Origin of the sequence: Yersinia pekkanenii (assembly GCF_001152565.1) — a bacterium.
In the GTDB taxonomy this organism is placed as follows: Bacteria; Pseudomonadota; Gammaproteobacteria; order Enterobacterales; family Enterobacteriaceae; genus Yersinia; species Yersinia pekkanenii.
Genome location: NZ_CQAZ01000028.1, coordinates 1 through 57,671, shown reverse-complemented (window position 1 = coordinate 57,671; position 57,671 = coordinate 1). Strand labels below are relative to the sequence as shown.

Genomic DNA, 57,671 nt, shown 5'->3' with positions numbered 1-57,671 from the left:
GAAGCGCTTAGCGGCGCCGCGTACTGTCTTAATTTTTGGCATTGAATATATCCACTTCGCATTGTTAATTACAACGAGCTAGCTAGGCGAACAGACCTCTTACTGTGCAAGCACAGAGAAGTCTGCTACTTGAATGCCTTACTGTCTCTTCTTAGGTGCGAGCACCATGATCATCTGACGACCTTCGATACGAGTCGGGAATGACTCCACAACGGCCAGATCAGAATCTTCAGTCAGATCTTTTTTGACACGGTTAAGGACTTCCATGCCGATCTGCTGGTGCGCCATCTCACGCCCACGGAATCGTAGGGTGATTTTGGCTTTATCGCCATCTTCTAGAAAGCGAATCAGGTTGCGTAGTTTGACCTGATAGTCGCCATCATCGGTACCAGGACGGAATTTGATTTCCTTGACCTGTATGACTTTTTGCTTCTTCTTCTGTTCTTTTGTCGACTTGCTCTTCTCATAGAGGAATTTGCCGTAATCCATGATACGACAAACCGGCGGCTCGGCATTCGGACTGATTTCTACTAAATCAACACCAGCTTCCTCGGCTTTTTCCAGAGCTTCGTTCAGACTGACAATGCCAATCTGCTCACCATCGACGCCTGTTAAGCGAACTTCTGTGGCGCGAATCTCTTTGTTGATGCGATTAGGACGCGCCGGTTGAACTCGTTTTCCGCCTTTAATACTTTATTCCTCCAGTTGATGAAGACTACGACTGCGAATTTCTGTTAGCAGCCGGTCTACGACCACGTCGACATCTAAGCTTCCTAAGTCTTTCCCGCGGCGGGTACGAACGGCAATCTTGCCTGATTCGACCTCTTTATCGCCACAGACCAACATATAAGGAACCCGACGCAACGTATGTTCACGAATTTTAAAGCCAATCTTCTCATTTCTCAAGTCCGCTTTTGCCCTAATTCCTGCATCTTGCAGTTTTTTGGTCACTTGTTGGACATAATCAGACTGGCTATCGGTGATATTCATCACCACGACTTGTACCGGAGCTAACCACGTTGGGAAGAAGCCTGCATATTCTTCGGTTAAAATACCGATGAAGCGCTCCATTGACCCCAAAATAGCCCGGTGAATCATTACTGGCACCTGGCGATCGTTATTTTCGCCGATGTAAGACGCACTTAAGCGGCCCGGTAACGAGAAATCGAGCTGTACGGTACCACACTGCCACGCACGATCCAAACAATCATGCAAGGTAAATTCAATTTTTGGGCCGTAGAACGCCCCTTCACCCGGCTGATAATCAAACGGAATACCATTTTCAGTCAGCGCAGCGGCTAAATCGTCCTCGGCACGGGTCCAGAGATCATCGCTACCAATGCGCTTTTCAGGGCGGGTAGACAACTTGACCACAATTTTCTCGAAGCCAAAAGTGCTGTATACGTCGTACACCATCCTGAGACAGCTGTTCACTTCATCGCGAACCTGCTCTTCAGTACAGAAAATATGGGCGTCGTCCTGAGTAAAACCACGAACACGCATTAAGCCATGCAGTGCACCTGATGGTTCATTACGGTGGCAGCTACCGAACTCTGCCATTCGCAATGGCAAATCACGGTAAGACTTCAACCCTTGGTTGAAAATCTGCACATGCCCCGGGCAGTTCATCGGCTTGATGCAGTACTCACGGTTTTCCGACGATGTGGTGAACATATGCTCAGCATAGTTTTCCCAATGTCCGGTTTTTTCCCACAGTACGCGGTCCATCATAAACGGCCCTTTCACTTCCTGATACTGGTACTCTTTGAGCTTCATGCGCACAAAAGTTTCCAGTTCACGGAAGATGGTCCAGCCATCGTTATGCCAGAACACCATACCTGGTGCTTCTTCCTGCATGTGGTAAAGATCCAGTTGCTTACCAATCTTACGATGGTCGCGTTTGGCAGCCTCTTCCAGACGTTGGAGGTATGCATTCAGTTGCTTCTTATCACCCCAAGCCGTGCCGTAGATACGTTGCAGCATTTTATTTTTGCTGTCGCCACGCCAATAGGCACCGGAAGTTTTCTGCAATTTAAAGTGATGGCAGAAACGCATATTCGGTACGTGCGGGCCACGGCACATATCAACGTATTCTTCATGGTGATATAATCCAGGGCGATCATCGCGGCTGATATTCTCATCAAGAATAGCCACCTTATAATCTTCACCACGAGCAGCAAAAGTGTCGCGGGCTTCTTGCCAACTCACCTTTTTCTTGATTACGTCGTAATCTTTATCGGCAAGTTCATGCATCCGCTTTTCCAGCAGATCCAAATCTTCCTGCGTCAAGGTACGGTCGATATCAACATCATAATAGAAACCGTTGTCGATAACCGGGCCGATTGCCATCTTAGTATCTGGCCAAAGTTGCTTGATAGCGTGCCCCAACAAGTGTGCACAAGAATGGCGGAGAATAGCCAAGCCTTCAGCATCTTTGGTCGTGATAATGGCCAGTTGGGCATCAGATTCGATCAGGTCACTGGCATCTACCAGTTCGCCATTCACTCGGCCAGCAATACAGGCTTTTGCCAGACCAGGGCCGATGTCTAAGGCAACATCAAGAGCAGAAACGGCGTGATCGTAATGACGCTGACTGCCGTCAGGAAGGGTAATAACGGGCATTCTAATTCCTTATCTACAGTGGTGACCAACACGACAGATCACATGCAAGACGTAATTATTGTTTAATTTCCAAAAGTTGCGACATCAATTTAACCCACGTTTGTTATATTGGTACGCAACTGTGTACACAGTTTACTTTGTGACACCGGTCATGCCATAAAGTGAAGTCATATTATCATCACTTAATGCAATGACAAATACTATCATCGTTACCCGCCGTCGCGTTTTATCTGTTACCTGTCATCAGTTGGGAATAAGATATAGTAAGCAATGAAAATACATCATTGATGGCGGCACTAAACAGTGATAATGATCACCGACAAAGTTATCATGCTTAAACTGCTCTACGATCACCACAATATCAATACCGTATAACTGAGGGTCAACTATTGCAGCGACAACCTGTTACATCTTCCAGAATTTTGTCGATTGGTTATGATCCTGAAAATCGCATGCTGGAGATACAGTTCCGTGAACAAGGAATTTACCAATATCTTGGTGTTCCAGAGCGTGTTCATCAGAATTTTATGTCAGTCGTTTCGAAAGGTCGTTTTTTTGATGGCGTAATAAAAGGTAAGTTTTTGTGCCGTAAAATTAACCAATTAGAAAAATAATTAATTAAAGTAAGCAATTATATAAAACTGAAACGGTCGCTTCGATGATGAGTATTGGCAAGGAAGCCTACCGTTTCAGATATCGCCAACATCCCCTACCCTCGCTTTATTATCTCGCGCAGGCCGAAGATATCGGCGAAGGCGGTATCCTCCTCTATACGGCATAATCAGTTTAGCTGACGGAACCAATACGATTTAGATGAGCAAAAGATACCCTAAGAGGGCTTTTGCAATACCCTACGCTGATAAAATTACTGTATTTCCAGACCCGCAACGGCAACTCTGGGCTGAAGGCAAGGAAACCTACCGATACGACGGATAATAGTGTTTATTATCACCAACAATGATTTACATTATGATCTATTGCTTTTGAGTAGCACTGGGTGTATTGCTATTTCTACAAGATATGCCCATAATCAATTTCCGTTTCCGTGTAGCAATGGTTACTGGAACGCCGCCCCGATTGTTCACACAATCGGGGCGTTTTATTGGGCCGCTATCAAGAACATCCCATACTAAAAATGCTGTACACGCTTAACAAGCTTGGTTACTTAAAGTAAAACCAGGCAATATCAATCAGCCCATCGTTAACTTCAAATACCGCCATGCTGTCAATCGGCTCATCGGCTAATCCGTGGATTTTTTCCAGATCAAAGACTTTATTACCCAGAACCGTACGAGCAATCAGCTCAGCCCGAAGTGCCGGGTTATTAAACCTTTGTGTGCGGTAAAATTCAGTCAGTTGCTGCTTACCCGTAAGTGATGGCGTAGTTGACGGCATTCTGTAAGCCACAAATGAGTCACTAAAATTAGCCACAAATGCAGTTAAATCATGCTGATTATAAGCATGAAACTGCTTTTCAATCGGTAGTAATGGATTTGACATAGCACATCTCAACTGAATTTAAATTCACAAAAAATGAAAATAAATTCATTCTGATATGATGTCAAATAAAACCGATATCTCACTCTGCAACGATGGATACTATTCGGGGCCTGACACTTCCCCCTTCCAGGCTATCAAAGCCGTTTTCTAGCTGCATTTTCCGCGCTGAAAAACCATAGCTCCGGCATGCGGTTAGGATAAAACCGAATTTCGTAGGCGTCTTTCAGTGGCGCTAAACGCCAACGAGGGCGAGCTTCGCGTTTGGGTTTTAAAAAACGCAGACGACCACAAGCCCGTGCGGCTTGGGTATCTAATACCCATGCTGCAGAAGCTGATAATGGTTGGCGAACATATTCATCTTCAACGCTGATATCACAAATGCACAAAACCCTATTCCTTGCAGAAATTGATGCTGACATGATTATTCTGGATCTGCGATATTGAACCAACTGTTGCCGCGCAGAGATTTGATCTATATCACATATGGTGGGTTTTGTTGAGGTCACCGCCGTGTCATCCGAGTCACTGAGCCTGAGCCAGTTCATCGGTTGCGCGTGTTTATTGGCTCGCTGAAACGCATGAATAACATCGTTATAGCCTTTTGTCTGGCGTATCGCGTAGAGTGGTTGGGTGAGTAATAATAGATCGTGTGCGGATGTGTTTGGTCGGCGTACAGATAATTACCTGAGATGACTGATTTTATCAGGTGCAATTTGCTATTTGCGGAGTGGTGTCGATGCAAGGTATTTTCGAATTATTTAAAGCCATTGGTTTAGGTCTGGTATTGCTATTGCCATTGGCAAATCCGCTAACGACAGTAGCCCTGTTGCTGGGGTTATCCGGCAATATGACTCGTGAGGAGCGCAATCAGCAATCGAAGATGGCATCAATCTATGTCTTCTTTATTATGACCATTGCTTACTACGCCGGTCAGGTTGTGATGAATACTTTTGGTATTTCTATTCCCGGCCTGCGTATTGCTGGCGGGCTGATTGTCGCATTTATCGGCTTTCGTATGCTCTTCCCACAGCAATCTGCCGAGGACACTCAATTAGAAGCCAAATCGCAAGACTTAAAGAAACGTAAATCAGTCAATATCGCCTTTGTGCCATTGGCCATGCCCAGCACTGCGGGGCCAGGTACCCTCGCCATGATCATCAGTTCGGCTGCCTCGATGAAAGGTCACGCCGTGTTCAGTCCCTGGGTCGTGACTGTGGCACCGGTGCTGATTTTTCTTTGTGTCTCATTGATTTTATGGGGTTCGCTACTCAGTTCGGGGGCCATTATGCGCTGGGTCGGCAAAAGTGGTATTGAGGCGATTTCACGTCTAATGGGGTTTTTGCTGGTTTGCATGGGGGTACAATTTATTATCAATGGGATACTGGATATTATCGCCAACTATCAGCCAGCCATTGCATAAGGAATTGCGAGATTGAAAAGGGAAACGCTAGCCGATGTTTATAATAATAGATCTCTATAATCATAAAAATTACAGCGCCCATAGGGCTACATCGGTTAGCGTTTTAATATTATTCTGACATTGCCCGGTAAGCAGTATCCACTTTCCACAAATAACGTGGTGCCTGCGCAGCCGGATGCTTCTTTTGTATATGCTGATAGAATTCGTTAGGGCTAAGACTGTTGATTTTATTCACTGCCAGACGTTTATCTGATGAGAAAGTCCGCAGCATGGCACCCGCACCATTGGCATAAGAAACGATAGTGGCATAACGCAAAGTTTGCGGATCACTTATCCCCGCTAGCTGTTGGTTTTGCAAAATATTGATATAGGCAGCACCGATATCGATATTCTTCACCGGATCCTTTAATTCGCCAGAACTCGGTTGACCATCTCGCCCTTTCATCCGATATGCATCACGGCCAGCGGTAGAGGCTTTAATCTGCATCAGACCGATGGCATTTGAGGTACTCACCACATCAGGATTGTAACCGGACTCCACCTGGATAATGGCTTTAATCAAGGTTTCATCAACACCGTAATGGCTGGCGGCTTGTTTAATTACGTCGCTGTAGGCAACGGTACTTGAACCGGCGCTGCTTTTCGGTGCATTAATAAAACCACCCGGTGGCACTTTCTTCAGCCACCCGTTATTTGCTTGTGGTGGAGGCGCTTGTTTAGCACACCCTGCCAGCAATAAAATTGCCATAAGGCAACCGACTTTTGGATTCACAGTATTCCCCGTGCTGATAAGCCGTTTTGTAGCATATACAAGTTGTCACCTCGTCCAAATAGATTTTTTGGTCTGGTTTGACCATTATCAACATAATGTTCAGGCTATATTCGGTAACTATCGGTAAGTTTTAGTTTATTGTATGGCAAGGCTTGACTTCGCCACAAGTGATATTGATAATCATTTTCATTTAAAGAAAGGGAACATCGCCATGTTTACTAAGCAAAAAATACCCTACCTGCCCCCCACCAGTCGCTGTACACCTCATTTTTTACGCGCCATTACCCTGTTGGCTCTTGTTGCATTTAGCTCAATCATCAGCAGCACTGCGCTGGCAGAAAATAAGCCCAGCGACCCTAATAAAAAATTCAAAGTTGTGACGACCTTCACGATTATCCAGGATATTGCACAAAATGTCGCCGGTGATGCCGCCATAGTTGAGTCAATCACCAAACCCGGTGCAGAAATTCATGACTATCAACCCACACCACGGGACATTGTAAAGGCACAATCTGCGGACTTGATTCTGTGGAATGGTATGAATCTGGAGCGCTGGTTTGAGCGTTTCTTCGAGAATATTAAAGATGTCCCCTCGGCTGTTGTTACCGATGGTATTACACCATTGCCTATCCGTGAAGGGCCGTATAAAGGCATTCCCAATCCACACGCCTGGATGTCGCCGTCAAACGCATTGATTTATACTGAGAATATTCGCAAAGCCTTGGTAGAGCACGATCCCATCCATGCTGAAATCTATAATCGTAATGCGAAAGCCTACGCTGAAAAAATTGCCGCGCTGGATGCCCCGTTACGTGAGCGTTTATCCCGTATCCCAGAGGAACAGCGTTGGCTGGTAACCAGTGAAGGTGCTTTCAGCTATTTGGCAAAAGATTATGGTTTTAAAGAGGTTTACTTATGGCCAATCAATGCCGAAGAGCAAGGATCCCCGCAGCAAGTACGCCACGTCATCGATACTATGCGCGCCAATAAGATACCGGTGATATTTAGTGAAAGCACTATTTCTGATAAACCGGCCAAACAAGTTAGCAAAGAAACCGGTGCGCAATATGGTGGGGTGTTATATGTTGATTCTCTGTCGAATGAAAAGGGTCCGGTTCCCACTTATATCGACCTGATTAACACGACAGTACAAACTATCGCGAAAGGATTTGGTCAATGAACCATGCTGTTTTTGTTCGCCCGGAGCTGGTAGTGGATGATGTCACTGTCACCTATAACAATGGGCATACCGCCATTTATGATGCCAGTTTCTCACTGAGCGGCGGGACTATCTGCGCGCTAGTGGGCGTCAATGGGAGTGGGAAGTCGACCCTGTTTAAAAGTATTATGGGGTTAGTCAAACCCAGTGTGGGGAAAGTGGAGCTGAGTAATAAACCCATCAGCCACGCTTTGAAGCAAAACACCATCGCCTACGTACCACAAACGGAAGAGGTGGACTGGAATTTTCCGGTGTTAGTCGAAGATGTTGTGATGATGGGCCGCTACGGGAAAATGAACTTTCTGCGTATTCCGAGCCGCGAAGATAAAGCCATTGTTGAGAAAGCCATTGAGAGAGTCGGCTTAACCGCGTTGCGGTCACGTCAGATCGGCGAACTTTCTGGCGGGCAGAAAAAACGGGTGTTTCTGGCCAGAGCACTGGCTCAGCAAGGCACAGTGCTACTGCTGGATGAGCCATTTACCGGGGTTGACGTCAAAACAGAAAATGCCATTATTGATTTGTTGCGGGCATTACGCGATGAAGGCCATCTGATTCTGGTTTCAACGCATAACCTTGGCAGCGTGCCGGAGTTTTGTGATCATGTCATTCTGATTAACCAGACCGTACTGGCTGCCGGGCCAACCGAAACCACCTTTACCCAAAAGAATCTCGAAATGACCTTCGGTGGCGTGCTGCGCCATATCAACCTTTCCGGCACTGCGCTGCATGACGATAATGACCCACGTACCGTCACTGTCATCACTGATGATGAGCGCCCTGCGGTGTTTTATGGCCACACCAAGAATGATCCGCCTGCGCAAAGCCAGCCAAAGGAGAATAATCCCTGATGCTGGAACTGTTACTACAACCCTTTAACTACAATTACATGGTCAAGGCCATCTGGGTCAGTGCGATTGTCGGTGCCGTCTGCGCTTTCTTATCTGCCTATCTGATGCTGAAAGGCTGGTCGCTGATGGGTGATGCGCTATCACACTCGGTAGTACCGGGGGTAGCCGGCGCTCATGCTCTCGGGCTGCCTTATGCCGCCGGTGCATTCTTTACCGGCATGCTCGCCGCATTGGCAATGACGTTAGTTCGCCATGTAACCCGCTTGCGTGAAGATGCCATTATCGGTTTCATCTTCTCTACCTTCTTTGCCGTCGGGTTATTAATTGTTTCGCTTAACCCTACCTCGGTAAATGTGCAATCGATCATTTTCGGCAATATTCTGGGAATAGCAGATGAAGATGTATTACAAGTAGAAATCATTATTTTGGTTTCTTTTGTGATTTTATGTCTGATCTGGAAAGACTTGCTGGCGGTGTTTTTCGATGAAAGCCACGCTATGTCGATAGGACTATCACCGCTCCGGTTAAAAATCCTGTTTTTCACTCTGCTAAGTGCCTGTACCGTGGCGGCCTTACAGACCGTTGGCGCGATCCTGGTAATTGCCATGGTGGTGACGCCAGGGGCGACCGCTTACCTGCTTACTGACCGTTTTAGCCGTTTATTGGTGATTGCCATCGCTATCGGGGCCTTTACCAGTGCCTTTGGCGCGTATCTCAGCTTCTATCTGGATGGTGCCACTGGCGGGGTGGTTGTGGCCTTGCAAACACTGGTCTTCCTGCTGGCCTTTTTCTTCGCGCCGAAACACGGATTGCTGGCAACCCGTTTCCGTACTCGCCAGAAGCGCCGTCATCCTCCAACTCACCTTCCGGAGGATAAAGTATGAATATGTTGTTCAGTCTGGTTAGCGAACCCTTTGCCTATCCCTTTATGCAACGGGCGATAGTGGCCGCGATCATTACCGGTGTGGTGTGCGCGGTATTGTCTTGCTATCTGGTACTAAAAGGCTGGTCATTAATGGGCGATGCTATCTCTCATGCGGTGTTACCCGGGATTGTACTGGCCTTTTGGCTTGGCATTCCGCTCGTTATCGGGGCCTTTGTCTCTGGCATCTTCTGCGCCGTCGCTACGGGTTATTTGAAGGACAACAGTAGGGTCAAAGAAGATACCGTAATGGGGATTGTGTTCTCCGGTATGTTCGCGTTTGGTCTGGTGTTGTTCTCCCGCATGGATACTGACCAGCATCTCAGCCATATCTTATTTGGCAATATGCTGGGTATTTCATTGGCAGAGCTGAAACAAACTTTGTGGATCGCCGGATTCACCTTGTTGGTGGTGTTATTAAAACGTAAAGACTTTATGCTGTACTGCTTTGATCCAAACCATGCCCGAGTGATTGGGCTGCCGGTCAAATTACTGCACTATGGCTTACTTTGCCTGCTAGCATTGACTATCGTGGCATCATTGCAAGCGGTTGGGGTTATTCTGGTTATCGCCATGCTAATCGCGCCTGGTATTATCGCCTTTATGTTGTGCCGCAGCTTTGATCAAATGCTCATTGTTGCCACACTGGTCTCCGTGTTGGCTTGCGTACTGGGTACCTTGATAAGTTTCCATATTGATGGCGCTACCGGCCCCTGCATTGTGATTATTCAGGCATTATTCTTTGTGGTAGCACTGATTTATAGCCATATAAAACCTGTGAAAGGCCGCAAAATAACACCTCAGGCCAATGCGGGCAGTGCTAAAAACGCGCCCAAGGGTAACCTGCTATAATCAATTGAGTCTCAATATATATGCCGTACTGTATTCATGCACTACGGCCTATTTATTATTTGCTCTTCATCTGGACTATTTTCGCCATTATGTTGCTGTCGTTATCGCGATGGATAATAGGCCAGAACGATTATAGATACCCATGCAGAATCTGTCTTTTGTTTGATCCTGCATGGGTATCCCTGTGCGTCGGCTCTGGTTCTTTACATCATAAAGAAGCTAACCTAATCATCTGTACCCAAGTCATTAAGTTACAATCAGGCTGCGGATAGGGAGTGGATCATGTGGCAAGCAGTGAAGCGTTTATTAAGTGAATATCTCGGCCCCGCCGAAATTCGGGAAAGAATCGAATTACCGGGTGGTGATATTCATCAAGCCTGGCGTCTCAGTTATGGTGAAACTGAGGTTTTCGTGAAATGCGATACCCGCGAGATGCTACCAATATTCACCGCTGAAGCTGATCAGCTCTCCTTGTTAGCTCGCAGCAAAACGGTTCAGGTGCCTGAAGTCTATGGCGTAGGCAGCGACCGCGATTACAGCTTTCTGCTACTTGAATATATTTCTCTTAAGCCATTGGATGCTCACAATGCCTACTGTTTGGGTCAGCAGTTAGCCCATTTGCATCAATGGAGTGAGCAACTGCAATTTGGGTTAGATTTTGATAATGATTTAGCCACCACACCACAACCCAATAGTTGGCAACGCCGCTGGGGGCAATTTTTTGCTGAACAGCGTATCGGTTGGCAACTGCAATTAGCCGCCGAGAAAGGCATGTCGTTTGGTAATATCGATCAAATAACTGAACGGGTTAAAGAACGGTTGCAAAACCACCAGCCGCAACCTTCGTTATTGCATGGTGACTTATGGCCCGCTAACTGTGCAGCCAGCGCCAATGGGCCGGTGATTTTTGATCCCGCCGGCTATTGGGGTGACCGGGAATGTGACCTTGCTATGCTCCCGCTCTATCCTGCTTTACCTGCCCAGATTTATGACGGTTATCAACGCGTTTGGCCGCTTCCGGCTGAATTTATTGAACGCCAGTCTGTTTATCAACTTTACTACTTATTGAACCGTAGTAACTTATTTGGCGGGCAACACTGGATTAATGCGCAAAAAGCCGTTGACCAGTTGCTACATCCCGAACAGTCTTAGCTCTGTCGGTGGCATCTTAATGTTGCCTCACTATCTACTTACCATGAACAGCACCCCAAATGTTGGCCAGCCAACCGCTCAGGGTGCTTTTTTGTCAGGCATTATCCCTGAACCATCGATCCCAGTAACTTGATAACAAAGTAGGCTACCACGCCGATCACTAACGGCAGGATATAGAGGGTAAAAAACTGCAAGAAGATGGTGTGATGTGGTAAGACTATTTTATCTTCCAACTGCTCCCGAGTGCGCCCTTCACTGCCTTTGGCCTGTTCTAAAATCAGTTGATCTTCAATGCCCTCACGGATGTGCCGCACTTGTCGCGACATACGGGCACCAGAGGCCTGTAACGACAGACCAACGAAAATCAGCATATAGATGATAAAGAACATAATGTTCGCGGCCGTTAAACCCTGTTCAACGTTGGGCACTGGCGAGTTGAACCAAAAAATATCCAGAAAAGTCGTATTGAAGCGGGTCATATCGGTCATTACATGGATAAAATCCAACAGAACCGCATTAATCCCAGTGCTTTTTTGACTATATTGATAAGCAAAATTGATAATTGAGATCAATGTTGACAGCAGTGCTGGAATAAAAATGAGCCACCCTGCAATCCGTTTGATCACAGCGACACGCCCAGCCTGTTGATAGGTCATGACTTCTCCTTGTAAATACCACAACTTATGTGGCCTTAGTTTACCCGCTACATCCGCTCTTTGTGCAGAATTTTCATTGCCATTCCCACGTTTAATATAAATTCAAGCCTAGTTCATCCAGCGCTTTATCATTAAGTTAATGATAAAATCGCGCTCCATTGTTAAAAGATACCGTAGCTAAAAACCAACAGGAGTGATGACAGATGGCGACCCCTCACCCGATTAAGGCCGCAATTTTCGATATGGACGGCTTACTGATTGACTCAGAACCTTTATGGTTACAGGCTGAACTTGATATTTTCACCTCTCTGGGGTTGGATACATCCTCGCGCGATGCCTTACCCGATACTCTTGGCTTGCGTATCGATTTAGTGGTTAAACTGTGGTTCCACGCCCTGCCATGGCAGGGGCCAAGTCAGGCTGAAGTGTGCAACCGCATTATTGCCCGCGCGATAGAGCTGGTGGAAGAAACCCGCCCGGTGTTACCAGGAGTCGAGTACGCACTGGATCTTTGCCGCCAACAAGGGCTGAAAATTGGCCTGGCGTCGGCTTCACCGCTGCATATGCAAGAGCGAGTGCTGGACATGTTAGGTGTTAGAAATCAGTTCGATTGTCTGGTCTCGGCGGAATACCTGCCCTACAGTAAGCCGCATCCTGAGGTGTATCTGAATGCGGCGGCAGAACTCGGTATCGACCCGCTCCAATGTGTCACTCTGGAAGATTCAGTAAACGGTATGATTGCCACCAAAGCAGCCCGGATGCGCTCTATCGTTATTCCATCACCAGAATACCGCTCGGATCCTCGCTGGGTACTGTCAGATATTCAGTTGGACTCATTAGTGCAATTGCGTAAGGCACATATTTCGTAGCGGGAGGTTGATTACAGTTTTGGCGATAAGGGGCGGTCAGCGTTGATAACTCACCGCCCAAATGTATTTTAGAGGAAATCATCCCGCTTAGGGGTAAAGGTGTCGATCAGAATACTGTTATCTTCCAGAGATACCGCGCCGTGCATCTCATTCTTCACGGCACGATACGCATCCCCTGCTTTCAATATGCGTTTTTGCCCTTCAATTTCCACGGCAAAACTGCCCGCAGCGACATAAGCAATCTGGTCATGGATATCATGTTTGTGTGCTATGCCAATGGCACCTTTGTCAAAGTGAACGCAGACCATCATCAGCTCATCGCTCCAAGTCATTACTTTGCGCTTAATGCCATGACCTAACTCTTCCCATGGCGTTTCATCATTAATAAAGAACATCTTCATTATTTATCCTCATTGCTGTGCAGAATAGTTTCAGGTGTAGCGTAGTCACAGTTTTACGCTGAATTCTGCTCATTCTACGGGCAAATTCCACAGTTTGGGTATAATTAATCCAAAAATCATGACATCCTTCAAAAAATAATAAAACATCATTTCATTTTTATTGAATTAACTTCCCGCAAATACTATCATCACTGCATTACCAGAAACACTCGGCCAAAAGTCAGACCGGTGCATATTGTCAGCAACAGTTTTCGGCATCATGTACAGGTTCTGAATCGGTCCTGTTTCCCGACCTGGGTTTATGAACCTGTTCTGTAACAGAGGCACTGACATGCAAGTTCGTCAAAGCATCCATAGCGACCATGCAAAACAGCTTGATACTACGGGCCTGCGCCGTGAATTTTTGATTGAAAATATTTTCGCCGCAGACCACTACACCATGACCTATAGCCACATTGATCGCATCATCGTCGGGGGTATTTTGCCGGTCAGCAAAACAGTCAGTCTTGGTGATAACGTAGGCAAGCAATTGGGTGTCAGCTACTTTCTGGAACGCCGGGAACTGGGCGTAATCAATATTGGTGGCCCTGGGTTGGTCACCGTTGATAGTCAGGTTTATGACATTGGCAATGAAGAAGCCTTGTATGTCGGTAAAGGTGCGAAGGAAGTGCAGTTCAGCAGCATTGATAGCACAAAACCGGCCAAGTTCTATTACAACAGCGCACCGGCACATACCACTTACCCAAACAAAAAAATCACGCTGGCAGAGGCCGCACCACAAACATTGGGTGATGATGCCACCAGCAACCGTCGCACTATCAATAAATACCTCGTGCCAGACGTGTTGCCAACCTGCCAACTGACCATGGGCTTGACCAAACTGGCTCCCGGCAGTCTATGGAACACCCTGCCTTGTCATACCCATGAACGTCGGATGGAAGTCTATTTCTACTTTGATATGGACGACGAGACAGCGGTATTTCATATGATGGGCCAGGCACAAGAAACCCGTCATTTGTTAGTCCACAACGAACAGGCTGTGATTTCACCAAGCTGGTCTATTCATTCTGGCGTGGGTACTAAGCGTTATACCTTCATCTGGGGCATGGTCGGTGAAAACCAAGTCTTCAGTGATATGGACCACATCGCTGTTAGCGAATTGCGTTAAGCATCACCAACTGAATCCGTCCTGTGGGCGTTTTCTCCCCTAATATTAAAATCGCGGCAATCGTTGACCGCCTTGAGAGAGATGTTAGCTATGATTTTAGATTCCTTTGAGTTGAAAGGTAAAGTTGCACTGGTTACTGGCTGTGATACTGGTTTGGGCCAAGGCATGGCGATCGGTTTAGCCGAAGCGGGTTGTGATATCGTGGGTATCAACATTGTTGAACCCCGTGAAACTATCGATAAAGTGACCGCATTAGGTCGCCGTTTCCTCAGCCTGACGGCTGACCTGAGCAAAATTGAACACATCCCCTCCCTGTTAGAACAAGCTGTCGCTGAATTTGGCCAAATTGATATTTTGGTTAATAACGCCGGTATCATTCGCCGTGAAGATGCGATCAACTTCAGCGAGAAGGACTGGGACGATGTGATGAACGTTAACATCAAAACCGTGTTCTTTATGTCGCAAGCTGTGGCTAAACAGTTCATCAAGCAAGGCCATGGCGGCAAAATAATTAATGTCGCTTCAATGCTGTCTTATCAGGGTGGTATTCGTGTGCCATCTTACACCGCATCGAAAAGCGCCGTTATGGGCGTCACCCGCCTGTTAGCGAACGAATGGGCTAAGCACGGCATCAATGTGAACGCTGTCGCACCTGGCTATATGGCGACCAACAATACCCAGCAGTTGCGTAAAGATGAAGAGCGTAGCAAAGAGATCCTTGACCGTATCCCTGCTGGCCGTTGGGGCTTGCCTGATGATCTGAAAGGCCCGGTGGTCTTCCTGGCCTCTAAAGCCTCCGATTATATCAGCGGTTATACCATCGCTGTTGATGGCGGCTGGTTAGCTCGCTAAACCTATAATCATGACTAATTTGAGTTAAAGTCTATTTGCCAGTGTTAAACGCAATATTTCGGCTCAAATACTCATCAAGGTGTAACCTGAGTTGCACCTTTTTTATTAGTTATTTATCAAATAGTTAACAAATAAACTCACCTATAAACTCCTGTCATAATTGCAAAATTAAAAAATTCAAAACAACGTTCCGACTTCGATCACACTTTTGTCATTCACCCAATGACTCGCCAGTAAATACAAATATAATAGATTGAAACGATGTTTCTATTTATAAGGAACCTAAAACCGGTTCCGCTCTTGTGTCCAATGATGGGGTTAAGGTGATGGAGTTCGTAGGCAACATTAAAGGCAGCGACGCAATGATGATTAACTGGCTTAGCGCTATCCGCAGCTATGTTGATTTAGTCCAGTCTGTTGGCCACAGTCATCAAAACCCGACCCCACTGATGGCCGATGGTTTTGAGGTATTGACTCATCAACCGGTAGTCTGGGAATTCCCCGATGGGCACAATGCACCAATCTCTAACTTTGCCAGTCAGCAAAACTGGCTACGGACATTGGATGCCCTCAGCCTGGTGACGCAGGACCCGCAATATCACCAACAAGCACGGGTGCAGAGCCGCTATTTCATGCAACGTGGTGTGCATGAACCAAGCGGATTATTTTACTGGGGCGGGCACCGTTTCCTGAATCTGGACTCGTTGCAAACCGAAGGGCCAGAATCGAAAGCACAAGTCCATGAACTCAAACATCATCTACCTTATTACAATTTACTGGTCACTATTGATCGGGAAAAAACACTCAATTTCTTACAGGGATTTTGGCACGCCCACGTAGAAGATTGGCAAACGCTGGATCTAGGTCGTCATGGAAGTTACGACAAACAACGCGACCCGCATGTTTTTACTCATGCACGTCACGACGTGGTTAACCCAGCAGACTTACCGCGCCTGCCAGAAACCAAAGGTCTGACCTTTGTCAATGCAGGTACAGATCTGATTTACGCAGCGTATAAATATGCCGAGTACACCGGTGATCTCGCCGCTGCGGCATGGGGCAAACATCTGTACCGCCAATATGTTTTAGCCCGCAATCCGGAAACCGGATTACCGGTTTATCAGTTCAGTTCACCACAGCAACGCCGGCCAATACCGGATGATGATAATCAAACCCAATCCTGGTATGGCGATCGTGCCAAACGTCAGTTTGGCCCCGAATTTGGTGAAATTGCCCGTGAAGCTCATGTTTTGTTTCGCGACATGCGCCCGCTGCTGATTGATAACCCATTAGCCATGTTAGATATTCTTCGCCAACAGCCAGATGCAGAAGTCATGCAATGGGTTATTGACGGATTAAAGAATTACTATCGTTTTGCTTATGACGTCGAAAGCAATACATTGCGCCCGTTATGGAACGATGGTCAGGACATGAGTGGTTATGCCTTACAACGTGATGGCTACTATGGTGCCAAAGGCACGATTATCTCGCCATTCCCACTTGAGGTTGACTATCTGTTGCCGCTGGTTCGTGCCTGGCGCTTGAGTGAAGATGAGGAACTGCTGGATCTGATTGGTGTATTGCTGCACCGCTGGCAGTTGGCTGAATTGAACAAGAAAAAACGCCAGGCGTCGCCGATGGGTGGCAAGAAACCCACCGCCTCGCCACTGTTACTGCTGGCGCTCATTGAACTGGCTGAGCATTGCCAATGTGGCCAATTATTTGAATTGGCCTGGCAAGTCGGAGATGCCCTGTTTAAACAACATTTCCATCGTGGCCTATTTGTTGAATCGGTTCAACACCGTTATTTCCGTATCGACAATCCGATTGCATTAGCAATATTGACCTTAATTGCCGCTAAACAAAATAAGTCGGCGGCAATGCCTCAATTTATTACCAATGGTGGTTACATTCATGGAGATTATCGGGTGAACGGGGAAAGCCGCACTCTATATGATATCGATTTTATTTATCCGACACTTTTAAATCAGTAATTTTATTTATCTTTCATGTTATTAAAAATAGGTAAGCATTATGAATGAAAACAGAATGCTGGGGTTAGCCTATTTATCACCTTATATACTCGGGCTGATAATATTCACGGCTTTCCCCTTTGTATCATCTTTCTTTCTCAGTTTTACTGAGTATGACTTAATGAACCCTCCCGTATTTAACGGGATCGAGAATTATCGTCATATGTTGCTTGAAGATGATTTATTCTGGAAATCCATGGGCGTAACATTTGCTTATGTTTTTCTGACTATTCCTTTAAAACTGGCATTTGCTCTAGGGATCGCTTTTGTACTGAACTTTAAATTACGCGGTATCGGCCTGTTCCGTACTGCTTTCTATATTCCATCAATCCTCGGCAGTAGCGTTGCAATTGCCGTGTTATGGCGTGCTCTGTTTGCCATTGATGGTCTGCTAAACAGCTTTATCGGTGTGCTTGGATTTGACGCCATCAACTGGTTGGGAGAACCCGCGCTGGCGCTGACATCGGTCACATTACTGCGTGTCTGGCAGTTTGGCTCTGCCATGGTTATCTTCCTGGCCGCATTGCAGAACGTACCACAGTCACAATATGAAGCAGCCATGATTGATGGTGCTTCTAAATGGCAAATGTTTATGAAGGTTACCGTGCCACTGATCACGCCGGTTATTTTCTTTAACTTTATTATGCAAACCACGCAAGCGTTCCAAGAGTTTACCGCCCCTTACGTTATTACTGACGGCGGGCCAACCCATTATACCTATTTATTCTCGCTCTATATCTATGATACGGCGTTTAAATACTTTGATATGGGATACGGTGCTGCTCTGGCCTGGATATTATTCCTGGTAGTTGCTCTCTTCGCCTCAATTGCATTTAAGTCATCTAAATATTGGGTCTTCTACTCCGCCGATAAAGGAGGAAAAAATGACTGACGTACAACAAGAACCGTTGAAAACCAAAAACGCCAACCAGAATAAATTAGATCTGGCGCAGGATGCTGCGGATGAAGAAATTAGCCGCACACTACGTAAAGCAAAAATCAGTGCAGCTTTCCGCTACATTATTTTGATTATTGTCGGCCTGATGATGCTGTATCCATTGTTATGGATGTTCTCTGCCGCGTTTAAACCTAATAACGAAATCTTCACCACATTAGGACTATGGCCAGAACACCCGACAAGTGATGGTTTCATTAATGGCTGGAAAACCGGTACTGAATATAATTTCGGTCATTACATGCTGAACACCCTCAAGTTCGTCATACCGAAAGTTATTCTGACCATTATCTCTTCCACTATCGTGGCGTATGGTTTTGCACGCTTTGAGATCCCATGGAAGAAATTCTGGTTCGCAACATTGATTACCACCATGTTGCTGCCAAGTACTGTGTTATTGATCCCGCAATACATCATGTTCCGCGAAATGGGCATGCTGAATAGCTACTTGCCACTTTATCTGCCGACAGCCTTCGCTACCCAAGGGTTCTTCGTCTTCATGCTGATTCAGTTCCTGCGCGGTGTACCGCGTGATATGGAAGAAGCCGCACAAATCGACGGTTGTAACTCTCTTCAGGTGTTGTGGTATGTGGTCGTGCCAATTCTGAAACCAGCCATCATCTCTGTCGCACTGTTTCAGTTTATGTGGTCAATGAACGATTTTATCGGCCCACTGATTTATGTCTACAGCGTAGATAAGTACCCGATAGCGCTGGCTCTGAAGATGTCAATTGACGTCACCGAAGGCGCACCATGGAACGAAATTCTGGCAATGGCGAGCATCTCCATTCTGCCGTCCATTATTGTTTTCTTCCTGGCTCAACGCTACTTCGTGCAAGGCGTAACCAGCAGCGGAATTAAAGGTTAATAGAGGATTTATCATGGCTGAAGTCATTTTCAATAAATTAGGCAAAGTTTACTCCAACGGTTTCCGCGCGGTTCATGGCATTGATCTGAAGATCCATGATGGCGAGTTTATGGTGATTGTTGGTCCATCAGGCTGTGCTAAATCCACCACCCTGCGCATGTTGGCAGGTCTGGAAACCATCAGTGACGGCGAAGTACGAATTGGTGATCGGGTCGTCAATAATCTGGCACCTAAATCACGCGGTATTGCCATGGTGTTCCAGAACTATGCGTTATATCCGCATATGACGGTAAAAGAAAACCTGGCCTTTGGTCTGAAGCTGAGCAAGCTGCCAAAAGATCAAATCGAAGCACAAGTTGCAGAAGCCGCCAAAATTCTGGAACTGGAAGACTTGCTGGATCGGCTGCCACGTCAGTTATCCGGCGGCCAGGCCCAGCGTGTGGCAGTAGGCCGTGCCATCGTGAAAAAGCCGGATGTGTTTTTGTTCGATGAACCCTTATCAAACCTGGATGCCAAACTGCGTGCTTCAATGCGTATTCGTATCTCAGATTTACATAAGCAATTGAAAAAAAGTGGCAAAGCAGCGACTACCGTTTATGTTACCCACGATCAGACTGAAGCGATGACCATGGGTGATCGGATCTGTGTGATGAAACTGGGCCACATCATGCAAGTGGATACCCCGGATAACCTCTATCACTTCCCAACTAACATGTTTGTTGCCGGTTTTATTGGCGCGCCGGAAATGAATATCAAACCGAGCATGTTGGTCGATACCGAGGGGCAAATTGGCCTGACAGTAGGCCAGTACACTCTGGTTCTGAATGAAAAACAGCAAGCTAAAGTTGCCGCCTTTGCCGGAGAAAAAGTGTTCTTTGGTGTCCGTCCAGAATTTATTCGCATGTCAACACAACCCTTTGCCAATAACCATTCACAAGGCGAATTGGTTCGTATGGAAAACATGGGTCATGAATTCTTTATGTATATCAAAGTTGACGACTTTGAATTGACTTGTCGTTTACCGTCTGATGAAGCACGGCCAATTATTGAAAATGGCCTGCATCACACCGTGTACTTCCAGTTTGATATGGATAAATGCCATATCTTTGATGCAAAAACAGAAAAAAATATCTCTCTTTAACAGGAGCAGTACCCAATGAAAAAAGCGATCCTACACACGCTAATAGCATCCACTCTGGCTTTATTATCACATCAGGCTTTTGCACAAGATGACGTTAACCTACGCATGTCATGGTGGGGGGGCAATGGTCGTCATCAAATGACGCTTAAGGCTCTGGAAGAGTTCCACAAACAGCACCCGAATATTAATGTTAAAGCTGAATACACCGGTTGGGACGGCCACCTTTCACGTCTGACCACCCAAATTGCCGGTGGGACTGAACCTGATGTTATGCAAACTAACTGGAACTGGTTACCAATCTTTTCCAAAGACGGCACCGGCTTCTTTGATTTGAATAAAGTATCAAAGCAGTTAGATTTGACTCAGTTCGATCCGAAAGAACTACAACAGACCACAGTTAATGGTAAATTGAACGGTATTCCAATTTCAGTTACTGCACGTATATTCTATTTCAATGATGCAACATGGGCTAAGTCTGGCTTAGCATATCCAAAAACTTGGGATGAATTACTTAACGCTGGCAAAGTATTTAAAGAAAAACTGGGTGACCAATATTACCCTATTGTATTAGAGCATCAGGATACTCTGGCACTCATTCGCTCTTATATGACACAAAAATACAATACCCCGACTATCGATGAAGCCAATAAGAAATTTGCTTATACTCCAGAACAATGGGTTGAGTTCTTTACTATGTATAAAAATATGGTCGATAGCCATGTCATGCCATCTACTAAATACTATGCATCATTCGGCAAGAGCAATATGTATGAGATGAAACCGTGGATTAATGGCGAATGGGGAGGGACTTATATGTGGAACTCCACCATAACTAAGTATTCCGATAACCTGACTAAACCAGCAAAATTGATACTTGGCCCTTATCCAATGTTGCCGGATGCGAAAGATGCCGGCCTGTTCTTTAAACCCGCTCAAATGCTTTCTATTGGTAAATCGACTAAACACCCGGAAGAGAGCGCCATCCTGATTAACTTCCTGCTGAACAGCAAAGAAGGTATTGATGCCATGGGTCTGGAGCGTGGTGTGCCGTTGAGTGCGGCGGCAGTGACTCAACTGCGTGCCAATGGTGTAATTAAAGATGAAGATCCCTCTGTTGCCGGTTTGAATATGGCACTGGAACTGCCACATGAAATGAAAACCTCACCATACTTTGATGACCCGCAAATCGTTTCACTGTTCCGTGATGCAATTCAATATATCGATTATGGCCAGAAGTCTGTTGAAGAATCTGCGGAATATTTTAATAAACAAGGTGATCGTATTCTTAAACGCGCCATGAGATAATCAGTAAATTAATTTAACTTAAGTTGTTATTAATACCCTGCCATTAATTTGGCGGGGTTATTTTGTTTTAACAAAAAATAAAAAACAGCTAATTAGATCACCATCACAAATCAATATCTTATTAAAAAAATAATCACCAACAAAGATCCAGATCACACAAATAATTGTTTATATAAATAGAATATGAATCCACAATAAGTGAAACATCGTTTCTTTGATTGTAGGATTGTTTTTAGTCGTATGTTGAATTTTATAATATTGTTAATTATTGCTGTTTTAAATAACCATAACCCTGGGATTATATAAAAAAATGAAATTTAAATTACTTACTCTAGCAGTGGCATCTGTTATCAGTTTTAGTTCTGTTGCCACAACAATTGACTATCGGCATGAAATGAAAGATACCAGTAAATCTGATCATAAAGACCGTTTACTGTTTTCCAACCGTTTTGCCAATGGTTTTGGTCTGTCTTTAGAAGGGAAATGGGGCCAGCACAGTTCTGATACTACCCCTAATAAACCTTTTAATGAGCACGTCAGTAATGGCACCGAAGTGGTTGCCAGTTATGTTTACCAATTCAATAAAACATTCCAAATTGAGCCGGGCTTCTCATTAGAATCCTCTTCTGACTCTAACAACTACCGCCCTTACCTACGCGGTAAAGTGTCCTTCACTGATGATTTTTCAACATCCCTGCGTTATCGCCCGTATTACAAGCGTAACCAACCTTCTCAGACTAAGTCTGATGAGAAAGGTCATGAGTTCACTATGCTGTTTGCCTATAACTTCTTGAAAGACTATTCAGCTGAATACGAATTGAACTACAAGAAATCTGAAGATGAAATTCTGGCAAATAAAGAGAAAGAAGAATGGGGTCATGATCTGAAAATTGCTTACAAATGGGATAAAAACTGGAAACCATATGTTGCTATTGGCAACGTTGCAGGCAGTAAAACCACTGATGAGCGTCAAACTCGTTACCGTGTAGGCGTGCAGTACAGCTTCTAGTTGGACCTTGTAAATAATTATATCGTTATGAATACCCTCATCATTATTTGTTAAATTATGCCTCTATTACTTTGGGGAAAAGTCGACTCCCGGTCACTTTCCCCTTTTTTTCTTATATCTCTTTATTACAGCCCAATACCTGATATTCCCTCGAGAAACCTACGCTAAACTGTCTTCCTTCGGCCAGATAAAAATGAGACATTTAGTTACAGCGTAACGGCTATCCATGACAGAATAAATCTCATATACTGGATAAATCAACAGCTACAGATTCGGAATTCAAGTATGACAGGGGAAGGACACCTTATTTTTTCTGTCGCCTGCGTTATTTTTGCCAAAAAAGTCGGTCTTACACCGGAACTGGCACATGGCGATTGGTGGCACATTATCCCTGGCACCTTGCTAACTTCCCTGCTGCCGGATATTGATCACCCAAAATCAATCCTCGGCCAGCGGCTAAAGTGGGTCTCAACGCCTATTGCCCGCGCATTTGGTCATCGTGGATTTACCCATAGTTTGTTGGCGGTGATCGGCGGTATCGCGCTATTTCAAATGGATATTTCACGCGATTGGATTATTCCAGCAGATGTATTCCATGCGATGATTATTGGCTACTTCAGCCATTTACTGGCAGATATGCTCACTCCCGCCGGCGTCCCCTTGTTATGGCCTTGCCGTTGGCGGTTCTGTATTCCGATATTACGCCCGCAAAAAGGTAATCAGTTGGAACGCGTATTATGTGTTCTATTAGTTTGTTTTTCCGTCTACTGGCAAACTGATACCACTATTTCCCTGTTATCCTATATGGAACAATTGAAAAATTTTAGACTGTGAACACATTTAAATGTGCAAACAATCACCAGTATGGGTATTTCTCATACAAATAAGGGTAAAAACTTATATAAAATTCTTTTTGGATATAAGTGCGTCTGCTGATGAACTGCTACCATACGCAGCTAATTGCACCACGGTGCTTGGCTGTATTGTATATATAATAGAAATAGAATGCGTAGCCAGTATACGACATAATAATTTGGAGATTTGGGGATGAACTTACCGCTTGTGATTAACGTGCTGGTATTTGTGGCACTGCTATTGCTATTGGCACAAACTCGCCATAAACAATGGAGTCTGGCCAAGAAAGTCTTGGTCGGTCTGGCATTGGGTGTGTTGTTTGGTCTGGGATTACAATGGATCTACGGCGCAGATAACCCGGTACTTAAAGAGTCCATCACCTGGTTTAATATCGTCGGTAATGGTTATGTGCAATTACTACAGATGATTGTTATGCCGTTAGTATTCGCCTCTATCTTGAGTGCTGTCGCTAAACTGCATAATGCCTCTTCGCTGGGTAAAATCAGTGTACTGACCATAGGTACATTGCTCTTCACTACGTTAATTGCTGCGTTAGTGGGTGTATTGGTCACCAATATGTTTGGCTTAACCGCTGAAGGTTTGGTGCAGGGCACACAAGAAACGGCGCGTTTGAGTGCCATTGAAAGCAGCTATTTAGGTAAAGTGACTGACTTGACGGTACCCCAGTTGATTCTGTCCTTTATTCCGAAAAATCCGTTTGCCGATTTGACCGGAGCCAGCCCAACATCGATCATCAGCATTGTTATTTTCGCTACCTTCCTCGGAATTGCATCGCTGCAACTGCTGAAAGATGATGTGGAGAAAGGCCAACGTGTATTGGTCGCTATTGATACGCTGCAAGCCTGGGTCATGAAACTGGTGCGTCTGGTCATGAAACTGACCCCTTATGGTGTATTGGCACTGATGACCAAAGTGGTTGCCGGTTCTAACATTCAAGACATCATCAAGCTGGGTAGTTTTGTTGTCGCATCCTACCTTGGTCTTGCTATCATGTTTGTCGTCCATGCGGTGCTGCTGTCGTTCACTGGTATTAATCCATTGAAATTCTTCCGCAAAGTTTGGCCCGTGCTGACCTTTGCCTTTACCAGCCGTTCCAGTGCTGCCAGTATTCCACTGAATGTGGAAGCACAAACCCGCCGTTTGGGTGTGCCTGAGTCGATCGCCAGTTTCTCTGCCTCCTTTGGCGCCACCATTGGGCAAAATGGTTGTGCTGGCCTCTATCCGGCGATGTTGGCCGTCATGGTGGCCCCAACCGTGGGAATTAATCCACTGGACCCAGTATGGATTGCCACCCTGGTTGGGATAGTGACTATCAGCTCTGCGGGTGTTGCTGGTGTCGGTGGTGGTGCGACTTTTGCCGCGCTGATTGTATTGCCTGCATTGGGTTTACCGGTAACACTGGTCGCCTTGCTGATCTCTGTGGAACCATTGATTGATATGGGCCGCACCGCATTGAACGTCAGCGGTTCAATGACTGCCGGTACCATTACTAGCCAATTGATGAAACAAACAAATAAAGACATTCTGAACAGTGAATATGATGGCGATTTAGCGCATCAGTAAACAACGCTAATTAGCCATTAAAGGCCAGCCATTTGTGACTGGCCTGAGGTTAATGACAAAATGCTCGGAGTGGTGACAACAAGCAGATCGTAAAGACGCCGTGAATACATCCATGTAGGCTCGAGCCGCGCCATCCTTGGCGCGGACGCTTTACTCTTCAGCCCGTCCTCACCCCGCAAGATCGAGTCGTCGAGGTTTGTCAGCAGTCTGAGGCCAGCCATCTGTGACTGGCCTTTTGTTTTTAAACGATTTATTGCCGCTAACACCCTGCCGCTTCAAGGGCGAAGAACGCCCTCAAAGTCATTGGAGTTGCAGGTAGGCAGCAAGTAAACAAATCCCGATGAGCTTACTCAAGTAAGTGATTCGGGTGAGTGAACGCCGCTAACACCCCTGCGGCTTCAAGGGCGAAGGGGGCGATACTTTTCAACCAACGCCAACGCAATAGCTTCCGTTTCTACATCCGGTACACCACTGAAATTCTGCGGCCGGAAATGCATTTGGAATGCCTTGATAACCTGACCAGTCTCATCATCCAGTTCGCCACTTTGCGGTATTTGATAACCATAACGGGCCAGTGCTTGCTGGATAATAGCGACTGAAGCCACATCTTGCTTATTTCGGCCATCAATATACTTTGCTACCGTGGCGTCATCGGGCCAAGCCCCGATGCCTTTTTCTGCCAAACGTTGCCATGGAAATAACGGGCCAGGATCTGATTTTCTAAGGGGTGCAATATCACTATGGGCAACAACATCCGTTGGGGCAATATTATAACGCTCGACAATATCTTTGGTAAGCCGCTCAATCAATTCAATCTGTGATTCGTTGTAAGGGTACCACTTCCTCTTCAACATCCTCTCAGTGAAGCCCTTATTGACGATTTCAATGCCTATAGAGGTATCATTGAGGCTATTACGCTCTTGCCAGTAGCTGACACCTGCATGCCAGGCTCTTTGTGCCTCCGGAACCAGTTGCAGAACAACAGGTTTACCCTCTATGGTATCAGGATGCGTTTTTACCAAATAATGAGCACTAACATCACCCTGTGTTAGTAATCTCAACGATTCTGCGTCGTCTGCTGCCGTATAATGAAGCACTAAAAATCGCACGCGATCATTTTGTGCAATAGAAGGATGGCTGGTATCAATTTTATACCCACCACGGTCGATCAATTTATGCGAATTTTCACTCTGCGGGCTACTACAACCCGCCAACAGCAGTAATAACCCGATGCTTAATAGCCTCCTCATCCTTTTTCTCCCTGTAATGATGTTTAAGCACGGCTATAGTGAACCCACTAAATTAAATGAACCGTCAACAGTATGTTCAAATGATAACTAATATCATCAGACAATACTTATACCTATAAATCTGCTGATGTTGCTGTCATATACAATACCAATAAAAACGGCTCCTGATAACAGGNGGAGTATAAGGAGTATAAGGAGTATAAGGAGTATAAGGAGTATAAGGAGTATAAGGAGTATAAGGAGTATAAGGAGTATAAGGAGTATAAGGAGTATAAGGAGTATAAGGAGTATAAGGAGTATAAGGAGTATAAGGAGTATAAGGAGTATAAGGAGTATAAGGAGTATAAGGAGTATAAGGAGTATAAGGAGTATAAGGAGTATAAGGAGTATAAGGAGTATAAGGAGTATAAGGAGTATAAGGAGTATAAGGAGTATAAGGAGTATAAGGAGTATAAGGAGTATAAGGAGTATAAGGAGTATAAGGAGTATAAGGAGTATAAGGAGTATAAGGAGTATAAGGAGTATAAGGAGTATAAGGAGTATAAGGAGTATAAGGAGTATAAGGAGTATAAGGAGTATAAGGAGTATAAGGAGTATAAGGAGTATAAGGAGTATAAGGAGTATAAGGAGTATAAGGAGTATATAGTTATAATTAACAGCCGATTAAAAATATCCAATAATTATACAGTATTTACCCTATTTATCGATTTACTCAGAAAGGATAGTCGCGATAACCCATCTGCTCTGAGATATTACGCGCTGCGCGATGCAGTGATTTAACAATATCACTCTTGTTCTCTTCAGAAAAACGTAACGTCGGGTATGAAATGCTTAACCCGGCAATAACCACGCCGAAACGGTCGAAAACAGGAACCGCGATACAGCGCAAACCTTCTTCTTGTTCCTCAATATCCTCACCAAAGCCTTGCTCACGCACTTGATCTAACACTGGCAACAATGCAGCCGCGCTATCCAGAGTATATTTAGTACTGCGGGTGAACTCGATATGAGACAAAATTTCTTCTACTTCACCACGGTCACGCCATGCCAGTAATACTTTACCAATGGCGGTACTGTGCAGTGGGTTACGACGACCAATGCGGGAATGCATGCGCAGGTTATACATAGAATCAATTTTATGAATATAAACAATACTGTCTTCATCCAATGCACCCAAGTGAATAGTTTCACGAGTTTCATTGGATAATTCACGCATTTGTATATCAGCGCTACGAATCAAATCAACATTCTGTAACGCCTTAGCACCCAACTCAAACAACTTCAGAGTCAGGGAGTATTTCTCTGATTCGCCTTCCTGAGCCACATAGCCCAGGGATTTCATCGTCTGAAGAAAGCGATAAACGGTACTCTTAGGCATCATTACACGTTGAGAAAGTTCGGTAATACCAATTTCTCGTTCCTCACCCAATGCTTGTAAGATGCCAAAAACCTTCAGAACCGACGAAACAGAGTCGGGCTGTTTATCTAGATCTGCAATAGCCATTTTTTGGTTACCCTACTCAGTTTTCTGTGTTTTATAAAACAATATGTTTTAAAAAAAATAGAACAGTGGTTTTATTATAAAGGGAAGTCACGAGACTGTGCAATAAACCAATGTGAATAATAAGATATTAGCCTTGCAGACAGCAAGCTAGCCTCTTCCCATGAAAGAGGCTAGTGCAAAATTGAACTATTGCCAGACAGATTCAGGCAATGTAACCACATATAATGCAGGCTTGCCATCAACATCAGATGTAAACAGCACTTGCTTATCATCCGGTGTAAAGGAAGGATGTGGATGCGTCACCTGCCGGTCCCCCTCAAACACTTGCCATGAGGTGTCATGGCGGGCAACACGATGCTGCGTGCCATTTTTCATATTGAAAACATAGAGGAAAGGATCATTTTCGATCTTATAGCCGCTGTCATCTTGCACATCGACCGGAGCATCAGAACCATCACCGACCATCAAGGTACCATCATAATTACTCATCAGATGAGAGCAAGCTGGCATAGCGGTCAATTGGCGATTTTCCAGGGTCTGTGGATCCGCACTGTAAATAAAGCGATCCGGGCTGCCTTTCAAGTAAGAAACATAGACCAAAGCAGAACCATCCGGCACCCAGAATTCATGAGTGCAGCTTTCGCCTTCCGCATGGGTTTTCACTTTACGCAGGTTACTGCCATCTTCGTTGATGAGCCACATACGTGCATCAACCAAGTCATGTGGCCCCTCATGGCAAAATGCCACAGTGCTGTCATCGTACGGGCGATAAATTGGATGACCCAACCACTGATTCTCTTGCAAAATCACCGCTGACTCGCCGGTTTTCAGATCAACGCGCATTAATCGGCAGCACGGCTTGGTGAAATAGAATTCGTGGAACTTTTTCCAATCAGTCAACGGCACCCAATCTTCACGTTTAATTTCAATACCAACCAATTTGGTACAATCAGAGTTTGCAACCCAAGTACCATAACCGACCCACTCTTCCGGCACTTGGTAAACCACGTTTTCTTCCAGCGTAGCTAAGTCAACTCGCATTAGATTACGGCCATCTTTTACATAAAACAGCGCATCATCTTCAGGTGACAGGAAACCACCAAAGGTATTGTCGCCACGCCCTTCTGTCAGTTGTGTTGCCACTTTCGTGTTGAGATCCAATAAGTAGTAGTTCCACGGACCTTCAAAAGCACCGCCGAACAACAATTTACTGCCATCACGGGTGAAACATTTTTGATAGAAATAATTACGGTGGCAAGTCACATCAGGTGGCGTCAGCCGCGTAACTTGTGCACCGGTAGAGGCATCCTGATAAGTATGAAATGTCAGGGGGATTTGTTTACCTTTGGCCATCAGGAAAGTCCTTAAAATCATCAGAGAATTAAAATTTGCCCACCAGGGAACCTGTTAGGCTAATACTACCTCACATTATAGAAACGATGTTTCATTTTTCCGTGATCGCGGTTCTATTTTTACTGATTTAGACAAATTACTGTCCTTATCAGGCTGTTAATCTTGCTTAGCTAAGTGACTTCAGCCCAACTGTTACAAATAAGCCGGTCTGCAAGGGTGCATTCAGGCACAATAATAGTTAGCATATACATACTCACCTACATCATTATTTTTACAGATAAAACCTATGAACCCATCTGCAAGCGATGGAATGCCGATCCCTCAGCGCTATGCCGCAATACTGGTTATTGCTTTAGGCATTACCATAGCAGTGCTGGATGGCACTATTGCTAACGTAGCATTACCGACCATTGCCCGCGATCTCAATGCCAGTCCGGCCACATCTATTTGGGTAGTGAATTCCTATCAGTTAGCTATTACCATTTCTTTGCTTTCGATGGCATCACTGGGTGATATCATTGGTTATCGACGGGTTTATCAGGCTGGTTTGCTGGTTTTTAGTGTGACATCACTGTTCTGCGCCCTGTCAGATTCCTTGTTGACGCTGACATTTGCCCGTGTGCTACAAGGATTCGGCGCTGCTGCCTTGATGAGCGTAAATACGGCCCTGATCCGTATTATCTATCCACGAGCGCAGTTAGGCCGTGGTCTCGGCATTAATTCCGTCATTGTTGCAGTCTCTGCGGCGGCTGGTCCGACCATCGCCTCCGCAGTATTAGCGGTTGCCTCCTGGCAGTGGCTATTTGCTATAAATGTCCCCATCGGGCTGCTGGCATGGGGGCTGGGTATGAAGTACTTACCCGCCAATAATATGAAAAGTAATGGTAACCGCTTCGACTTCACCAGTTGCGTGATGAATGCGTTAACATTTGGCTTGCTGATCACTGCCATCAGTGGTTTTGCACAAGGGCAAAGTCCGACACTGATTGCCGCCGAAATTGTCGCATTACTCCTGATTGGCTTCTTCTTTGTGCGCCGCCAGCTCAGTCAGTCCTTTCCATTGCTGCCAGTTGATTTACTGCGTATCCCTATTTTTGCCTTATCAATCGGCACCTCTATTTGTTCATTCGCCGCACAAATGTTAGCAATGATTTCACTGCCGTTCTTTTTACAAACCGTACTGGGCCGTGATGAAGTCGCAACCGGGCTGTTATTAACGCCATGGCCATTGGCGACCATGGTGGTTGCACCTATTGCCGGGCGCTTAGTTGAACGTTACCACGCGGGATTACTGGGTGGGATTGGTCTGGCCGTATTTGCCAGTGGTTTATTCCTGCTGGCCATGTTGCCAGCTAACCCCAGTGATTTGGATATTATTTGGCGTATGGTGCTGTGCGGTGCAGGCTTTGGCCTGTTCCAGTCACCGAATAACCACACGATCATTTCCGCAGCACCACAACATCGCAGCGGCGGAGCCAGCGGTATGCTGGGAACTGCGCGACTATTGGGACAAACATCAGGAGCAGCATTGGTTGCCTTGATGTTCAACCTGTTTTCAAACAGTGGAACACATGCATCGCTCATCCTGGCGGGTTGCTTCGCCAGCATCGCAGCACTGGTCAGTGTGCTGCGTGTAAGCCAAAAACGGCGTTAGTCCTGGTACTAAACCATAAAAAACCCCGCTAAAAGCGGGGTTGTTCGATTAAAACGGTTATTTCATGTATTCACCCGAACGCAAAGCTTCAATACGTTTGTCCAACGGCGGATGGGACATAAACAGCTCGCTGAATGATTTAGATTTACCGTTAATACAGAAAGCCATCATGCCGCCAGCTTCCTGTGGCTCATAGCTGGTTTTCAGCCGTTGCAATGCGGCGATCATCTTCTCACGCCCCACCAATCTCGCTGAGCCGGCATCAGCATGGAATTCACGATGGCGTGAGAACCACATAGTGATAATGCTGGCCAAAATACCAAACACCAATTCCAATACCATTGATACCGCAAAGTAGACCATCGGGTTACCGGCACTGCTGCTTTCATTATCACGATCACCCGACAAAAATCCGGCAACAATTTGTGCAATCAAGCGTGAGACGAAGATAACAAAGGTATTCACAACCCCTTGAATCAACGTCATAGTGACCATGTCACCATTGGCTACGTGACTGATTTCATGAGCAATGACAGCTTCTGCCTCGTCGCGGCTCATGTTCTGCAACAAACCGGTACTGACCGCCACCAACGAAGCATCGCGGCGCGCTCCAGTGGCAAAAGCGTTAATATCCGGAGCCTGATAAATAGCAACTTGTGGCATGGCAATGCCTGCCTGCTGAGATTGACGACGTACAGTCTCCAGCAACCAGCGCTCAGTTTCATTACGTGGTTGCTCAATAACTTCACCACCTACTGAACGCAGAGCCATCCATTTGGACATCAGCAACGAAACAAATGCGCCACCGAAACCAAACAGACCGGCCATGATCATCAACCCTTGCACGCTGCTGGACTGGATACCTGTCAGGCTTAGTACCAACCCGAACACCAACATAACAGCCAGGTTGGTGAGTAGGAACAGAGCGATACGCATCATAAAAATTTATTTCCTTATTGTATTAAGTCGATAGGGTGTTAAGCCAAGATTGTCATAACCCTGAATAATGACTTAGCCAAATACTGTCGAGATACGCTGATCGTATGGGCATCTGATAAATTTTCAAGGCTTGTTAAGTTCTAACAGAGAAAATCAACATAACTTTACAAATTTGGATACTTTTCATTACATATTTTGCTATTTTTTCGCCAACCGATAAACCTTGCGATGAAAAAATCGTAAAAAAAATCCGGATTCAGCAGAACCCGGACTCTTCATATTATCCGCGAAATTACTTAGCGGCATTTGCTGTCGCAGCAGGTGTTACCGGTTGTGGTGCAACCTGTGGCTGTACTTTTTGCTTATGCGCTAAATCCAACGCAATATGAACCGTTTCATCCAGATAAGGGTCTGGCTCCTGATAGTCTTTTGGCAAATCGTCCAATGACGCCAGTGGCTTTTTACCCTCACGTTTAAAACGCTCATTTAAGCGGGCCAAACGTGTGGCATCATCATCATGGTTCTCTTTTTCACGCTGAGCGTAATTTAGAGAGACAATGTTGCGCTTCTCTTTTAAAGCCTTATAACGTTCAATATCTTGTTGAATATGCTGGAACTCAGGATCAGCGGCGATACGTGCTGCATGATTTTTTAACAGCTCAGGTTCCAGCGGTTTCAGATCCTCGGTTTTGGTGTAGCTGGCAGCATTAATGCTGTCCCAAGGTAGGGCGTTATCTTCGAAACTTTCACCGGTTTCTGCCGGATCAACGCCCGTTGGCATCACGATGTCCGGCGTGACCCCTTTACGCTGAGTACTGCCGCCATCTACCCGATAGAATTTCTGGATAGTATATTGCAGTGAGCCCAATGCCGGCCATTCAGGGCGCAGCATTTGATCGTAAATACGATTCAAAGAACGATACTGCTGAACCGTACCTTTACCAAAGGTTGGTTCACCCACAATTAATGCGCGGCCATAGTCCTGCATTGCGGCGGCAAAGATCTCAGAAGCAGATGCACTGTAGCGGTCAACCAATACCACCAGCGGGCCTTTGTAGTACACCACACCGTCGGTATCACTGTCTTCACGCACTTTGCCGTTGTTATCACTCACCTGAACCACGGGGCCACTCGGAATAAACAAACCGGACAGCGACACCGCTTCGGTTAATGCTCCGCCACCGTTACTGCGCAAATCAATGATAATACTGCTGACATTCTCTTTCTCCAGTTTCTGCAATTGCACCTTAACGTCTTCGGTCAGGCCAACATAGAAACCAGGAATATCCAATACACCGACACGCTCTTTGCCGAGGGTTTTCACCGACATTTTCACCGCACGGTCTTCCAGGCGAATACGCTCACGAGTCAAGGTGACGGTACGAGGCTTGGTCCCTTTACCCGCAGGTAAAATTTCCAACCGTACTTTACTGCCCTTCGGCCCTTTGATTAGCGCAACCACGTCATCAAGACGCCAGCCAATCACATCAACCATCGGCTTACCGGTTTGACCAACACCAATCACTCGATCACCTACGGCGATAGTTTTACTTTTCGCCGCGGGACCGCCTGGAACCATAGAGTTGATTAATGTGTAATCATCATCCATTTGCAAGACTGCACCAATACCTTCCAGAGATAGGCTCATCTCGGTGTTGAATTGTTCAGTATTACGCGGAGAAAGGTAATTGGTATGTGGGTCAATCTCGTGAGCAAACGCATTCATGATCAGTTGTAAAACGTCTTCGCTATTACTCTGCGTTAAACGTTTAATGGCAGCCTGATAGCGTTTCGTCAGCGTCTCTTTGATTTCTTTATCCGTTTTACCGGCTAATTTCAAATTGAGCTGATCGTATTTAACTTTTGCGTCCCAAAGCTTGTTCAGCTCGGCTTCACTGGTAGGCCAAGGCGCTTTGCCGCGATCAATATCAATGGTGTCATTACCGGTAAAGACCATGGGCCTATCCAATACTGACAATGCATATTGATAGCGCTCAAAACGGCGCTTTTGCGCCAGATTGAATAAAGCAAAAGGCGTGTCTAGCTGACCTGATTTTAACTCATCGTCCAGCGAATGCTTTTTATCCGTGAACTGTGCCACATCTGATGCTAACAACACGTTATGGCTGTAATCCAGCATGTTGAGGTAGCGATCAAATATTTTGGCTGAAAACTGATCGTCTAATGCAAATTGACGATAGTGAGAGCGAGTGAAGCGCGATGTTACGCGCTCACTCACAGTTGCATGCTCTGGTTCCTGACGCAGTTGAGGAAGTTGATCAATGCGATACGTCGTATCGGCTGCGTAACTCGCCCCCGCCAGTAACAAGCCTGCTATTGCTGCTAGTCTGACAAATTTGTTCATGCCTAGGTTGGCCTCCGTATCAGAACTGCAAGTGTTCTGCGCGCACAATCATCGCCAGACCGGAAGATAACTGCACCCGTACGCCATCTTTAGCGATTTCTAATACGGTTGCATCCATCGCGCTCTTGCCTGCTCTGACTTTGATTTCTTGACCAATTTGCAGTTTAGAGATATCTGTGACCGGCACAGGGCGTGGCTGGTTTTCCTCGGCCGGTGGACGAGGTGGCCGAGCCTGTTTTTGATTAGCCTGCTGTGGGCTAGGTGACTGACGAGGCTTGCGGTTTTCCACAGCAACACCCGCTTCACGACGCGGCGCAGGTTTTTTACCTGCCGGACGTGGGCGACGTGGCTCTGGGGTTTCACCCGCAGCAATGGCAGCTTCGCGTTTTTTAGCTTGTTGTTCAGCACGTTGTGCTTGAACGCGGGCTTTCGCCTCTTCCAGCTGTTTGCGGGCATGTTCTACATGTTGCTCTTCCAGCACCCCACAAGGGTTACCATCCAAATCAACACGTTCAGCACCGACTTTGACCCCATAAAGATAACGCCAGCTTGAGGTGTAGAGACGTAGCGCAGAACGCAATTGCGTTTTGCTTAAATTCTCTTCCCCCTGAACACGCTCCACCAGATCTTGAAAAATACCGATCTTCAGTGGACGTGCTTCGCCTTCGGCGGTGAAGCAAAGCGGGAACCGCTCAGCCAAAAAGGCTATGACTTCTTTACTACTGTTCAACTTAGGTTGATTTTCCATGAAATTTCCTGATTACAACGGGTTTGCCAACCAGCGCAGGCATGAACAGGCGTCATTATAATGACGCCATCAGCAATTGCCACGTTATCCGTATATCAACTTGCAGTCTGTGTGACATATTTTGCGCTATCACAGAGTTGAAGATGCTCGCAAAGCCGTGCCACGACTGATGTTAAGCCCAATTCGTCGTCTTTATCAAAGCGATCATAAACAATGCTGTCGATATCCAAAACGCCGAGGATTTTACCCTTAACAGTGATTGGCAGCACAATTTCAGCATGACTTGCTGCGTCACAAGCAATATGACCGGGGAATGCATGTACATCTCCGACCCGCTGAACGCGGTTTTCTGCCACGGCAGTTCCACACACGCCTTTTCCAATCGGAATACGCACACAGGCGATTTTCCCCTGAAAAGGACCCAGCACCAATTGCTCACCATCAATCAAGTAAAATCCAGCCCAATTCACGCCCTCAAGGCGCTCATAAAATAAGGCGCTGGCGTTAGCCAAGGTGGCGATGAAATTGGTTTCACCGGCAATCAGAGCACTCAAATCACGTTTTAATTCCGCGTAGAATTCTGCTTTTTTCATGTAATGACCGTTAGAAACCTAAGAATAGCCAGAGGCAATAGTTTCGCTTAGCTTATATAAAGTAATCATTAAATGCCATTTGCGACAAGATTATTCAGTGGCGGCGATACAAAAGAGTTATCCGCATTGGGAGTTTGCCCCGTTTTGCCTCTTGTTTTGCCCCATTGCTCTGCTAACATCCGCGCTATTCTTTATAAACCGGTGTCGGTGTCAGGGTTTTATAATATGAAGGTACATGCCATTCAACGGCCCCTCTCCAGCGCACGGCTTCAGCGATGCTGCCAGTGCGATGCGCTGTTTACCTTACCGCCGCTTAATAGTAGACAAACCGCGTATTGCCCACGTTGCAGTGCAAAAATCACCAGTGGCCGCGATTGGTCGCTGACTCGCCTGACCGCCCTGGCTGTCGCCATGCTGCTACTGATGCCTTTTGCTTTTACTGAGCCGCTAATCACCATTCGCCTGCTCGGCACACGTATTGATGCCAGTCTGCTGGAAGGTATCTGGCAGATGAGCAATCAGGGCCACCCAATCACCGCCAGTATGGTGGCATTTTGTATTCTCGGAGCACCAATCACGCTCACTGTTTCTATTCTTTATCTGCGTATCGGCAGCCGAATTGGCATGAACCTACGCCCAATACTGCTAATGCTGGAACGGTTGAAAGAATGGGTGATGCTGGATATCTACCTTATCGGCATGGCAGTGGCCTGTATTAAGGTCAAAGAATACGCTGATGTGATGCCCGGTAGCGGTTTGATAGCCTACCTCGCCCTGACATTACTCAGTATTCTGACGCTGGTGCATCTGAATCTGGAACAATTATGGGCGCGGTTTTATCCGCAGGAGCAGCCCACAGGCCCACGGGAAACGCTACGCGTTTGCCTGTCATGCCATTATACCGGCCACTGCGATGCGCATGGGCGCTGCCCGCGCTGCCATACCCCTTTGCGCCATCGCCGCCGCCACAGCATCCAAAAAACCTGGGCGGCGTTAATCGCCTCGATAGTGCTGCTATTGCCTGCTAACCTGTTACCCATATCTATTGTTTATGCCAACGGTACCCGAATGGAAGATACCATTTTCTCCGGCGTGGTGTCGTTGGCCTCATCGGGTAACCTGCCTATTGCTGCGGTGGTATTTATCGCCAGCGTGTTGGTTCCCTTTACCAAAATCATTGTGTTGATCACCTTGTTGCTCAGTATTCACCTTAAAACGCAACACAGCCTGAAAACCCGCATGCGTTTGCTGCGACTGATTACCTGGATTGGCCGTTGGTCGATGTTGGACCTCTTTGTTATTGCGTTAATGATGTCGCTGATTAATCGCGATCAGCTACTTTCCTTCACTATGGGGCCGGCAGCCTTCTATTTTGGGTCTGCGGTTATTTTGACTATCCTTGCTGTTGAATGGCTGGACAGCCGGTTGATTTGGGATGCACATGCAACAGGAAACGCCGAGTACACCGACTGAGGCACAAATTAAACATAAACGCCGGATATCGCCTTTCTGGTTGCTACCTTTTATTGCCCTGCTGATTGCAGGTTGGCTGGTTTATAACAACTGGCAGGAGCGTGGAACTGAAGTCACCATTGATTTCCAATCTGCTGCCGGGATTGTGGCTGGGCGCACCCCGATTCGCTATCAAGGAGTCGACGTTGGGATGGTGCAATCCATCAGTCTGGATGATGACTTGCGTAATATTAAAGTCACTGCCAGTATCAAAAATGATATGAAAGACTCACTACGGGAAGGTACCCAGTTCTGGTTGGTCACACCTAAGGCCTCGTTGGCCGGGGTTTCTGGGTTGGATGCTCTGGTTGGTGGTAATTATATCGGGATGATGCCGGGAGAAGGTAAACCGCAGAACCACTTTACCGCGTTGGATACCCAGCCCAAGTTTCGTCTGAATACCGGCGAACTGATGGTGCATCTCCATGCCCCCGATTTAGGGTCCCTCAATAACGGTTCTCTGGTTTACTACCGCAAGATCCCGGTAGGTAAAGTTTATGATTACAATATTGCGCCTGATAATAACGGTGTGGTCATTGATGTACTGATTGACCGTCGCTTCGCCAAACTGGTAAAAAATGATACCCGCTTCTGGAATGTCTCTGGTTTTAAAGGGGATTTCAGCCTAAGTGGTGCCTCCGTGCAAATGGAAAGCCTGGCGGCATTGGTCAACGGGGCTATCGCCTTTGACTCCCCACATAACAGCCAGAATGCGAAGCCAGATCAACCCTTCCAGCTTTACCCCGATTTAGCCCATAGCCAACGCGGTGTCGCCATTATGTTGGATTTACCTGGCGGAAATAGTCTCAGTGAGGGGCGAACGCCACTGATTTATCAGGGATTACAAGTGGGTACCCTGACTAAAATGACACTGCAACCGGACAGTAAAGTGACCGGCGAACTCACCATTGACCCGTCAGTAGTGGATTTAATGCGCACCGGTAGCCGCATTGAAATGAACAGTCCACGGGTCAGCTTGAATAATGCCAATCTGAGTGAGCTTTTGACCGGTAATACATTGGAGCTAATCCCTGGTGAAGGTGAGCCACAAAAACACTTTACAGTTCTGCCGAGCAGTAAAAGCCTGTTACAGCAGCCCAACGTGCTTGAATTACAGTTAACTGCCCCCCAAAGCTATGGTATTGATGTTGGTCAGCCGATCTCACTGCATGGTGTTAACATTGGTCAGGTTTTAACCCGTGAGTTGTCAGCAAATGGTGTCACCTTCACGGCGGCAATTGATGCGAAATACCGCAATCTGGTGCATAGAGACAGTAAGTTTGTGGTTAACAGTCGTCTGGATGTGAAGCTTGGAATTGATGGCATTGACATTCAGGGAGCCAGTGCACAAGAGTGGATTGAGGGCGGTATTTTACTATTACCGGGCGGCAAAGGTGATGCCCTGAGTAAGTATCCGCTTTATAGCAGCGTGGCCAAAGCCACCGATGGCATCTTAGGTAACTCCCCTGCCACCACCTTGAGCTTAACCGCCACCAGTTTGCCGGATGTGCAAACCGGTTCAGTCGTGCTGTATCGCAAGTTTCAGGTCGGTGAAATTATCCATATCAGACCAAAAGCCAATGAGTTTGAAGTGGACGTCTATATTCAGCCTGAATATCGTAATCTGCTAACCGATAAAAGTATTTTTTGGGCCGAGGGCGGCGCGAAAGTACAACTGAACGGCAGTGGTCTAACTGTGCAGGCATCTCCGCTTAATCGTGCACTAAAAGGCGCTATTAGCTTTGATAATCTGGAAGGTGTCACTCTGGATAAAGGGGCTAAACGGACTCTCTATGGTAATGAAACCGCCGCTCGTGCGGTCGGCAGCCAGATTATATTGCGCACTTTTGATGCCAGTAAACTGGCAGCAGGCATGCCAATTCGCTATCTGGGTATCAATATTGGTCAGGTCGAATCACTCAAACTGGCACCTGAACGCAACGAAGTGTTAGCCAAGGCGGTACTGTATCCGGAATATGTGCAAAGCTTTGCCCGTGCCGGCACCCGTTTCTCCATTGTCTCACCGGAGATCTCCGCCGCAGGGGTCAATAATCTGGATACCTTGTTCCAACCCTACATTAATGTAGAGCCAGGCAAAGGCGGCACCTTACGTACTTTTGAGCTGCAAACCGCCACCATTACAGATTCCCGCTATCTTGATGGCCTTAGTCTCATTTTGGATACTGTAGAAGCGGGATCGTTGCAGGTGGGTACGCCGGTTCTGTTCCGTGGGCTTGAGGTGGGTACGGTGACTGGATTTAATCTTGGTGCGATGTCTGATCGGGTGCAGGTATCGATACGCATCAGCCAGAAGTTCCAGCCGTTGGTCCGGCAAAACAGTGTGTTCTGGCTGGCATCCGGTTATAACCTTGAATTCGGCTTGACCGGCGGTGTGGTGAAAAGCGGCACCTTCCAGCAGTTTATCCGGGGAGGTATTGCTTTCGCTACCCCACCGACCACGCCACTGGCACCAAAAGCTAGCGTGAATCAGCACTTCTTGCTTAACCCTGAAGAACCTAAAGATTGGCGTAATTGGGGTACCGCGATCCCTCGTTTTTAATTAATCATCAGGGTAGCTCACAGTGAGCTGCCCTGATAACCGCTAGCACGCCGTAACGCCTTAAAATAAATGCGCCCGCCCCACATCAGCCACAGTAAACATTAATCCTTATCGATTCACATTAAAAATTCGCGGCATAAAACATCAGTTTTTCTTTAACGTATGGGTAGCCTATTTTTATATTTTCGCCAATATAAATGACAATAAATGATAAAAATTAGACTGATGAGATTTTTATTAATTAATTTTACACTTTCTTAATCTTGCTGCTATTAATTAAATGGATAGAAAATTTAATAATTAGTGACTCAAGCATCAGTTTCGCTACGTTATTGGCGTCACTCGGTTCCAGATTACTTGGCTGCAAATTATATGATTAAGGAAGAAACAATGAAGAAAACCTTACTTATTATCGGTGCCATGACGGTATTACAGGTCGCTCCTGTGGCAAATGCGGGTACCGCTACTGGTGCAATAGCAGCAACACTCATCATCACTACCGGTTGCTATGTCAATGATGGCACCAGTACTGGAAACATGAGTAATCTGGGAACGATAAACTTCGGTTCGGTGAGCGACCTAACTGCTCCACGTAATGTAACATTCAGTGGGACAACTGACGGATCGCTCAGTTTATATTGCAGTAATAACACCCCTTATACCATCTCGATAGATAATGGGCTGCATAACAATTCAGGGCAACGCCGGCTAACAGGAGGAACGTCAGCATTCGTTAATTACAACCTGTATAAAGACAGCGCTATGGCTCAACCATGGGACTCAACCCCAACAACCGGGACGCAAAGCGGGACAGGTGCTGGACTGAGCACGGCAATTCCCCTCATCATCTACGCACAGGTTCCCATTCAAACCACCCCTCTCGTTGGGACTTATACTGATACCGTCACCGTTGCCGTTACCTGGTAATGGTAGGTTGCTATCATCAAGTGCTTAATCTGGTAATAACTTGCTGCTTGCTGCTGCCAGTAGATAGCGCTGATGCGGTAACAAAAAATGCCAATATCGCAGTAACTGCCACGTTATTGCCCACCTGCACGGCGGGCACCATTGTTAATACCAACAGTTTTGGCACCTTGAATTTTGGCTCCACCGTAGCGTTAACCCGCGCCATTGCAGTGGCTGGGCAGGCAAGTAACGGAGCAATTTCAATCCAATGCAGTAAAGGCACCACCTTCCACGTGTTACTGAATGGTGGACAAAGTGGTAGCACTGCCAGCCGTTATCTGGCTGGCGGCCCCTCAGGCCAACATGTTAATTACAATCTGTATACCGATGCCGCACATAGCCAAATTTGGGACAACCTGACCGGTGTGTCTCAGGTGGCTAGCGGGCACGTTGTCGTCATACCGGTTTATGGCCTGGTTTTCGCGCAGCCCACACCTGCGGTAGGGACTTATACCGACACTGTTCAAGTCACGGTGAATTGGTAAACATGATGGAGGATGCTGACCGTGAAATTTGCCGTTTCTCACTATAGCCTCACCAGCGCCCTGCTTATTTCAGTACTTAGCATGCCGATGGCCCATGCATCTACCTCCCCAGTGTCACAGACTTTCACTGTCAATGCGACCGTGCTTAGCGGCTGTAGCCTTGGTGGAGGAATTACTGATACCAGTAACTTTGGCACATTAGATTTTGGCAATATTGCTTCGTTGGCAAACGTCACTAATGCGATATCCGGCCTCAATTCAGGAACAATCACCATACAGTGCAGCGGCAACCCCAGCGTCACACTGGCGCTTAATTCCGGGGCCAATACCTCAGGTAGCATCACGGCGGGCAGGCGCTTACTCAACAGCTCAACAGGTGAATACTTGCTGTATCAAATATATCAAGACTCCGCCCGAACGCTTATATGGGGGAATGGCAGCAACGGGGGAACAACACAGTTGGTTGCCACCAATGGCACGGTGCAATACGTCATTTTATATGCGCAATTGTTTGCCAGTAGCACACAACCAACTGCAGGACTTTATACCGATACTTTATTAGTCACAGTCACTTATTGATTACAGGCATGATGCCGCGGGAGATTTCACGATGACAACATTTAATCTGCTCACTCGAACTGTATTGCTTTGTACCACACTGACCAGCGCTCAACTGTATGCTGCGGCCTCAGTTCTGATATGGCCCATTGACCCGATAATTTCCGACAGTGATAAAGCCACCGCATTATGGTTAGAAAATAAAGACAGCCAACCTATTTATATGCAAATACGGGTATTGGGTTGGCAACAGGTCAACACTCAGGACGATTACACTTCTCAGTCAAGAATAATTGCCAGCCCACCGGTAGCCACCATCCAACCGGGTAAGCGCCAACTGATTCGTTTAGTCAAAAATACGCAGGTTCCCGCAGGACAAGAACAGGCGTACCGGATATTAATTGATGAAATACCTCGCCAGGATCCAAATGATAAGAATCCGGCATCTGCCGCACAATTGGGGCTGAAATTTCAAATGCGCTATTCCGTTCCTCTATTTGTCTATGGTAGTGGCGTACTAATTAAATCGGATACCCTACCTGCAGCAAATACTATGCCCACCAAACTCAGCTATAGCCTGGCCACTGAGAATGGTAAACAGTGGCTAAACATTAATAATCAGAGTGCGGTTCACGCACGTATTTCCCAGGTAACCCTGCAAGGTAAAGAGATCAATAAAGGTTTGCTGGGTTATATATTAGCCGGTTCAAAAATGAGTTTCCCGATTAGTTCAACCGCCAGAACCGGGGAATTAGCTGCCATCATTAATAACGAAATCAAACCAATAGTTATCCCACATCGATAATGCGTCAGCTTATAAAAATGAGGTGTGTTTAATAATAACCTAGGGTTTGGAATGACTATCAGATTTAGGCTATCGCCATTATTAACATCGCTGTATGGCTCAATGCTGCTGTCCGCCCTAATACCCTGTGCTGCTTGGGGGGATAACTTGCCGTCGCCACCAATGGCAACCATGCCCGATAGCACGTTATATCTTGAGTTAGTCGTCAATGACCGTAACTTTGGCGATGCAGTCCCCGTTATCTATCGCGGTGGGCATTACTACCTTTCATCATCACAGTTAAGCGCAATTGGGCTGCCAATAGCCGACCCCTCCCCCGCTGAAGTTGCAGTGGATAATATGGATAATGTCACATTGAAATATGATGGCGAAAACCAACGTTTATTGATCAATGTTCCCAGTGAATGGTTACCAAAACAACAAATTAACGTTGCCATAAAAGAAGATTTCAATCTTGCACAAAGCAGTTTGGGATTTTTATTAAACTATGATGTTTATGCCACTCAAAGCAGCGGTATCTCACAGTCAGGTAGTGTTGCTGCCTGGACCGAGCAACGTATTTTTGACCGTTTTGGCCTGATCAGTAATACCGGTGTTTATCGCACTAATTTTTCAGGTAATGACAGTAGCGATAATGATGACGGTTATATTCGTTTTGATACCCAGTGGCAAAGAAATGATGAAGCTCATCTGCTGCGTTATACCGCAGGGGATCTTATCACTGGTGCCTTACCGTGGAGCAGCGCAGTACGGCTCGGTGGTATTCAAATAGCACGCAATTTTGCTATTCGCCCAGACCTTATTACTTATCCACTGCCTCAATTTTCCGGTCAGGCTGCGGTGCCCAGTACCGTAGAACTGTATATCGATAATTTCAGAACACAATCAACCCATATTAACCCCGGCCCATTTGTTATCGACAATGCCCCACGCATTAATGGAGCCGGTCAGGCCACTATAGTCACTACCGATGCTCTCGGTAGGCAAATCAGCACCTCCGTTCCTTTTTATGTTGCCAGTTCATTGCTAAAACCTGGCATGTGGGATTTTAGTTTTTCGGCGGGTGCCTTACGCCGTAATTATGCTGTTCGTTCAGCCGATTACGCTGAATCTGTTGCCAGTGGTGTCGTTCGTTACGGCACCACTCCTTGGCTGACATTAGAAGGCAGAGGTGATGTTGCCAGAGGAATGAGCGTGGTTGGTGGAGGCACAAGTTTTCGCATGGGGTTATTTGGCGTGCTCAACAGTGCTTACAGTATGAGTCGTACCTCCGATGACGCTTTTAGTGATGTTATTGATAAGCCTATAGCCGATATTAATAACACAACAATTAATACCTTACAGGTGCCAATTTCCACTCGTGGCGGCCGTGGGGATCAGCGTTCACTCGGATATACCTACAGTAATTCATTCTTTAATCTGAATGCCCAACGCATTACCCGCAGTGATAATTATGGTGACCTGGCTAATTATAAAAGTGATTTTCGCTTGAGCCGACGCACCGATCAACTCACCGGGAGTATCAGCCTTGGCAACTTCGGTACTCTCGGTTCAGGCTATTTTGATGTCCGGGATGCTTTAGGGGAGCGAACCCGGCTGGTCAACGTCAGCTATAGCGCTTCAGTATTCCATAACACCAGTTTTTACCTTTCGCTTAACCGTGAACTGGGCAGCAAAGGTTACAATGCGCAATTGGTATGGAATATCCCGCTGGGTGAATGGGGATCTGCCAGCGTCAGCACAGCCCGCGATATTGATAATCAGTGGTTCCAACGCGTTAATTATGGCCGCGCAACACCGTCTAATGGTGGTTTGGGGTGGAATCTCGCTTATGCCAACGGTAACAGTGAAAACAGTAGCTACCAGCAAGCCGATGTTATTTGGCGTACACGGATAATGGAAAGCCGCGCGGGAATATATGGCAACAGCAATAACTACAATAGTTGGGGTGAGCTGACCGGCTCATTAGTTATGATGAATGGCGGCGTTTATGCCAGTAATATGATTAGCGACGCTTTTGCTTTGGTTTCAACCAATGGATTTAGCGATATTCCGGTCAGCTACGAAAATCAATTGATTGGGGCAACTGACGCCAACGGTTATGTACTGATCCCGACGGTCTCCTCATATTACCAGGCAAAATTTCAGATTGACCCGATGAATTTACCTGCGGATGTCATTTTGCCTACAGTCGAGCGCCAATTAGCCATCAGCGAACGCAGTGGCTATTTAATTGAGTTTCCCATTGAGCAAATTACCGCAGCAAATATCCGACTTACCGATAAATCAGGTAAATACTTGCCAAAAGGCAGTACGATCTATACCACGGGCAGTTCACCGGTAAGTTACGTTGGGTGGGATGGCATGGCTTATATTGAACAAGTCGTTCAACTGAATAAAATCAGGATCGTACGTGCTGATAACGGCACAAATTGCTACAGCCAGTTCCGATTGAAAAATACGAAAGGAATACAAGATGCCGGCACTGCGATATGCCAATAATTGCCCTATCCAACTATGGGCGACGCCATAAACTGCTAATGGTATATAAGGAAATGCTAATGACATTAGTCTTTAGACCAATATCCAGCAAGAACTTCGGGGCGCAATGGCTTTTTAACGGATTAATGTTGTCTGTATTATGGTTATCATCTATAGACAATGCCACTGCCTGCACCTTTTCCGCCGCTGCTATAACACTTCCATCAAATTCATCTTTTAATGTCAATACATTGCCAGAAAATAGTAGCGGTGTGACTGCGCTACTTTGCATCGGAACCGGCGTGAGTTTATTATCCTCTCCGGTGTTGAACGCAACAGTCTCAGGAACCACCAATAGCTTTAATCTTAAAAATACGGCCGGCGATCTGATTCCTTACTCTCTCTATTCTGATGCTGGTCTTACTCATCCCGTGGTTGCAAATAGCGTGATAAATTATGCCAGCAGCGGGCTACTGTCCGTCACGCTACTACAAATAAAAGCTAACTTACCTATTTATATCCGTACCGGCAGCAATAACGCCATTAACGTTAACGTCAGTGCTGGAACTTATACCGATAGTATCACCTTGAACTGGGATTATGATTTATGTGCTACCTCAGTTATTAGCCTCTGCCTGGGTGGGCCATTCAAAGGAACAGCAACCTCAGTAGTGACTGTCACATTAGAGGTCAAAAACGACTGTATTATAAACAACGCACCCGACGTGAATTTTGGCAGCTATGCACTAATGGCTCAATTTATTGCCGTAAATCAATTTATCACCGCAACCTGCACCAAAAACGCAACCTTTACTACCTACATAACAAACGGAGATAATTTTTTAACACCTTGGCCACAAATGAAACTGATCTCCGGCACCGATCATTTACAGTATCAACTGTATCAGGGCGCGGGATCTATACCCTGGAATATAACCAACAAAAGAACAGATACTGCCACAGGCACCGCACAACAGATCCCTTATAAGGCAATGATCAATGCACAACAAACTCAAAGAACGTCGTAGTATATATAACTCATTGTAAACACTGGCCCAATCTGCATTCACAAGTGACATTGTGGCTAACAATGACATATCACTGACACTTCTTCGGCACTATAGATGCGTCACTAATATGGCACTGCATCATTCGGCATCCCTGCCCATCATTCAACTCACTTAATGCCCCCCAATCTCTCAACACTAAATCAATAGCTGATCGTCTTATTTACAGATGATAGACTTGTTTCGGGAAATAATTTTTCATACAAAAAGGTTAAAGATGAAAATCGCAGTGGTAATCCCATCATATAGAGTTAAAAATCATATACTTGGAGTTCTGAATGGAATTGGAGATTGTGTTGATAAAATATATGTAGTTGATGATTGCTGTCCGGACGGATCGGGAAATTTTGTAAAAGAGAATAACACTGACGACAGAGTCACAATTTTGTACAATAACATCAATCTTGGTGTTGGTGGTGCGGTAATGAATGGCTATATATCGGCATTAGCCGATGGCATGGATATAGTTGTAAAAATAGATGGTGACGGTCAGATGGATCCGGATTTAATTCCAAAATTCATAGCCCCAATTATTGCCGGTGATGCTGATTATACAAAAGGGAATAGATTTTTTAATCTTGATAAGATAACTAAAATGCCAAAAATAAGGTTATTTGGCAACGCCATTCTTTCATTCATGACAAAGTTATCGTCAGGGTATTGGGATTTATTTGACCCAACAAATGGATATACTGCAATACATTGTGAAGTTATATCGCAGCTGCCGCTAGATAAAATAAGTAAAAGATATTTTTTTGAATCAGATATATTATTTAGACTAAATATAATTAAAGCTGTTGCGATAGATATACCAATGGAAGCAAAATATGAAGATGAAGAAAGCAATTTAAAGATCTCAAGAATAGTTGGCGACTTCTTGTTTAAGCATACTCGAAACTTTTTTAAGCGAGTATTCTATAACTACTATCTCCGTGATATGTCCTTAGCATCAATAGAGCTTCCAATCGGGCTTTCTTTCTTTTTATTTGGTGTGATAGTTGGTGCGATTAACTGGATAGATACAATAGTAACAAATATCCCTGCAACGTCAGGTACCGTCATGTTATCTGGGCTGCCAATAATATTGGGTCTACAGTTAATACTGGCGTTTATCGGACATGATGTTAATAATGTTCCCAAAAGGCCTTTCCATAATAGGTACAAGTGATGATTTATTTTGTTGCACTACTATGCGTTATAGGGATTGCTGTCGGTCAGATTTTATTTAAATTAAGCGCATCAGAGATGCACAAAACAGGCAGTATTTTTTCTTCAGGTGTATTGGTGATTCTATTTTTTGCCTTCTCATTATACGGAATTACAACAATCGCATGGGTGTGGGTATTGCAGAAAATTGAACTAGGCAAGGCATACCCGATAATGGCGCTAGCATTTGTTATCGTTCCCATCGGTAGTTACATGTTTTTGGGTGAGCGATTTACACATCAATATTTTATCGGCGTCACACTCATAGTAGTCGGAATCGTCGTGGCCTTACGCTCTTAATATGGATACTATATGTTTGGGATAATTTCACTATTCATTTCATTTTTTGGATATGCTTCATTCATGTCTTTATCACTCCGTAGGCGCTGGAGTGAAGTATTATTTTACTATATATCTTTTTCTATCACCTTCCTTTATTGCTTTGCTTTGTTTGGTCACCTTAAGATTGGTGTTATATCTCTATGCGTTTTAGGTGTAGTATTATTTATATACCAAGTATATAAGGGCGGGTTTAGTTTAAACTATAAAGAAGCGGCGTACATCGCTTCTTTCTCTATCCCATTTATATTGCTAGCAATATTGGTTCGTAGCGGATTTATATTTACTGGATGGGATGAGTTTTCATTCTGGGGTTCTAGCGTCAAATTAATCCATGCAGAAGATTCAATATATACCGAATCCACACCACTCTCAGCCTTTAAAAACTACCCTCCAGCGCAACAACTATGGCAGTATAATATACTATTCTTTAATGAGTGGTCAGATAGATTGGTTGTTGTATCTCATGGCATATTCATACTATCATGCCTTGCCTTCAGTGCGACAAGGTTAAATTTCACAAATAAATTTACGTCACTAATTCTGTTTTTATCATTAATACCTTTAATATACATACTTGGCTATGACCTTTCTACAATATATGTAGATCAATTGATTGCAGTATACTTTGCTGCAACAATAATATTAGCCATGTCTGCAAAAGATAGAATTGACTTTATTTTTCTATGTATTGCCGCGTCTAACCTTATAATAATAAAACAAATTGGTTTGGTTTTTTCTTTATTTGTAGTTTGCTTGTACTTCATATGTAAAATATTTAGTGATGGAGTTAACTTTTCAAATATAAAAAGAAACATGCTCTACACTATGTTTTTGTTTGTGGTTTCTCTGGTTACATATAAATCATGGTCATTATATGTATCAAGCATAAATTACCCATCAAATACTAAAATACCATCTATAAATGAGTTTAACACATCACCTTTAAAAGAAAAGGTGGCAGGTACATTGAGTGAATTTTATGTGAGATTCTTTGACACTCCATTTATTCATAGCTCAATCTCATACTTTAGAATATCAATGTTTGAAACCATGATTGGCCTTTTTGTTATATCTATAATTGTATCTTTCTTATATAAAAAACCAGAAAGATACAAAATTACAACCATAAATTTAGGTATGTTTATATTTGGAATTGCATATATAGCATTTCTTTTACTGTGTTATATATCTTTCTTTACTGAGTATGAAAGCTTAAAGTTAGCTTCATTTGAGAGATATTCATCTACATTTATCTTGGCATGGTCTATTTTTATTATTGCTCAAATAGGAGTATTGGTTAGCACTGGTGAAAAATTAAAACCATTAATAATACCAACAATAATATTGATATCAATGACAGTTGCCTCCCCGGAATCGTATAAAAAACAGTCATCAGGAATTTATCCAAACAAATCAAAAATGTCTATTTTAAGCGATATAAATAAAGCAACAGATTTAATTAAACTTAATATAAGCAATGGAGAAAGAGCTTACATTATTGACCAAAATACAAACGGGTATACTGCCGTGGCATTTAATTATTACATGCTGCCATATAAACCCTTTAGTTGGTGCTGGTCTCTGGGAGAAAAATACAGTAATGCTGATAAGTGGACGTGTGATAAAACACTTCATGATGTCCTGAAGGGGGTTTCATATCTGTATGTTTACAACCCAGACAAGCAGTTTTGGGATAGAAACTCTAAGTTTTTCTATGATATTTATCCTGACGGCGGGAAAGGCGTTTATCATGTTGAATGGTCAGGGGATGGAAGCTTAAAAATAAAAACAATATAAAGCTCAATTGTCAGCTCTAGCATGCTAGAGCTGACAATTTTCACTTAGTGATCTGTATTGTTAGTTTATACTGCACTGTAACCCCGCCTGCATTAGACTGTAATTGTATCTGTGAATCTGTAGATGAAAGCACACCTAATACCATTGGACTGCTTGTTGTAGAGCCAATTACTAGCGCCGTAAAATCTAAAATCCTATAACCAGACGGTGCATCTAGCGCTACGCGGCCATCGCCACCGCCGGTAACTTTAGTTTGCCATGCCTTATGTGTAGCTACATCAGCACCAGTTGGTGTGTATCCAGACGGGAAGTAATCACTTAATATATTTCGTGTATTTAAAGGTCGGAATAAGTTAAATCTCGCACGTGTAAGACTAAATAATGAGGCTAGAGAGACGTACCCCCCGATTGTTGAAATAGCATTACCGGTAGCTATATTATAAAAATATCTTACATACTCAGGGTCATCAGTGATATTCCCCCCAAAATAAGTAGGGTTAATAACAGTGATATTGTTATTTAAACCATGGGCGAATATAAAAGCACGTGAGGCAGATGAAATCTGAGGGGTACTCCTCCCCATCAGCCCATCAATCTGTGCTTTAGCTCCATTAATGCCAGTTGTGCCATTGTATGCATAATCATTGAAATAAAAGTTATTCAAAGTAATATTATTACCTGATCCACAGGTCAGGTGCGTTCCTTGAAACGCCTCGATTCCCAAAAAGAAATCCACATTACTACACTCGGAGTCAAGTGTGACGCCACATGCTGTTTCAATATCTTTTTTATAGAAATCAGTAAATGTATCTCTTAGCCCTTCATAGAACCCCGTAAATTTAGAATATGTTGTTTGCGCTAGGTAAATTGGAAATACACTTACGTCGATCTCTACGCGCCAATCAATACTAGTTAGAGTGCCTCTCCCAGCATTTTCTGGCGTTGAGTTCCACCCGTCTAAATAAATGCCTTTGTGGCATGAGTCAATTCGAACAACGCCAGTACTTCCCCAGCAGCCATAACCTAGCACTCCAAAATCACAGCCGTTGATTGTCACATCAATGATGGCTTTCATGCCGAAATTTAGATGTAACCCTATGCTATTCTTGCCGCGCACATTTGGTCGTCGCGCTAAGTTACGAGTTAATTTAAACCCCTCAAATACAATGCCTCGAACAAACTCATCCGCACTACCAGCGGCCGCCGAATTTTTTACCCGAACAATACAATCTTGACCAAAAGCTGGCGGTACCACTGGGTCAGTGCGGATCATTGTTGTGCATGGTCTATCTGTTTGCGTTAGTTTTGTCCCATACCATTTGCTATCTATTGCCAATTCTAAGTAATCGGTGCTACCAAAATGATACTTTGCATATGTTGGACATTTTACTATCGACACCCCTCTAGCATAATTCTCTGCCCCTTGACACGCCGCCCAGTCAATCGTCTGGCTCAGTGAAGTAACATGCGGATACACCGCCTGCGCGGCTGCAAGAGTTGCGTATCGCTCAGATAGCGGGTGTACCGTGCCGTCACCGATTGCGCCGAATTGTTCCGGGGTTACCCAGTTAATTGCCTGGCTTAAATTACCTTGAGGCTGAACTCCAACCAAAGAGGCCCCTGTCGGCTCGCCCAGCATGTTTACAGTTACAGCACCGCCTTGTGAGTCAAGATACTGCCTAAACTGGTCTGGGTCGTACTTAAGCACGTTAGGGAAATAGAATTGCTGGACGTTAAGAGCGTCGTACACAGCCATGCTATGCCCCTGCACTGTCACGAACTTGGCTATTTGCCCGTTATATACTGGGAAGCCACCGGCATTAATCAGGATTGGCTGCGCCATTGGCACAAGGCTACCGTCTTCATTTTCAAGATAAACCTGAATCTGATTAGATGGGATAGTCGGATCTGTGTCGATGAGTCCAATGTAAATTCGACCGCCAAATACTGCGCCAAATTTGCGGGGCATCGTGAATAGTTGAGACGGCATTCCTATTACTACATTTGGTATAATGTCAGGCATTTATGTTTCTCCAGGCGTGCGTAATCCCCGCAGTGGTTAATCTGCGTGGTTCGGATTTTAGGTAATAAAAAACCCGCCGAAGCGGGTGTGTCTATTCGTTTATACCGCTAAGAGTTGCCACAATGCCAGCCCTTACCATTCTCTCAAATTCAGTGTTTCCAACAGCTTCTTTTATTGCTTTAACGGCTGCCTTATTGCTTAAAAAACGCTTTTCTGCTGCTTGTAATGCTGCTTGCGAACCGCCCTGCTTTACTGCTATTGCGGCTTGTTGTATTGCTTTTTCAATCGCAAACCTTCCGCTTCGTGACGTCGCCAGTTTTTCTATTGCACCCTTAGCCACTGAACCAGCAATGGCACCCACTGCGCCGCCCACAAAGCCACCTCCAGTTGCGCCAACAATGGCCCCTGACGTTGAGTTACCTATTGAATTAAGTACGACCTGTGCCGCTTTTGGTAGGCCACGGTCAAGTTGTTCAAGAACGTTTTTAGTTCTCCCGGTAGCCAACCATCTTCAATATGTTGTTCAATTTCATCAGCTTCAACGATTTTAATATGGGCTAACGTTCCCCATACTTTAGTATCGCCACCGGGCTTATAAAGCATATGTGTCATTTTTTACTCCAAATAAGAAAGGGGCCGAAGCCCCTATTTGTTATGCCTGATTTGCCAGCCCAACACCGATCGCTTCCGGGCGTACAGCACAAGCTGCATACCAAAGAGCGATACGGCACTTGCCAGCCAACGTGCTAATGTCTCCCTGATACGCCACAACACCATTCAGGCCCACGCCTGGAATGCTGAAACTCTGTGTTTTCATACCAGAGAACAACTCATGACTAATCGGGATTGGCTGAGATACCAAGCGGATAGAATCATCAGCCCAGAACACGTTAGTGGCCGTGGTCGTGGTATTCAGAATGTTTACCGCCATCGCTACGGCCAGCGTGGTATTCACGTTTGCATATGCTCTTTGCTCTGGAGTTAGAGTCACATCACTCAATGCGATTGGTTTAGGCGAGATAGTTACGTTTGCGCCATTCACAGCAACAACGGTGAACGTTGCATCGTGAGTCAGTACGTTTTTAGCCATTTGAGCCAAAAATTTAACGCCAGCGAACGAAATTTTATCGCCACGTTTCAGTCCAGTCCCAGCACTCAACACAACAACAGCGGTGCGGTTATCCACGTTCTCGCGGTTACCATCTGCATCAGCCGTCCATGCCTCGGGCTTAAATGACTGCGCCCCATTTACAGTAAGCCCTGTCGCCGTAGATGCGGCGAGAGTTGGCAGTTTTGGCGACCGCAGAACATCATTAAACCCTGCAACTTGCTTCTGAATTGTGCCTGACTTGTAAGCATCTTCGGGGATACGACCAAAGAAATCCTTGCTTGCCAAGTCATGCCCTGCGCCTTTGTAGTCTTTTGGGTTGAAAAAGTAGCTCAGCCCAGCGCTACGGTTAAGCTCACGTGAGAACATCAACTCTTCAGCGTCTGCCACAAAATCCCAGCCAGTAGTGCCAGTGCCGATTGCATCAGGGCTAGTAACAACCAGAGAACCCATATCAACAGCTTGCTGGGCAATTGCTGTCTCTACGTTGTTTGCCAATTTCTTCCCTGACGCTTGAGTACGACGACGAATGGAGCGCTCATCACGCAGATCATCAGCACGAAGCGAGAAGAAGTCGTTATCTGGCACGCCAAGGTTACACTTAACAGACAGCTCCAGAATTCCTGTAGCCTGCCCAGTCAAATCCCATCCGGTTTGGGTCGGTGCTTCTTGTTCTAGCGGCATCCATACAGTGTTCTGAGAACGCTGCATGTCATTGCCTGGGGGTTGATATTTCTCAACGCGCTGTGCCATCGGCGTGAGATTTTCTATAGTCTCGATGATTTCATCGACCATATACGTGATTACTTGACCTTCATTAAGAGCCATTATTTAATTCCTTTAAGCTGTGATTTTAGCTTGCGATAAAGCTCCGTATTACCCGCTGATGCGGCCTTATCGATTTGCTTTTGCAATGCATCGACGTTAGCCGCTGTGACAGACCCGGTTATTCCGGTGTCAGCCTCTGGAGCTTCGGAGCGTTGTTTACCGCGTGGCTTGAGAGTTAAACGATCTGCTGTTCGGGTAAGCTCAATCATTGCCTGCTGCCCGTTCATAGCTAGAAGCTGGCGCACTTTCTCGGGATTGGCCCCCAAGTGATAAAACAGGGCGGCCGATTTTTCAGGAAAGAGAGACATGATCTCGACATCAAGCCCGGGTGGGACTAATGCGCGGAATGCATCCTCTTTTTCCTGATAATCTGGCAGGTTTAACTTCTCTGCTGAGTCGTAGTGCTTGCTTGCAGCCTGAACGTATTGAGCTGACTGATTGGTGAATTCCTGTGTCCTTTTACCCTGAGCGGCTACCGCGTTACTGCGAGCGTCCATAGCTTTGATTTGCCAGTCGGTGTTAGCAGCGTTGAATGCCGCCAGCGCCTTATTCTGGTCATAATCGTATTTAGCCAGCGCCTCATCTGAGAGAAACTCATTTGGATCTGGCTGCTTTGGTAGTTCGGCATTAACGCGGAGGTTCTCCGGCACCTCTCCGCGATTAACGGCCTCCATCTGTTGCTCAAGCTCACGTTGACGCTTGCGCTCCAGGCGTTTAGCTGCAAATTGCGCGTTAGTTGCCGGGTCTTGTTTTGGTTTCTCATCGTCATTCAGTACGACATCAAAGCCCTCTTCCTGACCTGCGCCATCGTTGGCATTAACATCTGGCAAACCCTCAGCGGATGCCGCCGCTTGAGTGCCGGGCAGGAGTTGTTCTTCAGAAGCCTGAATTTCGGTGGTTGTGCTCATGTTTAGCTCTCTCTTATTGAGGAATCTCGGCTGCGCTGCCGGAAGGTTGATTTGATTGCTGCATGGCATTGGTTACGTCCATGCGGCGGGTATGGGGTTGGTTTGCTCCCTTAAGAAGCAACTCAACATCAGCTCGGGCGTTATCACCCTGCTGTTGCTGGAACTGTCCTAACACTTTCAGCATCTCTCTAACTTCCTTCTGCTTATCGAGATCTACTGATGCGAGTATCTCGGCAATCTTGGCGTTGGAGAGTTGGATGTCTGCTTGTGCTTTCATTGCATCAACTTGAATGCGTTTCTCGTCATTCATGGCTTTCTGCAAATCTGCCTGACCAGTTAACAGTGCGCCCTGTGCGAGCTTGTCTTCCGGGCTTGGCTCTTTCGGCTGCTGCTGTGCCTCTGCAACCATCTGCTCCTCTTCAGGTGTTTCTGGTTTCTTCAGCCCCATCATTACGAGCTGCTTGTTGGCATATTCGCGCATCATCTCGACACCCTTACCATCCAGTAGGGTGAAGTATTGAAGCAGCAACATTTGATACTCTGGAGTGCCGGGCTGAACCTTGCCCATAAGGTCAAGGATCTCTGCTCGGTTCTGACTCTTCATGCTTTGGAATGATGGGCCAGTGTCGGTGTAAGTTTCATATCTCCCGCGAACATCATTAAGCGTCACTACTTGCCCGGTTTGATAATCTACAACCTGATTAAGGACTTCGACATCCTTCTCGGTGCCATCCGGCATAGTCATCATCACCTGGCGGGGAACGTCATAGATATCGTTAACAATCGAGGCGTAAATCTCACCATCGCGGCGCATAGCTGTAGACAAGTTGTCGAGAAATACGTAAGTCTCCATGTCTGAACGTGCGTTGAGTTGATTGATAGTGTCGAATGCGACCTGACTACCGGCCGCCTCAGATCCAACGCCAAGGCTTGCCACCTCTTTCACCGCCGCTGTAGCAGCTTCAAGCATGTAGGCGTTAGCTTGCGGGACTTCTGGGTTATCGATATAGCCAATAGGCTGTGCCGGTAAATCACCGCTGTTCTCATCAGTGCGGTTCATTAGGTAATACGGGTACTCATCCTCTGAGTCATACATGTGCTCATAGCCAGCGATCTGCTCAAGCCAGAAGATAGGTTTCTTGCGTGGAGATCGGGCAACTATGTCAGCGTTGAAGCTCATTATCATGTTGCGTAAGCGCTGGCCGTCTTTTGCAAGGCGTACAACACCTTCATAAACTTCTTTATCGCCAACGAATGACCACTCACCGAATACCGGAACAATAGGAAGATGCTGACCGGCGATATCAATCGGGCCTTTCAGCAATGCTGAGTTGGTCACAAGGTATTTATACACTCGGCGGCGCGTTATCTTCTTCTCACCAATTTTGATGTAACCGGATTCCGCTAAGTCATCAATAACGTCTTTGATATCGCGCTTGTAATAGCTGACCACCTGCCCGGTAATAGGCTGTTCGTAGATGAATACTCGTTCTTTCTCTTCTTTTACTTCGTAGTGCTCACCGACATAAACAACATCTTTGTTTGACCAGGTGAATACCCAATCAGTATCGGGATTCTGAAAGTCAGGGTAATTATCCGGGTCAATCCCTTCCTCTTCAGCGAATGCTTCCCACCCTTCAACGCTCATTGCATTAATCAGTGTGACGTGCCGAGCGTCTGACTTGTCCATCATCTTGCTATTGCAGTCCCAAATAACATGGTTACATGCTTCATGAATCGGAACGCGCCGGATAACTTGGTTATTGCTTGTTGGGTCTTGGTCTTCGTAGTCGGTAACCAGTCGCCACGCTGCGACACCACACTCAAGCTGCTCACGAACTGCTACGTTAACGGCAATCTTCGCTGAGTTGTGTCGCATGTCAGTGCGATACATTCCCATGAGTATATCAGCGGCATCAGGTGAGGCTCCATCCTTTGGCTTATACATCACTTCAATTGGATTCTGGCGCATCTCTGCAACTAGCTTACGAACCACTGGACGAACAATGTCGAACTGTCCGCGATACTGCAGCGTTGTGTAATTAGATAACCAGTCATCCCATTGCGACACACGACTAAAGAATAAATCGTTGGCCGCTTCAGTCCGCGCCTCATCGCTTGCCGTCCAATCCCGATCAAATGAGGTCAGGATCGCCAGCAATTTATTATCATCGGCCATCATCTGCCTCTTCGTTGAATTGGTTTAATCGGTGCGGGGAGTTTTTTCTCTTTAACGACCCCAATGTCACCATACCGTTTAGCGTATCTCCGCATCATGTAGGCGTACCTGGTGGCGTCTAGCAAGTCGTCACGCTTCTTAACGATGCGTCCTTTTTCGTCGCGGTGGTAAAAGTTAAATTCTTCAAACCAATCACGCAGTCCGGAAAACACTTTGAATCGCCCGGTACTCATCAGGTCGTGCAGCTCGAATAAGCCAGGCTCAACCGATCGGGAACCATCGGGCCATTGAGCGGCATCAGGTAACATCTGAAATCCTGCATCCTTGTAATATTCTCGCTGTTGTAATCCGCTACCCTTCTCGGTCTGCAATCCATCTTGGGGCCATGCCGTAGGCACTTTGTTAGCCCATGACTTGGTTGCCCCCCAAGCTTCAGCGGGTGACGTCTTGCTGGCCTTCCACGCCTTGGTTATGTAAAACGTTTCACTATCTAAATCTATTGCAAGTTGTATTCTGCTTTGCGGGTGATCCCAGCCAAAATCCATACCATCGATTACCATGTAATGCTTTGGTATTGGGAATGGTTCACATGTGATCAAGTCCTCGCTGAAGTCGTAGATACGCCCATGTCCAAGCATTGGGATACCTTTTGTTCGCATGTCGCGCTGATGGGCTGGATAGGATTCGAGAAGGTTCTTTTTTGTTTCTTCGGTGAGATGAGGTGCGTCATTCCAACCAACATTCATACAGAATTGAGATTCTGCTGGGTCATCCAACAATTTAATAACTAACTCAGTGCGCCCGTTCTCCGGCGTAAACGTCAGGATTCCACGACCACCACGGCCCTGATCGCCTGTTGCGGTACGCGTTAGTACCTGCGGGTAAATCGTCTGGTCTTCAGGCTCCTCATCGATGTGAAACCAGTCGATGTCATCACCCATCAGTGCGTGCTGTCCCTGCGTGTATGACCAAAACTGAAGCTTGCTAAGTTCTCCGCTACTGTGCTTGACGTAAGCGGAACGAATTGCGTTGGGAGTTCCGGTCATTGGCTCGGTAGAAACTATTCTCTCCGGAGGAATCAACCCTCCCACAAATTGACCATTCACCTTCTTGCCAATGATTGCCGCCTGAAGTAGGTCGCGACACTTCTCGCCTGAGTAGCCAAGACACCATACCGTCATAATCAATGCCAATGCCATGCTCAAGCATGATGGGCCATGCATCGGCGGGGTAATTGCAAGGTTTATAATCACCGTTCTCAGCATCGATTACAGTGCACAGACCGATGTGGAACGCCACTGCCTTGTTAATCTCAAAATCACTCATTGCTGAATAGTCTTTCATCGCGTTCTCCTTACTCTGTCGAATTTTGCGCGCAGCAAAACGCATACGTGGTCATATGTGGGTATTTCGCTGGCGGGGATTGGGGGTTTAGGC

Annotated in this window: 54 protein-coding genes and 1 pseudogene (1 of these 55 running past the window's edge); 31 read left to right on the top strand and 24 right to left on the bottom strand. The window is 45.8% G+C overall.

Going from position 1 to position 57,671, the window contains the following annotated elements:
- The 3 genes from rpmI to thrS form a co-directional block, all read right to left on the bottom strand.
- Positions 1–42, bottom strand: partial view of a 50S ribosomal protein L35 gene (rpmI, locus tag AEP37_RS14715; protein ID WP_004713020.1) — the beginning only. Its footprint begins 156 nt before the window's first position; the window shows 42 of its 198 coding nt (coding positions 1–42); the start codon lies at positions 40–42; its stop codon lies off the left edge, out of view.
- 96 nt (positions 43–138) lie between these two features.
- Positions 139–690: a translation initiation factor IF-3 gene (gene infC, locus AEP37_RS24995; RefSeq protein WP_011816226.1), complete on the bottom strand. Its 552-nt coding sequence runs from the start codon at positions 688–690 to the stop codon at positions 139–141.
- Between the two features lie 3 nt (positions 691–693).
- Positions 694–2,622: a threonine--tRNA ligase gene (gene thrS / locus AEP37_RS14705; protein WP_049614039.1), complete on the bottom strand. Its 1,929-nt coding sequence runs from the start codon at positions 2,620–2,622 to the stop codon at positions 694–696.
- 389 nt (positions 2,623–3,011) lie between these two features.
- Between thrS and AEP37_RS14700 the strand changes: the two genes are divergently transcribed.
- Both AEP37_RS14700 and AEP37_RS27595 read left to right on the top strand, forming a co-directional pair.
- Positions 3,012–3,236, top strand: a complete 225-nt coding sequence (locus AEP37_RS14700; RefSeq protein WP_049614038.1) for a KTSC domain-containing protein — start codon at positions 3,012–3,014, stop codon at positions 3,234–3,236.
- 44 nt (positions 3,237–3,280) lie between these two features.
- Positions 3,281–3,403: a hypothetical protein gene (locus AEP37_RS27595; protein WP_280512716.1), complete on the top strand. Its 123-nt coding sequence runs from the start codon at positions 3,281–3,283 to the stop codon at positions 3,401–3,403.
- 380 nt (positions 3,404–3,783) lie between these two features.
- On the opposite strand, the gene AEP37_RS14695 is transcribed toward AEP37_RS27595, so the two are convergent.
- Complete coding sequence (locus AEP37_RS14695) at positions 3,784–4,122, bottom strand: nuclear transport factor 2 family protein (protein ID WP_049614037.1); 339 nt, start codon at positions 4,120–4,122, stop codon at positions 3,784–3,786.
- Positions 4,123–4,256: 134 nt separating this feature from the next.
- Positions 4,257–4,508: a hypothetical protein gene (locus AEP37_RS14690; RefSeq protein ID WP_049614036.1), complete on the bottom strand. Its 252-nt coding sequence runs from the start codon at positions 4,506–4,508 to the stop codon at positions 4,257–4,259.
- 350 nt (positions 4,509–4,858) lie between these two features.
- Here AEP37_RS14690 and AEP37_RS14685 point away from each other — a divergent pair, with 350 nt between their 5' ends.
- Positions 4,859–5,542 carry a MarC family NAAT transporter gene (locus AEP37_RS14685; RefSeq protein WP_049614035.1) on the top strand — a complete coding sequence of 228 codons (684 nt, stop codon included), beginning with the start codon at positions 4,859–4,861 and terminating at the stop codon, positions 5,540–5,542.
- Between the two features lie 109 nt (positions 5,543–5,651).
- On the opposite strand, the gene AEP37_RS14680 is transcribed toward AEP37_RS14685, so the two are convergent.
- Positions 5,652–6,314, bottom strand: coding sequence for a transglycosylase SLT domain-containing protein (locus tag AEP37_RS14680; RefSeq protein WP_049614034.1), 663 nt, complete (start codon positions 6,312–6,314; stop codon positions 5,652–5,654).
- A gap of 211 nt (positions 6,315–6,525) precedes the next feature.
- On the opposite strand from AEP37_RS14680, the gene yfeA reads away from it, so the two are divergent.
- The 5 genes from yfeA to AEP37_RS14655 all read left to right on the top strand — a co-directional run bounded on the left by yfeA (position 6,526) and on the right by AEP37_RS14655 (position 11,307).
- Positions 6,526–7,494, top strand: a complete 969-nt coding sequence (yfeA, locus tag AEP37_RS14675; RefSeq protein WP_049614033.1) for an iron/manganese ABC transporter substrate-binding protein YfeA — start codon at positions 6,526–6,528, stop codon at positions 7,492–7,494.
- Positions 7,491–8,381 carry an iron/manganese ABC transporter ATP-binding protein YfeB gene (gene yfeB, locus AEP37_RS14670; protein ID WP_049614032.1) on the top strand — a complete coding sequence of 297 codons (891 nt, stop codon included), beginning with the start codon at positions 7,491–7,493 and terminating at the stop codon, positions 8,379–8,381. Before yfeA ends, yfeB begins: the two co-directional genes overlap by 4 nt.
- On the top strand, positions 8,381–9,265 hold the full coding sequence (gene yfeC, locus AEP37_RS14665) for an iron/manganese ABC transporter permease subunit YfeC (protein WP_049614031.1): 885 nt from the start codon (positions 8,381–8,383) through the stop codon (positions 9,263–9,265). The genes yfeB and yfeC overlap by 1 nt, the downstream gene beginning before the upstream one ends.
- The gene (gene yfeD, locus AEP37_RS14660) at positions 9,262–10,155 is read left to right on the top strand and encodes an iron/manganese ABC transporter permease subunit YfeD (protein WP_049614030.1); all 894 of its coding nucleotides are present in this window, start codon (positions 9,262–9,264) and stop codon (positions 10,153–10,155) included. The genes yfeC and yfeD overlap by 4 nt, the downstream gene beginning before the upstream one ends.
- Before the next feature lie 282 nt (positions 10,156–10,437).
- Positions 10,438–11,307 (top strand): fructosamine kinase family protein, encoded by an 870-nt coding sequence (locus tag AEP37_RS14655; RefSeq protein WP_049614029.1) that lies wholly within the window; start codon positions 10,438–10,440, stop codon positions 11,305–11,307.
- A gap of 101 nt (positions 11,308–11,408) precedes the next feature.
- Here AEP37_RS14655 and AEP37_RS14650 read toward each other — a convergent pair whose 3' ends face one another.
- Complete coding sequence (locus AEP37_RS14650; RefSeq protein ID WP_049614028.1) at positions 11,409–11,963, bottom strand: YniB family protein; 555 nt, start codon at positions 11,961–11,963, stop codon at positions 11,409–11,411.
- Positions 11,964–12,166: 203 nt separating this feature from the next.
- Between AEP37_RS14650 and hxpB the strand changes: the two genes are divergently transcribed.
- Positions 12,167–12,832, top strand: a complete 666-nt coding sequence (gene hxpB, locus AEP37_RS14645) for a hexitol phosphatase HxpB (RefSeq protein WP_049614027.1) — start codon at positions 12,167–12,169, stop codon at positions 12,830–12,832.
- Positions 12,833–12,900: 68 nt separating this feature from the next.
- Here hxpB and AEP37_RS14640 read toward each other — a convergent pair whose 3' ends face one another.
- Entirely contained in the window at positions 12,901–13,233 is a 333-nt protein-coding gene (locus AEP37_RS14640; RefSeq protein WP_049614026.1) for a cupin domain-containing protein, read from the bottom strand.
- 331 nt (positions 13,234–13,564) lie between these two features.
- Here AEP37_RS14640 and kduI point away from each other — a divergent pair, with 331 nt between their 5' ends.
- From kduI to AEP37_RS14590, 10 genes are all read left to right on the top strand, one after another.
- The gene (kduI, locus tag AEP37_RS14635) at positions 13,565–14,401 is read left to right on the top strand and encodes a 5-dehydro-4-deoxy-D-glucuronate isomerase (RefSeq protein ID WP_049614025.1); all 837 of its coding nucleotides are present in this window, start codon (positions 13,565–13,567) and stop codon (positions 14,399–14,401) included.
- Positions 14,402–14,491: 90 nt separating this feature from the next.
- Entirely contained in the window at positions 14,492–15,253 is a 762-nt protein-coding gene (gene kduD / locus AEP37_RS14630; RefSeq protein WP_049614043.1) for a 2-dehydro-3-deoxy-D-gluconate 5-dehydrogenase KduD, read from the top strand.
- A gap of 326 nt (positions 15,254–15,579) precedes the next feature.
- Positions 15,580–17,247, top strand: a complete 1,668-nt coding sequence (locus tag AEP37_RS14625) for a pectate lyase (protein ID WP_049614024.1) — start codon at positions 15,580–15,582, stop codon at positions 17,245–17,247.
- 40 nt (positions 17,248–17,287) lie between these two features.
- A complete protein-coding gene (locus tag AEP37_RS14620) occupies positions 17,288–18,178 on the top strand; it encodes a carbohydrate ABC transporter permease (RefSeq protein ID WP_004875265.1) in 891 nt (296 codons plus the stop codon).
- A complete protein-coding gene (locus AEP37_RS14615) occupies positions 18,171–19,109 on the top strand; it encodes a carbohydrate ABC transporter permease (RefSeq protein ID WP_049614023.1) in 939 nt (312 codons plus the stop codon). The genes AEP37_RS14620 and AEP37_RS14615 overlap by 8 nt, the downstream gene beginning before the upstream one ends.
- A 13-nt stretch (positions 19,110–19,122) precedes the next feature.
- A complete protein-coding gene (locus AEP37_RS14610) occupies positions 19,123–20,250 on the top strand; it encodes an ABC transporter ATP-binding protein (RefSeq protein WP_049614022.1) in 1,128 nt (375 codons plus the stop codon).
- A gap of 15 nt (positions 20,251–20,265) precedes the next feature.
- The gene (locus AEP37_RS14605) at positions 20,266–21,555 is read left to right on the top strand and encodes an ABC transporter substrate-binding protein (protein WP_049614021.1); all 1,290 of its coding nucleotides are present in this window, start codon (positions 20,266–20,268) and stop codon (positions 21,553–21,555) included.
- A 310-nt stretch (positions 21,556–21,865) separates the two neighbouring features.
- Positions 21,866–22,564: an oligogalacturonate-specific porin KdgM family protein gene (locus tag AEP37_RS14600; RefSeq protein ID WP_049614020.1), complete on the top strand. Its 699-nt coding sequence runs from the start codon at positions 21,866–21,868 to the stop codon at positions 22,562–22,564.
- Positions 22,565–22,849: 285 nt separating this feature from the next.
- The gene (locus AEP37_RS14595) at positions 22,850–23,398 is read left to right on the top strand and encodes a metal-dependent hydrolase (protein ID WP_049614019.1); all 549 of its coding nucleotides are present in this window, start codon (positions 22,850–22,852) and stop codon (positions 23,396–23,398) included.
- Between the two features lie 213 nt (positions 23,399–23,611).
- Entirely contained in the window at positions 23,612–25,003 is a 1,392-nt protein-coding gene (locus AEP37_RS14590; protein ID WP_049614018.1) for an L-cystine transporter, read from the top strand.
- Between the two features lie 6 nt (positions 25,004–25,009).
- Here AEP37_RS14590 and AEP37_RS27905 read toward each other — a convergent pair whose 3' ends face one another.
- The 4 genes from AEP37_RS27905 to ogl form a co-directional block, all read right to left on the bottom strand.
- On the bottom strand, positions 25,010–25,117 hold the full coding sequence (locus AEP37_RS27905; RefSeq protein WP_408068334.1) for a gluconate 5-dehydrogenase: 108 nt from the start codon (positions 25,115–25,117) through the stop codon (positions 25,010–25,012).
- Between the two features lie 284 nt (positions 25,118–25,401).
- The gene (locus AEP37_RS14585; RefSeq protein ID WP_049614017.1) at positions 25,402–26,253 is read right to left on the bottom strand and encodes an N-acetylmuramoyl-L-alanine amidase; all 852 of its coding nucleotides are present in this window, start codon (positions 26,251–26,253) and stop codon (positions 25,402–25,404) included.
- Between the two features lie 712 nt (positions 26,254–26,965).
- A complete protein-coding gene (gene kdgR, locus AEP37_RS14580; protein WP_049614016.1) occupies positions 26,966–27,757 on the bottom strand; it encodes a DNA-binding transcriptional regulator KdgR in 792 nt (263 codons plus the stop codon).
- Positions 27,758–27,943: 186 nt separating this feature from the next.
- Positions 27,944–29,110 (bottom strand): oligogalacturonate lyase, encoded by a 1,167-nt coding sequence (gene ogl, locus AEP37_RS14575; RefSeq protein WP_049614015.1) that lies wholly within the window; start codon positions 29,108–29,110, stop codon positions 27,944–27,946.
- A 286-nt stretch (positions 29,111–29,396) separates the two neighbouring features.
- On the opposite strand from ogl, the gene AEP37_RS14570 reads away from it, so the two are divergent.
- Positions 29,397–30,764, top strand: a complete 1,368-nt coding sequence (locus AEP37_RS14570; RefSeq protein ID WP_049614014.1) for an MFS transporter — start codon at positions 29,397–29,399, stop codon at positions 30,762–30,764.
- 57 nt (positions 30,765–30,821) lie between these two features.
- Here the strand turns inward: AEP37_RS14570 and htpX are convergent, their stop codons facing one another.
- From htpX to AEP37_RS14550, 4 genes are all read right to left on the bottom strand, one after another.
- Positions 30,822–31,703 carry a protease HtpX gene (htpX, locus tag AEP37_RS14565; protein WP_049614013.1) on the bottom strand — a complete coding sequence of 294 codons (882 nt, stop codon included), beginning with the start codon at positions 31,701–31,703 and terminating at the stop codon, positions 30,822–30,824.
- Between the two features lie 292 nt (positions 31,704–31,995).
- Positions 31,996–34,068, bottom strand: a complete 2,073-nt coding sequence (gene prc, locus AEP37_RS14560; RefSeq protein WP_049614012.1) for a carboxy terminal-processing peptidase — start codon at positions 34,066–34,068, stop codon at positions 31,996–31,998.
- Positions 34,069–34,087: 19 nt separating this feature from the next.
- Positions 34,088–34,816 (bottom strand): RNA chaperone ProQ, encoded by a 729-nt coding sequence (gene proQ, locus AEP37_RS14555; protein WP_049614011.1) that lies wholly within the window; start codon positions 34,814–34,816, stop codon positions 34,088–34,090.
- Between the two features lie 95 nt (positions 34,817–34,911).
- Entirely contained in the window at positions 34,912–35,409 is a 498-nt protein-coding gene (locus AEP37_RS14550; protein WP_049614010.1) for a GAF domain-containing protein, read from the bottom strand.
- Between the two features lie 225 nt (positions 35,410–35,634).
- On the opposite strand from AEP37_RS14550, the gene yebS reads away from it, so the two are divergent.
- The 11 genes from yebS to AEP37_RS14495 all read left to right on the top strand — a co-directional run bounded on the left by yebS (position 35,635) and on the right by AEP37_RS14495 (position 49,188).
- Positions 35,635–36,882 carry a membrane integrity lipid transport subunit YebS gene (yebS, locus tag AEP37_RS14545; protein WP_049614009.1) on the top strand — a complete coding sequence of 416 codons (1,248 nt, stop codon included), beginning with the start codon at positions 35,635–35,637 and terminating at the stop codon, positions 36,880–36,882.
- Positions 36,851–39,481, top strand: coding sequence for a PqiB family protein (locus AEP37_RS14540; RefSeq protein ID WP_049614008.1), 2,631 nt, complete (start codon positions 36,851–36,853; stop codon positions 39,479–39,481). The genes yebS and AEP37_RS14540 overlap by 32 nt, the downstream gene beginning before the upstream one ends.
- Positions 39,482–39,871: 390 nt before the next feature.
- Positions 39,872–40,408, top strand: coding sequence for a Csu type fimbrial protein (locus AEP37_RS14535; RefSeq protein WP_049614007.1), 537 nt, complete (start codon positions 39,872–39,874; stop codon positions 40,406–40,408).
- 20 nt (positions 40,409–40,428) lie between these two features.
- On the top strand, positions 40,429–40,932 hold the full coding sequence (locus AEP37_RS14530) for a Csu type fimbrial protein (RefSeq protein WP_049614042.1): 504 nt from the start codon (positions 40,429–40,431) through the stop codon (positions 40,930–40,932).
- Positions 40,933–41,013: 81 nt separating this feature from the next.
- The gene (locus tag AEP37_RS14525) at positions 41,014–41,511 is read left to right on the top strand and encodes a Csu type fimbrial protein (RefSeq protein ID WP_408068335.1); all 498 of its coding nucleotides are present in this window, start codon (positions 41,014–41,016) and stop codon (positions 41,509–41,511) included.
- A gap of 31 nt (positions 41,512–41,542) precedes the next feature.
- A complete protein-coding gene (locus AEP37_RS14520; protein ID WP_049614005.1) occupies positions 41,543–42,295 on the top strand; it encodes a fimbrial biogenesis chaperone in 753 nt (250 codons plus the stop codon).
- 51 nt (positions 42,296–42,346) lie between these two features.
- Positions 42,347–44,797, top strand: a complete 2,451-nt coding sequence (locus AEP37_RS14515; RefSeq protein WP_049614004.1) for a fimbria/pilus outer membrane usher protein — start codon at positions 42,347–42,349, stop codon at positions 44,795–44,797.
- Between the two features lie 59 nt (positions 44,798–44,856).
- Positions 44,857–45,804, top strand: coding sequence for a Csu type fimbrial protein (locus AEP37_RS14510; RefSeq protein ID WP_049614003.1), 948 nt, complete (start codon positions 44,857–44,859; stop codon positions 45,802–45,804).
- 256 nt (positions 45,805–46,060) lie between these two features.
- Entirely contained in the window at positions 46,061–47,011 is a 951-nt protein-coding gene (locus tag AEP37_RS14505) for a glycosyltransferase family 2 protein (protein WP_050691916.1), read from the top strand.
- On the top strand, positions 47,011–47,349 hold the full coding sequence (locus AEP37_RS14500) for an EamA family transporter (RefSeq protein WP_038635975.1): 339 nt from the start codon (positions 47,011–47,013) through the stop codon (positions 47,347–47,349). The genes AEP37_RS14505 and AEP37_RS14500 overlap by 1 nt, the downstream gene beginning before the upstream one ends.
- A gap of 12 nt (positions 47,350–47,361) precedes the next feature.
- Complete coding sequence (locus AEP37_RS14495) at positions 47,362–49,188, top strand: hypothetical protein (RefSeq protein WP_049614001.1); 1,827 nt, start codon at positions 47,362–47,364, stop codon at positions 49,186–49,188.
- A 40-nt stretch (positions 49,189–49,228) separates the two neighbouring features.
- On the opposite strand, the gene AEP37_RS14490 is transcribed toward AEP37_RS14495, so the two are convergent.
- The 8 genes and pseudogenes from AEP37_RS14490 to AEP37_RS27275 form a co-directional block, all read right to left on the bottom strand.
- Entirely contained in the window at positions 49,229–51,211 is a 1,983-nt protein-coding gene (locus AEP37_RS14490) for a phage head-binding domain-containing protein (RefSeq protein WP_049614000.1), read from the bottom strand.
- A gap of 91 nt (positions 51,212–51,302) precedes the next feature.
- Positions 51,303–51,710: pseudogene (locus AEP37_RS27735) on the bottom strand (DNA transfer protein); the annotation flags it as partial.
- Complete coding sequence (locus tag AEP37_RS27730) at positions 51,632–51,823, bottom strand: hypothetical protein (protein WP_049613998.1); 192 nt, start codon at positions 51,821–51,823, stop codon at positions 51,632–51,634. The pseudogene AEP37_RS27735 and the gene AEP37_RS27730, both read right to left, overlap by 79 nt.
- Positions 51,824–51,863: 40 nt before the next feature.
- Entirely contained in the window at positions 51,864–53,147 is a 1,284-nt protein-coding gene (locus AEP37_RS14475; protein ID WP_049613997.1) for a P22 phage major capsid protein family protein, read from the bottom strand.
- Positions 53,147–54,055, bottom strand: a complete 909-nt coding sequence (locus tag AEP37_RS14470; RefSeq protein ID WP_049613996.1) for a scaffolding protein — start codon at positions 54,053–54,055, stop codon at positions 53,147–53,149. The genes AEP37_RS14475 and AEP37_RS14470 overlap by 1 nt, the downstream gene beginning before the upstream one ends.
- A 13-nt stretch (positions 54,056–54,068) precedes the next feature.
- Positions 54,069–56,234 (bottom strand): portal protein, encoded by a 2,166-nt coding sequence (locus tag AEP37_RS14465; protein WP_049613995.1) that lies wholly within the window; start codon positions 56,232–56,234, stop codon positions 54,069–54,071.
- The gene (locus tag AEP37_RS14460) at positions 56,234–57,280 is read right to left on the bottom strand and encodes a phage terminase large subunit family protein (RefSeq protein ID WP_235801384.1); all 1,047 of its coding nucleotides are present in this window, start codon (positions 57,278–57,280) and stop codon (positions 56,234–56,236) included. The genes AEP37_RS14465 and AEP37_RS14460 overlap by 1 nt, the downstream gene beginning before the upstream one ends.
- Positions 57,231–57,578 (bottom strand): DUF2591 domain-containing protein, encoded by a 348-nt coding sequence (locus tag AEP37_RS27275; protein ID WP_244880797.1) that lies wholly within the window; start codon positions 57,576–57,578, stop codon positions 57,231–57,233. Before AEP37_RS27275 ends, AEP37_RS14460 begins: the two co-directional genes overlap by 50 nt.
- Between the last annotated feature and the right edge of the window lie 93 nt (positions 57,579–57,671).

What these genes read in the sequence shown, in the direction of transcription:
- thrS (WP_049614039.1), bottom strand. Translation starts at nt 2,622, where the DNA reads ATGCCCGTTATTACCCTTCCTGACGGCAGTCAGCGTCATTACGATCAC.
- AEP37_RS27595 (WP_280512716.1), top strand. Translation starts at nt 3,281, where the DNA reads ATGATGAGTATTGGCAAGGAAGCCTACCGTTTCAGATATCGCCAACAT.
- AEP37_RS14695 (WP_049614037.1), bottom strand. Translation starts at nt 4,122, where the DNA reads ATGTCAAATCCATTACTACCGATTGAAAAGCAGTTTCATGCTTATAAT.
- AEP37_RS14685 (WP_049614035.1), top strand. Translation starts at nt 4,859, where the DNA reads ATGCAAGGTATTTTCGAATTATTTAAAGCCATTGGTTTAGGTCTGGTA.
- yfeA (WP_049614033.1), top strand. Translation starts at nt 6,526, where the DNA reads ATGTTTACTAAGCAAAAAATACCCTACCTGCCCCCCACCAGTCGCTGT.
- yfeB (WP_049614032.1), top strand. Translation starts at nt 7,491, where the DNA reads ATGAACCATGCTGTTTTTGTTCGCCCGGAGCTGGTAGTGGATGATGTC.
- yfeC (WP_049614031.1), top strand. Translation starts at nt 8,381, where the DNA reads ATGCTGGAACTGTTACTACAACCCTTTAACTACAATTACATGGTCAAG.
- yfeD (WP_049614030.1), top strand. Translation starts at nt 9,262, where the DNA reads ATGAATATGTTGTTCAGTCTGGTTAGCGAACCCTTTGCCTATCCCTTT.
- AEP37_RS14655 (WP_049614029.1), top strand. Translation starts at nt 10,438, where the DNA reads ATGTGGCAAGCAGTGAAGCGTTTATTAAGTGAATATCTCGGCCCCGCC.
- AEP37_RS14650 (WP_049614028.1), bottom strand. Translation starts at nt 11,963, where the DNA reads ATGACCTATCAACAGGCTGGGCGTGTCGCTGTGATCAAACGGATTGCA.
- hxpB (WP_049614027.1), top strand. Translation starts at nt 12,167, where the DNA reads ATGGCGACCCCTCACCCGATTAAGGCCGCAATTTTCGATATGGACGGC.
- AEP37_RS14640 (WP_049614026.1), bottom strand. Translation starts at nt 13,233, where the DNA reads ATGAAGATGTTCTTTATTAATGATGAAACGCCATGGGAAGAGTTAGGT.
- kduI (WP_049614025.1), top strand. Translation starts at nt 13,565, where the DNA reads ATGCAAGTTCGTCAAAGCATCCATAGCGACCATGCAAAACAGCTTGAT.
- kduD (WP_049614043.1), top strand. Translation starts at nt 14,492, where the DNA reads ATGATTTTAGATTCCTTTGAGTTGAAAGGTAAAGTTGCACTGGTTACT.
- AEP37_RS14625 (WP_049614024.1), top strand. Translation starts at nt 15,580, where the DNA reads ATGGAGTTCGTAGGCAACATTAAAGGCAGCGACGCAATGATGATTAAC.
- AEP37_RS14620 (WP_004875265.1), top strand. Translation starts at nt 17,288, where the DNA reads ATGAATGAAAACAGAATGCTGGGGTTAGCCTATTTATCACCTTATATA.
- AEP37_RS14615 (WP_049614023.1), top strand. Translation starts at nt 18,171, where the DNA reads ATGACTGACGTACAACAAGAACCGTTGAAAACCAAAAACGCCAACCAG.
- AEP37_RS14610 (WP_049614022.1), top strand. Translation starts at nt 19,123, where the DNA reads ATGGCTGAAGTCATTTTCAATAAATTAGGCAAAGTTTACTCCAACGGT.
- AEP37_RS14605 (WP_049614021.1), top strand. Translation starts at nt 20,266, where the DNA reads ATGAAAAAAGCGATCCTACACACGCTAATAGCATCCACTCTGGCTTTA.
- AEP37_RS14600 (WP_049614020.1), top strand. Translation starts at nt 21,866, where the DNA reads ATGAAATTTAAATTACTTACTCTAGCAGTGGCATCTGTTATCAGTTTT.
- AEP37_RS14595 (WP_049614019.1), top strand. Translation starts at nt 22,850, where the DNA reads ATGACAGGGGAAGGACACCTTATTTTTTCTGTCGCCTGCGTTATTTTT.
- AEP37_RS14590 (WP_049614018.1), top strand. Translation starts at nt 23,612, where the DNA reads ATGAACTTACCGCTTGTGATTAACGTGCTGGTATTTGTGGCACTGCTA.
- AEP37_RS27905 (WP_408068334.1), bottom strand. Translation starts at nt 25,117, where the DNA reads ATGGATGTATTCACGGCGTCTTTACGATCTGCTTGTTGTCACCACTCC.
- AEP37_RS14585 (WP_049614017.1), bottom strand. Translation starts at nt 26,253, where the DNA reads ATGAGGAGGCTATTAAGCATCGGGTTATTACTGCTGTTGGCGGGTTGT.
- kdgR (WP_049614016.1), bottom strand. Translation starts at nt 27,757, where the DNA reads ATGGCTATTGCAGATCTAGATAAACAGCCCGACTCTGTTTCGTCGGTT.
- ogl (WP_049614015.1), bottom strand. Translation starts at nt 29,110, where the DNA reads ATGGCCAAAGGTAAACAAATCCCCCTGACATTTCATACTTATCAGGAT.
- AEP37_RS14570 (WP_049614014.1), top strand. Translation starts at nt 29,397, where the DNA reads ATGAACCCATCTGCAAGCGATGGAATGCCGATCCCTCAGCGCTATGCC.
- htpX (WP_049614013.1), bottom strand. Translation starts at nt 31,703, where the DNA reads ATGATGCGTATCGCTCTGTTCCTACTCACCAACCTGGCTGTTATGTTG.
- prc (WP_049614012.1), bottom strand. Translation starts at nt 34,068, where the DNA reads ATGAACAAATTTGTCAGACTAGCAGCAATAGCAGGCTTGTTACTGGCG.
- proQ (WP_049614011.1), bottom strand. Translation starts at nt 34,816, where the DNA reads ATGGAAAATCAACCTAAGTTGAACAGTAGTAAAGAAGTCATAGCCTTT.
- AEP37_RS14550 (WP_049614010.1), bottom strand. Translation starts at nt 35,409, where the DNA reads ATGAAAAAAGCAGAATTCTACGCGGAATTAAAACGTGATTTGAGTGCT.
- yebS (WP_049614009.1), top strand. Translation starts at nt 35,635, where the DNA reads ATGAAGGTACATGCCATTCAACGGCCCCTCTCCAGCGCACGGCTTCAG.
- AEP37_RS14540 (WP_049614008.1), top strand. Translation starts at nt 36,851, where the DNA reads ATGCAACAGGAAACGCCGAGTACACCGACTGAGGCACAAATTAAACAT.
- AEP37_RS14535 (WP_049614007.1), top strand. Translation starts at nt 39,872, where the DNA reads ATGAAGAAAACCTTACTTATTATCGGTGCCATGACGGTATTACAGGTC.
- AEP37_RS14525 (WP_408068335.1), top strand. Translation starts at nt 41,014, where the DNA reads ATGCCGATGGCCCATGCATCTACCTCCCCAGTGTCACAGACTTTCACT.
- AEP37_RS14520 (WP_049614005.1), top strand. Translation starts at nt 41,543, where the DNA reads ATGACAACATTTAATCTGCTCACTCGAACTGTATTGCTTTGTACCACA.
- AEP37_RS14515 (WP_049614004.1), top strand. Translation starts at nt 42,347, where the DNA reads ATGACTATCAGATTTAGGCTATCGCCATTATTAACATCGCTGTATGGC.
- AEP37_RS14510 (WP_049614003.1), top strand. Translation starts at nt 44,857, where the DNA reads ATGACATTAGTCTTTAGACCAATATCCAGCAAGAACTTCGGGGCGCAA.
- AEP37_RS14505 (WP_050691916.1), top strand. Translation starts at nt 46,061, where the DNA reads ATGAAAATCGCAGTGGTAATCCCATCATATAGAGTTAAAAATCATATA.
- AEP37_RS14500 (WP_038635975.1), top strand. Translation starts at nt 47,011, where the DNA reads ATGATTTATTTTGTTGCACTACTATGCGTTATAGGGATTGCTGTCGGT.
- AEP37_RS14495 (WP_049614001.1), top strand. Translation starts at nt 47,362, where the DNA reads ATGTTTGGGATAATTTCACTATTCATTTCATTTTTTGGATATGCTTCA.
- AEP37_RS14490 (WP_049614000.1), bottom strand. Translation starts at nt 51,211, where the DNA reads ATGCCTGACATTATACCAAATGTAGTAATAGGAATGCCGTCTCAACTA.
- AEP37_RS27730 (WP_049613998.1), bottom strand. Translation starts at nt 51,823, where the DNA reads ATGACACATATGCTTTATAAGCCCGGTGGCGATACTAAAGTATGGGGA.
- AEP37_RS14475 (WP_049613997.1), bottom strand. Translation starts at nt 53,147, where the DNA reads ATGGCTCTTAATGAAGGTCAAGTAATCACGTATATGGTCGATGAAATC.
- AEP37_RS14470 (WP_049613996.1), bottom strand. Translation starts at nt 54,055, where the DNA reads ATGAGCACAACCACCGAAATTCAGGCTTCTGAAGAACAACTCCTGCCC.
- AEP37_RS14465 (WP_049613995.1), bottom strand. Translation starts at nt 56,234, where the DNA reads ATGGCCGATGATAATAAATTGCTGGCGATCCTGACCTCATTTGATCGG.
- AEP37_RS14460 (WP_235801384.1), bottom strand. Translation starts at nt 57,280, where the DNA reads ATGACCGGAACTCCCAACGCAATTCGTTCCGCTTACGTCAAGCACAGT.
- AEP37_RS27275 (WP_244880797.1), bottom strand. Translation starts at nt 57,578, where the DNA reads ATGAAAGACTATTCAGCAATGAGTGATTTTGAGATTAACAAGGCAGTG.